Raw genomic sequence first — 56,039 nt, forward strand, 5'->3', positions numbered from 1 at the left:
CTGGCCAGCTTCAGCGAGCTGGAGTTTTCGGTGGGCGAAACGTCATTTCAGGTGACCTTCAGTGCCGGCATTGCCCCTGTTAAAGATTTTACCGACGGAGATCAAATCATCGAGGCTGCCGATCGGGCACTCTACGCGCAAAAGCGGGACGGGCGTAACGGCGTCAAGATCTACCAACCGGGGATGTAAGGCAGCATGAGGGTTCGGGGTTGAAAGTATTGGTGCTTGAGGATGATGACCTGTTCGGTGAACTGCTGGAAACGGTCATTGCCGGTTCTGGCTATGGGGTGAAGGTTTCGGTGTGTGATCGCTTGTCGGATGCTGTCCGGTTGGCGGACACCGAGCCGTTTGATCTGGTGGTGACCGACTGGAATCTGCCGGACGGTTCCGGGCTTGAGTTAATTCGTCGAATACGGCGCTTCAGCAAAGAAACGCCGGTGGTTATCGTTTCCGCGCGCTCAGATCGCGATTCTGTCCTTAAGGCGGCCCATTACGGCATTAACGGCTATATCACAAAGCCTGTTGACGTTACGCTGCTGCACTCAAGACTGGCGGAATTTCTTCCGGGCAAGCAACAGGATGTCATCCCCGTTTCCGAGTACCTTGAGCAGGCCCTGGGGCACATTGTCCAGCTACCGTCGGGTGTGGACCCATCCGGGTTGCTTGAGCTGGCCCGGCGTGAGCGGGAGCTTTCACCGGCGCAACTGGCGGAGCGCTGGAGAGACGAACCTGCTTTGGCCGCGAGATTGCTGGATGTCGCCAACAGTACCTCATTCCGGCGCACCGGCCAGCCGGTGGAAAACCTCAGAGATGCCATAAGCTCGATGGGCATCACGATGGCGTTGAATCAGGCCCTGGCCCTGGCTCTGGATGTCTCCGGTGGCCTCCGCTGGCAGCCCCTCAAAACGATGGCTCAGGAAATCAACGAGCAGATCATGGGCGTTTCGCGGGCGGCAAATGCGCTGGCCATCAGGCTCGGCCTGCCGCCATCGGTTTTTCAGCAAGCGGGATTGCTGAGCCGTCTTGGTGAATTGGCGCTTATCAAAGTGCTTGACGATTTTGTGGCGCTTGGCGGTAAACTCGAGCCCGAGGATCTGGCGCCTTTGCTGAAAGACTGGGCTCCCCGGTTCGGGAACCGCCTGAAGGTACAGTGGCATTTGCCGCTCGGCTTGAGAGAACTGGTTGGCGCCGTGCACTTCCTGCCACCGGACAGTACCCGGGATCGTCAGCTGGTCATGCGCGCGGCTGCACTTGAAGCCAGCGAGCTCGAGGGTAAAGAGGAACATCAGCGGCTGCTTCGTCGGCTCGGGCTGGATAATTCACCATAAAAAAGCGGGCTGATTATGGTTGGGAGAACTGCGTTGAATAAAGTCCTGTATGTTGAGGACGATGCCGACATCCGCAGCATCGCCGAGCTGGCGTTGAGGGATGTCGGCGGGCTGGATGTCAGCCTGTGTGAGTCCGGGCCCGAAGCCTTGTCCCGGATTGATGATTTCTCACCGGATCTTGTGCTGCTGGATGTGATGATGCCGGGGATGGATGGTCCGCAGACCCTGCAGGCATTGCAGCAGCGCCCCCAGGGGCTGGATGTACCGGTGGTTTTCATGACGGCTCGCCTGCAGCCGTCCGAGATTGAAGAATACCTGGCGTTGGGGGCCATCGGCGTGATCCCCAAACCCTTCGACCCTATGACCCTGGCTGACGACATTCGGGCGCTGTTGACAACCACCGATGCCGGTTGACGCAGATGCGCCTTTTACGGAATTAGGGTAGGCTGGCGCTCCGAAAATGAACTGATCTCCGAGGTTGTCATGTCGTCTCCCCAGTCACCGGAAGAACTCAAGTCCAAGCTGAATCTGGAAACGTCCCGCATACACTGGCATGAGTTGCAAACCTATTATGCCCGGGGGCAGGTAGTGCGTGTGGCGCCGGCGCTGGATTTGCTGAATGTGGCGGCGCAGCTGGCGGCAGACAACAAGGCGCAGTTTGAGCACTGGATGTCCACTGGCCAGGTTGGGGAAGTGGAGCCTGACCTTGCCCGCGCCTGGTACGATCGCAACGCCGAGCTCTGGGCGGTTGTTATTGCACCCTGGGTGCTGGTTCAGGATCGTTCCGGCGAACGGCTGCACTGAGCGCCGCGGATTCTTCCACAACGTTTCCACTCTTTACTTCTGTCTTCTTCGAGGTTGTCATGCTCACCGGCGCGCTCCTGATTCTGGCTCCGTTGTTTCTGGGTTTCGCGTTTGCGCTGTCCAGCCGCAGGCTGATGACCGTGATCCACTATTCGGTGGAAGGCCTGGTGTACTTTATTCTGGCCCTGTTGGGGCTGGGGCTGGGCCAGATGGAAGGGTTGCTGGGGCAACTGGGTACCATGGCGGGCCAGGTGACCGCGCTGGTGTTTACCTTGCTGCTGGCTAACATGGCCGGGCTCTGGCTGTTCCATCGTTGGCAACCCATGCGTACCGAGACAGCAGAGGCTGGTGATCGGCCCGGCTACGGCCGGCTTTTTCTGGCCGGGCTGAAACCGCTGCTGGCTGTGCTGGCCGGTGCTTTGGTTGGCTATTTCCTGTTGCCATCGCTGCCGATGGTAGATGATATGGCGACCTGGGCCCTGATGTTTTTGTTGTTTCTCATCGGCCTGCAACTTCGTAACGCCGGGCTATCGCTGCGCAGACTGTTGTTGAACCGGCAGGGATTGGGCATCGCGCTGGCGCTGGTTGTCAGTTCATTGCTGGCAGGAGGGCTTCTCATCCCGATATTGGGTGTCCCCTGGCACCAGGCGCTGGCGCTGGCTTCCGGGTTTGGCTGGTATTCGCTCTCCGGCATCGTTATTGGTGATGCGCTGGGGCCAGCCTGGGGCGGTGTTGCCTTTCTGAACGATGTGCTGAGGGAAATCCTTGCGTTGGCGCTCATCCCGCTGGTGATTCATGCCCGCCCCGCCATGGCCATTGGCTATGGCGGAGCGACGTCCATGGATTTCACCCTGCCGGTGATCCGCAGCAGTGGCGGGCTGTCCTGTGTGCCGGTAGCCATTGCCTCCGGTTTTCTGCTTTCGTTTTTGTCTCCGGTGCTGATGGGGGTTTTTCTGTCGTTTGGGTAGACGTATTGCGCGTAATTTGACCCGGTGCAATGCTTTGGTCCGATTTACGGTTATACTGGCGACAGATTAATATATATCCCTCCCTTATTCGTTTTCCGGAGCATCTGGATGTACCGCCGTCATTTCCTGCAACTGGCGACAGCCGCGGCTTTGGCCGCTTGTGTCGGCGGTTGTACCCGGCCTGGCCCGCTGCGAACCGGCATTCACCCGTGGATTGGTTATGAACCCTTGTACCTGGCAGAGGAATTCGGCTGGTTGTCGGACTCTGTGCGGTTACTGAAAGGCCGGGCGGCCAGTGACTCCATTGGCGGGCTGGTGTCCGGTCAGCTGGATGCAGCCGCGCTTACGCTGGATGAGTCTCTGCGGGTGCACGCGGCGGGCGTGCCGGTAAGAGCCGTTGCCGTAACCAATATCTCTGCCGGTGCCGATGTGTTGTTGGCCCGGCCGGATATCACGGCACTGGCTGGTTTGCGCGGGCGCAGAGTGGCGGCGGAACTCGGTGGTGTGTCCGGTATTCTGCTGTTCTCGGTGCTGGAGCGTGCCGGCCTGAGTCGCGAGGACCTGTCGATCATTGACCTGCCGGCTCATGAACACCTCCAGGCCTGGCGGGCCGGCGACATTGATGCGTCTGTCAATTACCACCCGGAGGCCTCCCGGCTTGAGGCCGAAGGCGCTGTGTGTCTGTTCGACAGCCGTCAGTTGCCGGAAACCATATTCGATGTGCTGGTGGTCACTGACTCCGCGATCCGGCGCCAGCCGAACGCTGTGGCGCATCTGGTCAGCGCGCATTTCCGGGGCCTGCAGCATCTGGTGCGCCATATGCATGACTCGGTGTACAGGGTGGCGACCCGGCAACGGGTATCACCGGAGATGGTTCGTCAGTCTCTGGCGAGGGTTATGTTGCCGGAACTCTCCGCCAACCATCGTTACCTGGCTCACAATGGGCGGCTGGAGAGTGTGGCCAAGAAGCTGGAAAACATGATGCTTCGAGAGGGTCTGCTCTCCGGTGGCCTGGATTATCAGCATCTCAGCGAGCCGGGTTTTTTGCCGAGGAGCTTGTCGTGATGACAGGGCTTGGTTTTCGCTGCCTGTTACTGCTGCTGTTGCCGGTTTTGGGCGCTGCTCCGGCTGCGGCCAGTGACCCGCTCACGCTCGGCATTTTTGCCTATCGGCTGGACAATATCATTGAAGAGCGTTATCAGCCACTGGCCGACTACCTGACCCGCAAAATCGGCACCGAGGTAACGCTCAGGGTGTTTGGCCAGGATGACATGAACCGTGCGTTGGCAGCGAATCAGATTGATTTCTTTCTTACCGACCCCAGCCACTTTCTGGTTATCCGCAGCGAGCGCAGTCTGACCGGCGCACTGGCGACTCTCAGGCGGAACGGGCAAGGGCAGGCGACCGGCAGTATCGGTGGGGTTATCATTACCCGAAGCGAGCGGGATGACATCACCGGCCTGACGGATCTGGCAAAAAAGTCCATCGCCGCTCCGGAACAGACCTATCTGGCGGGTTATCAGGCGCAGGCGCTGGAGTTGGATATGGCGGGGATTGATGTCCGGCGCACGGCCCGGATGGTCTTTCTGGGCAATCACGACCGGGTGATCCGGGCGGTTCTGGCAGGTGACACAGACGCGGGCTTTATTCGGACCGGGGTCTACGAAGAGTTGAAAAACACTCATCCAGACATTGTTACCAAGCTCAAGATCATCAACGCTCAGACATTACACGGTTACCCGTACGTATCGTCCACCCGGCTCTACCCGGAGTGGCCCGTGGTGTCGCTGCCCCATGTGGATGAACGAACGGTTCGCCGGGTGGCGTCGGCTCTGTTTGCCCTGGAACCCGGGCACCGGGCGGTCAGGGCCGCAGGCCTGGCCGGATTCTCGCCGCCGGCAGATTACCAGTCGGTGGAGGATCTTACCCGGACCCTGCGAATGCCACCTTACGACCAGCTGCCGACTGTGACCTGGGTCGATGTGCTTGCTCAGTACCGCAACTGGGTGATGACCATTGCAGCCCTGCTGGTGTTGCTGATAGTCAACAGTATCTGGCTGGTGCGCAGGAAGCGTCAGCTGACCAGAGAGGAACGGCGGCTGCGTGCATTGATTGCCAGCTGGCCCCAGCCAATGCTGATGATCCGTGAAGGTGAGCTGGTGGACTGTAACCGGGCTGCCGTGGATCTGGTGGGGTATGCCTCGGCGGCCTCGTTGCTGGGTAAGTCCCTGGCGGCGTTCTCGCCCTCTCGTCAGCCGGACGGTGCTCCCTCGTTGCAGAAGGCCGAGGCCCTTTTCAGCCGGGTGATTGCCGGTGAGGTCTCACAGGAGGAATGGTTGTTCGTGCGCTCTGACGATGTCCGGGTGTGGGTGGCAATGACGCTGGCTCCGGTCTACGAGCACGACAGTGAGACACCGTTTGTGCTGTGTTCCTGGCATGACATCACCCGCAGGAAGCAGGCGGAAGAGCAGCAGAGGCTGGCCACGAGGGTGTTCAAGAATGCCCGGGAAGCTATCTTCATTACCGACGCCCATGGGGTGGTGATGGATATCAACGAGGCCTACGCCCAGATTACCGGCCGGGACCCGAAGTCGGTCATCGGCAGTTTGCCGCCCCTGCCGGTGGACGAGGGCAGCGCCATCCTGGTGGCGGCCAATCGTGATGGTGTCTGGAGCGGAGAATTTGCGACCCGCCATCGAAATGGTCAGGCCATTGTGCTGAGCCTGACCTTGAGCAGTGTTCTGGATGACCGGGGTGAGCTGTCTCACTTTGTCGGGATATTCAGTGACATCACCCGGCAGAAAGAAACTGAAAAGCAGCTGCGGATGATGGCGCATTACGACGCCCTGACCAACCTGCCCAACCGGGTGCTGTTCTCGGATCGTTTGCAGCAGTCCATGGCTCAGGCGCGCCGGCAGAATTATCGGCTGGCGGTGCTCTACATCGACCTGGATCAGTTCAAGCCGGTCAACGACGCGTTTGGCCATGATGCCGGCGATGGTCTGTTGGTGGAAGTGGCCCGGCGGATGCGTACAACCCTGCGGGAAGAGGACAGCCTGGCGCGATTAGGGGGCGATGAATTTGCGGCCATTATCGTCAATGTGCCCGATGCCGCCATGCTGGATTCGCTTCTGTCCCGTCTGCTGGCAGTGATCGCCGAACCGGTGTGGGTGGCGAATCATTGTGTTGAGGTGTCTGCGAGCCTGGGCTACACGCTGTATCCGGGCACTGAGGAGATCGATGGCGACCAATTGCTGCGCCAGGCAGACCAGGCAATGTATCAGGCCAAGCGCGAAGGCAAAAATCGTTACTGTGGTTTTCAGGAGCTCAAGGCCTGACCGGCGCCGTTGTCGAGCAGAGTGACTCCGTCCCGCCAGAACAACGCCTTGCTCCATTGGTCGGTGAGCCGTCTTACCGCGCTGAGTTCATCCAGAGTCTGGCTACCCAGGCTGGAGCTGAATTCCTGTCGGATCATTCGTTCTAGCGTTGCTGCTTTAAGCTGGTGGTAAACGGCCTCCGCTTCGTCGACAGTTTTCGGTGCAGGCTCTTCGGATGCCACCAGTGCCCGTATGATCTCGAAATAGCGCTCGAAAGCCGGCTCAAGCGCCCCAAAATCCGCACGCCGTGCCAGAGCCCGAAGCCGGACCAGATGTAACGCCAGTTCCGTGGCTTCTGCCAGATACCTGCAGGTGCGTATATTCAGGGTCAGGGCATTCACCACGGAGGGGTGCATTTTTTCTGCCCTCAGCCGCCCGATGTAGTCGGTGACCGCCTGGTTCAGGTTGCGAATGGCATCCGCTTTCGGGCGTACATCCGGCTCGGCCAGGCTTTCCCGGTCCAGGCACACCCGGAGCAGGCCCTGGCTGTGGTCAATCAGCCGTTTCATCTCCTGATCCACCGCGCCGATTGCCAACTCTGGCGTTTTTACCAGCGTGTTATCCAGGTAGCGGGGTTCGGCATTGTCCTCTTCTTTGCTACGGAACAGCCGGCCCAGAAACCGGGCAAATGGCAGCGTGAACGGCAGCATCAGGGCGGCGCCAAGAACGTTGAACAGGGTGTGGAACAGCGCCAGGGAAACGGCCGGGTTGGCGTCCAGTTCCAGCCAGTCGGTCAGGGCTGCCACCAGCCACAGCATACCCGGAAGAATCAGCAGCGCGATGGCGCCGGTGACCAGATTGAACAGAATGTGGCCGGTGGCCAGCCGCCGGGCGTTGGCGGTGGCCTTGAGGGCCGAGAGCGCAGCCGTGGAGGTTGAGCCCAGATTGGCACCAATCACCGCCGCCGCAGCGTTATCGAGGGGAATAAGACCGCCGGCAGCGGCCGTGAGCACAATGGCCAGCGCCGCGCTGGAGGACTGGGTGAGCACGGTTGCGAGCAGGCCGATAAGCATGAAGGCGGGCAATCCGTAATCGGCGCTGACCAGCCCGGCACTCTGGAACCCCAGTGCGGAGGACTCAAGCGCGGTTTTCAGAATGGATAATCCGAGGAAGAAGAGCGCGAATCCTGCCAGAGCCTCGCCCAGAAACTGGTTTCTCGGGTTGCGGCTGATCAGCTTGATGCCCACGCCGGCAGCCAGCAGTGGCAGCGCCATGGCTTCGATTTTGAAGCCGAAGCCAATCAGGCTGACCAGCCAGGCGGTCATGGTGGTGCCGATGTTGGAGCCGAAAATCACCCCCAGTGATTGGGCCAGCGACATCAGGCCTGCGTTTACGAAGCCGATGGTCGCAACGGTTACCGCACCGGAATGCTGGACAACCCCGGTAATGACAAAGCCCGCCATAAGTGCCCGCAGAGGCGTTCTGGTCCAATGCCCCAGCATATGGCGCAAGTGATGCCCGGCGGCGTTCTTCAGGCCGTTGGTCATCATCTCCATGGCCAGCAGAAACAGTGCCAGGCCGCCCAGGACCTGGAAAATCGATGACAGCATAGTGAGAGTTGTTGTGATGGTTGAAGCCTGGTAACAAGCCTAGCCCGGATTTCTCATAGTTACCCAGCAAGTCTCGCAGACTGAGCGGGTTACCGCCATGGCCGCTCAGGTGCGGTCATGAACGCCTAATAATTGATCAGTTTCTATTGCTTGGACGCACTGCCCCCTTTCCCCCATTGCATCGGGCCGGGGGAGCCCGGGCATCTACCCCGGAACCAGGCGGCGTACCAGATCCGTGAGTTCGTCTTTGTAGGGGTAGCTATCACTCATCAGCACCCGGATTCGGCGGGTATTGCGGATGATGACCGCGCCAACCTTGATCAGCTTCAGCCGCAGGTTGTTGGCGCTCATCCGCTCGAACGGCGTCTTTTTCAGGTGCGCTCGTAACCGCTCGAACAAGGTGTAAGCGAAGCCGGACAGGATCAGCCGCCATTGATTGGTCCACCACTGAACGCTCGACGTTCGATCCGCGAACAGATACAGCTGCTGATCCTTGATCCGGTTTTCCATATCGCCTCGGGCGCAGTACTGTTCGTAATAGAGCTTAAAACCGTCGTCATAGCGGGAGCTGATGACAAAGCGAGGATTGGAGCCAAGCTCGCCTTCTTCCAGGCGGGCCACCACCCAGCGAGGGAACTTCCAGGAATGCGCCTGGTACCGGAACCGATAAGTGGCGGAGACTTTTTTACCGACTTTCTGGTGCGTGTCACGGACCAGTTGTGATGGCGCCTCCACGTCTTTAATCAACCGGCTGTTTTTGCTGATGCCGACCAGGTAATCCACATTATTCCGGTCGCACCAGCTCAATAGACGAGGCCGATAGAAGCCACTGTCACCCCGGAACACGATGCGTGTATCGGGCCAATATTGCCGGATAAACTTCACCAGCAGAGCCAGAATGGCCCAGCTGTGTCGGCTGTCACTGCGGTTGCTGGTGCGCAGGTAGCTCACCAGCAGGTGACGGCCGCAGAACACGTACAGCGGAAAGTAACAGTGGTGGTCGTAATAAGCGCTAAAGAACTTGCCGGGCTGGTCGCCATGAACGGGGATATTGGTACCGTCAAAATCCAGCACGATTTCCTTCGGCGGTGTCTCGTGCTGTTCGATAAAATGCTGCCATAGCAATTCGTGGGCCTTGACCACCGAGTGTCTGTCTACTTGCTGTTCCATCCGGCACAGCGTGGATTTACCGGCTAAATCGCTCTCTTTACCAACCGCGGTTTGCAGGGCCTGATCAAAACGCAGCGCCTCATGATCGTTCAGGTCTTCGTATCCTGCCGCCACGCCGAAGACTCGTTGCCGAGTCATGGTTTCCAGCTTGTGCCGCACCAGCATTGGATTCCGTGAATCGTTAAGCACCGAGGCCAGACGCTGAGTCAGGCGGTGTTGTTTGTCGACTTCCCGAAGCAGGAGCAACCCGGCATCGGAGGTGATATGACCACCGGAGAAATCGGCTTCAATTTTACGGCGAACGAGTGGCGAGAAGGTCAGTTTTTCAGGTACCATTTTGGAAGCGGCTGTTGGTGCTTTGGTGATGGTGTAAGGTCCTGAAACTATAGCACTTTCAGCCGCTTCTTTTTATGCCGCATGAGAAATTCGGGCTAGCAGAGTGCCGGAAAGGCGCGGGGTCTCAGATCAGAAACTTCCGCACATCCAGCTTGTAGTCTTCCGGGTCAACGGCCCGAACAATCCGGTCCTGATTGCCGGGCCGGGCCAGATCAATGGTTTCCACCGCAATGGGCAGCCGGAAACGGGTATGATACATCACCCGCACCACGGGCAAGCGCTGGTCGGCGTCGTTGGTTTCAACCACCACGCCCAGGCGGCCACTTTCCAGCAGCACCATCGAGCCGATCGGATACAGGCCGACACAACGGATAAACTGCTTTACCAATACCGGGTCCAGATGGTCTCCGGACCACTCCAGCAGTTTTTTCAGGCCCTGGGTCGGCGTCATGCCTTTGTGGTATACCCGGTCGGCGGTAATGGCGTCGTAAACATCGGTAATGGCCACCATACGCCCGTATTCGGTGATCTCATCGCCTTTCAGGCCTTCCGGGTAGCCGCTGCCATCCAGTTTCTCGTGATGCTGCGCCGCGGTGATCACCGTGATTTCTCCGATGCCCTCGGTGCTGGCCAGAATATCCCGGGAATGGCGGGCGTGCAGCTTCATCACTTCGAACTCTTCCGGGCTCAGCCGGCCGGGTTTATGAAGAATTTCGTCCGGTGTCAGAATCTTGCCCAGATCGTGCAGCAGGGCACCGACAATGGTTTGGTGAAGGATGTCGGGTGCCAGTTTGCGGTAGTTGCCGAACAGGGACATCAGCACACTCAGGTTCACCGAGTGTTCCAGCAGGTAGTTATCCTTTTCCCGGATACGGCCCAGGCAACTCAGGGCGTTGGCGTTGCGAAATACGGAGTTTTGCAGTTCGTCGGCCAGTTGGTGAATCGGCGCAATATCGATGGCACCGCCAATCTTGATGTCGTTCATGAAATTGCCCACCAGACCCTGGGCCTGGCGGTGAACCTGCTGTGCAATAACAATCTCTTCGGCCAGAGGCACGGTTACCGTAAGGCCGGGCCGCAGTGCGCCGGAGTCCTGCAGTGCGGCCTCGTTACGCTGATCCACTTCGATGGCGGGTTCCGAATCCTGGGAATCTGCGCCTTTGCTGGCGTCGATGTAAATATACTGCACACCCAGTTTGCGGATTTTCTCAATGGTCTCCTCGCGTTTGATCAGCCCTCGCTTGCGCTGGCTGTTGTGAGGAATCCAGTCGTTGTTGAGGTCGGTAATGTACATACCGACCTTCAGGGCAGAGATGGGAATGCGCTTGATCATCGCTGTGGGAAAAACGTCCGCAGGCTGTTTTGGTAAGTCTGGCTCAAAACCTGGCTCAGGGGCAGGTCTTTAACCTTGGCGATGTTCTCGGCCACAAAGGGCAGGTAAAACGGTGCATTTTCCCGCCCCCGATAAGGCACCGGTGTGAGAAACGGGGCGTCGGTTTCCAGCAGGATCTGTTCAATTGGCGTCATGCGCACAATGTCGCGCACGTTCTCCGCCTTGTTGAAAGTGGTGATGCCGTTAAAACCCAGGCACCAGTCCTGATCAATGGCATATTGCGCCAGCCCGGGGCCCGAGGTGAAGCTGTGAATAACCCCGCGGCGCTCAAGGGAATGCTCGAATTCTTTCAGAATGGCGATGGTATCGTCGTCGGCGTCGCGGCTGTGAATCACCACTGGCCGGTCGGTGTCGCAGGCGATCTGCAGTTGCCGGCGAAAGACGTCCCTTTGAACGGCGCGATCGGCATTGTCGTAGAAATAATCCAATCCGATCTCGCCTACCGCTACGATTTTATCGTGGTTGGCATATTGTCGGATTTCCGCTTCCACTGCATCGGTGTAGGTTTCGGCTTCATGGGGATGAATGCCCTGGGTGCCAAACACCCAGTCGGCCGAACCCGCCAGCTCGCGCACTGCCGCCAGGTTCTCTGGCGACACCGCGATGGTGATCACCTTTTCGATGTTAACCCGCTGGCTTTGCTCCAGAGTATCGGCCAGTGGCCGGTCTTTCAGGTAGTCCAGGTGGCAGTGGGTCTCGATGATCGGGTGATCGAATACGGGAATCTCACGACGTTTCTTGCTCATGCCGGGGTACTAGACTCCATCAGGGTCGGTGTATGGATGCTATTCTGAGAAGCGGATCACGTAAGCTTATCACGTTGTACGATTACTGACCTGCATCGCGGCGATAGGGAGTTTCCTTGATGAAATATACGGCGTTTGCCCGTTCCTGGTTTCTGAATCCCGACAAGCCGGCTCTTGAAGGCTATCCCTACCTGTACGAGGGGGAAGACAAGCTGCCTGCGCTGGAAGCCAGCCTGGAGGAGATCGGAGAGTACCAGCGGCGGTTGTGGGCGAACCGGAAGCGGGCCCTGCTGGTGGTCATCCATGGTCCGGACACCAGTGGCAAGGACAGTCTGATTCGCACCCTGGCCACCTACGCCGACCCGGCCGGCTTTCATGCCTGGTCGTTCGGGCGACCCAATGCATCGGAAGCGGCGCATGATTTTCTCTGGCGGGTGACACCGTACCTTCCCGCCTATGGCCAGATGGTCGCCTTTAATCGCAGCCATCATGAGGCGGTGATCGGAGAGCGGGTATGGCCCGTGCGTGATGCCGACAGCTATCACTGGCCGGCCCGGTTCGAGGCCATACGGCATTTTGAACGCCACCTGGTGAGCGAAGGCACCTATGTGCTGAAAATCTGGCTGAATATTTCCGAGCATGAGCATAAGCAGCGTTTGCTGAAACGCCTGGACAAGCCCAGGAAGCGCTGGAAATTTGACCGCTCGGACATCGAGGGCTGGAAGCAGCGCGCCCGTTATCAGACCTTCGCCGAGGAAGCCCTGGCCCGGACTCACACCGAGGAAGCCCCTTGGCTGGTGGTGCCCGGCGACCGCAAGCCCCAGGCCCGGGCGATTGTGGCGGCGCTGCTGGCCGGGGTGCTGAAACAGCTTGCGCCGGACTACCCGGCTGAACATCCGGATGTACTGGAAGACTATCGTCAGCTGCTGGCGGCGAATGGCGTCAGCTAATGGAGGCAATATGCACATCGCAGTGGTAGGGGGTGGCGTAGTGGGGGTGACCACCGCCAGGGAACTGATTCGCCGGGGGCACCAGGTGACCCTGCTGGAACGACACGACCTTGCCGGTAATGAGACCAGCAAAGGCAATGCGGCCCAGCGGTCTTACGGCGTGGTTTATCCCTGGGCCGATCCGGCCATGGTGTTCAAGGCACTGCCCTGGCTGTTCAAAACTGACGGCCCGCTCAAGCTGCGGGTGCCGCCTTCGGTGGAAGCCGTCAGGTTTATGTTTGCCACCCTGCGCTACGCCTGGAGCCCGGGCCTGTTTGGTCTCAACAGGCGGGCCATGTTGCGCCTGGGAATTCACAGTCGCGAGCGTTTTCTGGCGTTGGAGCAGGAACATAATCTGGCGTTTGATGGCGATCACCAAGGGTTGCTGCACCTGGCCAGCAGCCCGGAGGCCATGGACGACTATCGCGAGATTCACCGGCTGCTGAATGAACTGGGCATCGCCTCGCAGCTGCTCACGCCCGAGCAGGTGCGAGCCACAGAGCCGGGCATGACCGGAGACGGGCCGCTTTACGGCGCAATCCGTTACGACACCGACGGCACCGGCGACTGCCACCTGTTCTCCCGGGAGCTGGCGAAAGTGTGCGAACAGCAAGGAGCAACGTTCCACTATGGTGTCGAGGTGGAGCGGCTGTTGTTTGATGATGAAAAGGTGAACGGGGTCGAGTATCGAACCCACAGCGGTGAGCTGGCCACCCTGGAAGCGGATGCGGTGGTGGTTTGCGCCGGCTGCTGGTCACCGCAGCTGGTTCGGCCCCTGGGGCTGGAGCTTCCGATCTACCCCATCAAGGGCTACAGCCTGACGGTGCCGCTGAGTGATCCGGACAAGGCCCCGGCCAGCACGATCCACGACGATAACCTGAAAGTAGTGTCGACCCGATTGGGCAACCGTCTCCGGGCCACGGGTTTTGTTGAGCTGGCGGACTTTAATCGCGACATTCCCGAGGCGCGCATCGCCACCATCAAGAAATCCGTGCGTTCGCGCTTTCCCGGCTGCGCGGATCTTGAGGCGGCGGAAACCTGGACCGGTTTCCGCCCCATGACCCCGGATGGGCCGGCCATCATTGGTCGCGGCCCGCGCCGGAACCTGTTCCTGAATACCGGCCACGGTACCTTCGGCTGGACCCTGTCGGCGGGCAGTGCATCAGTAATCGCCCAGGTCATTGACGGTGAAGAACCGGCCGTCTGCCTGGATGCGTTCCGCCCCGGGCGGTTTCAGGAGTAGAGTCAGAGTTTACGTTCGATATTGCCACACAGGGTATGAACGAAGCCGATGTCCCGTTCTGACAGCAGGGGCAAACGCTGGAACGCCCATTGTGACAGCTTGCTGTCTGCCGGAACCTCCAGCGCCGGCAGCAGTTTTTCCAGACGCTGGCGTAACGCGCTGAGGGTGTCTTCGGAGGCTGGCTCTGGTGCAGCGTGGCGCTGGCTGGCCAGGCCAGACAGCTCCCAGGCGTAGAGCATGACCGCCTGGGACAAATTCAGCGAAGGGTAGCTGACCGCCATGGGAAAGCCGGTGAGCAGGTCGCACAGCGCCAGCTCGTGATTGGCCAGGCCCCGATCCTCGCGACCAAAGACCAGCGCCGCCGTGGCCACCGAACCTCCCTTGTTCGCCAGTACCGAGCGCAGTGCTCCGGGTTCGTGCCAGTCCTGTCGGTGATGGCGGGGCTTGGCGGAGGTACCCATCAGCAAATCCGCGGAGTTTCTAACCGCGGCCAGATCGGGGAAAATGCGCGCATTATCCAGAATGTGGTCACTGCCATGGGCCAGCCAGTGGGCTTCGGGCCGGGTATGCAGGTCGGAATTGACCAGCCACAGCTCGGTAAACCCCATGGTGCATAAAGCGCGAGCGGCCGCGCCGACATTTTCCGGAACTTTCGGTTCAACCAGTACAAAGGCCAGTTTCATGACATTACCTCCGGCGGCGAGTTTACACCAAGCCTCGGGTTGTTTTTACCCGCGCTGGCAGGCGTTGAACGACTGGCTGCGGGAACTGGAGCCACTCTGGCGCCCGATCCCGTTTATGGAGCCTGAGCCCGCCTGGTGCCAAACCCACCCGGAGCTGGCGCGTTGGCTGGAGGCGCTCACCGAGGAGGAATGCCAGGCCTGGGAGGAGCGGTTGCCGGAGTTATCGTCGGTATTGGCCGCCCATGTGCCGGCGCTGGCGCGTTACCAGAGCCTGCTTGAGATGCCTCGCCTGGCGGCCGATGGCGGGGGGCAAAAGGCCGCACTGGCGGAAGTGGCAGCCGTGGATATGCCCGGCCGGAAACGCCTGCAGGCCGGCGCGTTTGCCGCCGCCGTTGTGCCTTTGCGGTATCCGGTGCTGGACTGGTGCTGCGGTAAAGGGCATCTGGGCCGGACGCTGGTTGGACAGGGCGCGGAGCAGGTAACAGGGTTTGAGTGGAACGGCGAGCTGGTGGCGGACGGCAACCGACTGGCGAGCCACTACGGTGACCCGGTCCATCTGATGCCCCAGGATGTCATGGTTGATGGCCTCGAGTTACCGCCGCAGCACCATGGTGTGGCACTGCACGCCTGTGGCGACCTGCACCGCCGGCTGATGAAGGCAGGAGCGCAATCCCGATTGCCCAGGCTGAGCCTGTCGCCGTGCTGTTACCACCTGACCGCAGATGACCGCTACACCTTGTTGGCCCGAGCAACCCTGGATCACGGGCCGGCATTGGTGGTTCATCGCAACGACCTGAGGCTGGCGGTTCAGGAGACGGTGACCGCACCGGAACGGGTGAGAGCGCAAACCCAGAGGGTCAGTATCTGGCGGCTGGCATTCGATACCCTGCAACGGGCACTGACCGGTAACCAGGGGTACCTGCCCGTGCCGTCCCACCCTGCTCGACTGAACAACGGCTGCTTTGAGGATTTCGCCCGCTGGGCCGCCGGCAAGAAAGGGCTGGCGTTACCGTCGGGGCTGGACTGGCAGGCCTGGCAGGCGCGGGGGGAGGAACGTTATCGCCAGGTACGCCGGCATGAACTGCTGCGCCATCTGTTCCGGCGCCCGCTGGAGCTTTGGCTGGTATTGGATTACGCGGTGTTTCTGGAAGAGCAGGGGTACCGGGTGCGATTGGGCACCTTCTGTGGCCGGCAACTAACGCCGAGAAATCTCATGCTGGATGCAGTGCGCGAAGGGTGCTGAACGGCCTGGCCATGGCGGAAAAAACAAGGCGCCCGAAGGCGCCTTGTCAGGGCATTGAGGAGGCCTTACCGGCGAACCTGAATGCGCGCTTCCACCCGACGGTTATCGGCACGACCCGCCGCAGTGGCATTACTGGCGACGGGTTCGGCCTCACCGTAACCCACGGCACTGACCCGCTCCGGGTCGACACCCAGAGGGCCGGTCAGGCGCGAGGCCACGGCTTCTGCACGGCGCTGGGACAGGAACTGGTTATAGTCCGCGTCACCCGCGCTGTCGGTATGGCCGGCAATCTCCACCGTCGTGTCCGGATACTCCGCCATGAAGTCCGCGACGCGCCGGATTTCCGAATCGTAGGTGTTGCTGATCACCGAACTGTTGGTGGTGAATTTCACCTGCAGCTCGATGGTTTCAACGGTTTCAGTTACGCCTTCACAACCCATGCGGTCGACGTCAGCACCTGCGGTGGTATTCGGGCACTGATCCTGGCTGTTGACCACACCGTCATTGTCGCTGTCGAGTTCACAGCCCCGGCTGTTCACCTCGGCCCCGGCCGGAGTGTTGGGGCACTGGTCGCGGCTGTCGGCTACGCCATCGTTGTCACTGTCGAGCTCACAGCCGCGGCTGTCGACGCTGGCACCGGCCGGTGTGCCCGGGCACTGGTCACGGGTATCCGGCACGCCATCTTTGTCTGCGTCAGCCGGCATTTTCGGGGCGGGATCGGCAATCGTGCGGGTGAAGGCCCAGCTCAGCCCGAGCGACACCATGGTGTCGAACGTGCTCTCGTCAATGCCGTGAAATTCCCGCAGGTCGCCACGAATGGAAATGCTGTCGCTGACGTTGTAACGGAAACCGGTGCCAACGTTCACCCGGGTTTCGTCGTGATCGGTACCGGCGGTCCGGTAGGAAACGGTATCACCCAGGCCGAAGTCGGCATGGCCGGCACCCAGAGACACATAAGGGTTCCAGGCGGCCTCCGGGCCCGCAAAGTAATAGGTGCCGTCGACGCGGATTTCTTCGAATTCAGAGTCGCCGGCCACGTATTTGCGATCGGCATCAGCGCGGGAGTATACGGCCTCTACAGACCAGTGGGGGCGAAAGCGATATTCAACGCCGACACCGAAAGTACCGGTTTCGCTCAGGTCCCGCTTGTCGTCAAACAGCTGGAAGCCGGCAAACGGGTTGATGTAAATGGTTTCCTGGCGTTCAGCCAGGGCGGGGGCGGCAAGGGATGTTGCCAGGGCGGCCAGAGCGACCGGGCGCATGAGCTTCATGCAGAACCTCCTGTTTGATTATTATGGTCTGGGGCTGTTCCCGATAATGCAGGATAAACGCCAGAAAAACACTACGTTAGTGAAAATTTAGGCCAGTCCTGCGGAAAATGCAAAATTCGCCTTCAGGCCCGCGCAGTCTTCACTGGTACGCGGTGTCGGCGAATAACAGATCAGCCAGCGTCCGGCGTGAAGTACAGATGCGCGCTTTTTTTACTGAAATTCAGCCGGTCGCCGTTACCGAAGCGCACTTCGAAGGAGCTCTCGTCTTCTGAAACCACATCGCCGGTTCCGAAAATGGCATGAACAAGACGGGGGTGGTGCCAAACCGGTTCCGTTATCCCTGTCTGAACCGTTGCCTCACTCTGCAGCCGGATGCCTTCCCGGTCGGCGTAGCGCAGGCTGACCGGCGTCAAAGGGTTGTCCAGTGTTAACGGCTGATCGGCAGTGTTTGCCGGTGTTTCTATCAGGCTGCCCAGTTCCTCGGATAATCCGAAGCACAGTTCTGTAATGAATCGGCTCGGGCCCTGGTCCCCGGCCAGATGCGGGCTGGCGGGCGCGGGCCGGGTAATCAGGTGCAGGCTTTGGCGGGCGCGGGTCATGCCGACGTAAAGCAGCCGGCGTTCGCTCTCCAGCAGAGCGCGGGCGTTGTCCTGTGGGCGTGGGCTATAGGGCAGGTACTTCTCTTGCAGGCCGGGGATGATCACCACCGGCCACTCCAGCCCCTTGGTGCGGTGAATGGTCGACAACAGCACGCCGTCTTCCCGCTGTTCCGAGGCTTGTTGTTTCAGGGTTGTCAGGTGGTCCAGGGCGCCATCGGCGGTCACCTCCAGACCCTTCAGGTAGTCCCGGAAGCCCTGAATGGTATCAATGCGTTCTTCCGCACTGTCGTGAGTCAGTGCCAGGCTGCGGATGCCTTCGTAAAGATCGGTGTGCTCGGCGTAGAGTGTGATCAGGCCGGCAACCGGGCCACGATAGCGGTCAATCTGCTTGAGGATTTCCCCGAGCTTTTTCAGTTTCCGGGCGGCCATGGGGGGCAGGGCATCGAAATCCAGGCTCAGCAGCCGCTCGTGCCAGTCTGTGTCGAAGGCCGCGAGAAACTGTGCGAGGTTTTCCAGTTCTGGCTCTTTCAGGCCGACGTGGGGGAATCTCAGCAATTGGCGGGCAATACCCAACCGGTCGGTTTCTGCCAGTGTCTCGAGCCGCCGGGTGGCCACCAGCAGCAGGGACTGGACCGCCTGTATTTCCCGGCTGAACAGTGCGCCTTTGCCGGCGTCGATGCGGTAGGGAATCTGGCTCGCCAGCAGTTTCAGTTCAATCGGCACACTCTGGCTCCAGACCCGGAACAGAATGGCGCTCTGGCTGCGCTGTTCCGGCGCCAGGCCCTGCAGGATTGCCAGCACCTGGCTGCCATCGTTTTCTGCCTGGTGCAGATGCACCTCGGTGGCGGGCGTTCCGGGGTGGGAATGACACATCACATCCCGGCGGCCGGTGTTGTGGCAGATCAGATGATTGGCCAGCAGGGCCACCCGGTGGCCGTAACGGAAGGTATAACTGAGAGTTTGTTCCAGCGGGCTTTCAAACTCGTCGCTGAACTTGCGCAGGATGAATTCCGGCCGTGCGCCCCGGAATTCGTAGATGGTCTGGTCCGGGTCGCCGACCACGGTGACGCGGGCGCGGTCGCCGGCCACGTAGCGTAGCAGCAGATGCTGGATCTCGTTGGTGTCCTGATATTCGTCCACCAGAATCAGGTCCATTTTGTTGCCAACCAGGCGCTGCAGCGGCGGATTCTGATGGATCGCCATGACCGGCTCGTAGAGCATATCGGCATAGCTGATGCGGCTCTGGCTTTTACGCCACTGTTCGAACGAATGGAACAGGTCGATCAGATAGCGGTGCTTGTCGGAATAGCCCAGCTCCTCGAATACGATCTCTGCCGGTGACAGGCCGGTTTTCACCCGATCAATAAAGCCCGTCGCGGTTTCTACAAACTCTTTCTTGTTGCGGCGAACGTCGTCGGCCAGTTCCTCCGGTGCCAGTCGGCGGGTGAGCAGCCAGGCCTGATAGCCGATTTCCTGCTCGGTCAGGATCTTTTCGGAGAAGCCGGGCAGGTAACCTTCTTTGACAAACCGTCGGTACAGCCGAAGGCCCATGGAGTGGTAGGTGCGGATTTCCGGCAACGCCAGGCCGCTGTGGGCACACACCGATTGCAGCTTGCGTTCGAAATCCACTTTCGCGCTGCGATTGAACATCAGCACCAGCATCCTGTCCGGGTCGTGGCCCTGGGCCAGCAGGTAGCGAATGCGCCAGGCGAGGGTCGAGGTTTTACCGCTACCGGCCACAGCGGTGATCACCGAATGCTCATAGCCTGCGGTGATGATGGCTCGTTGCTCGTCGGTCAGGTAATCCGGCAGGGTCAAGGAAACAGGGGCTTGGGTTTGGCTCGGCATGGCGGCTATTGTACTGGTCAACTGGCAGTGCGGATAGCGCTGCCGCATAATTGCAGCCATGAAGATGTTGCCAACCCGAGTCCTGACAGGAAGCGTTTTGTTATGCAGAAATCTGAATCAGTGAATGTCCTGGGTGAACCGCTGGAGACCTGTGGCACCGACCCTGAAACGGGGTTCTACCGCGATGGCTGCTGCAACACCGGCCCCGATGATCTGGGCAGCCACACGGTCTGTGCGCTGGTCACCGAGGCGTTTCTGGCCTTTTCGAAAAGCCGCGGCAACGACCTGTCGACCCCCCGGCCGGAGTTCGGCTTCCCGGGGTTGCGCCCGGGTGACAGCTGGTGCCTGTGTGCCGGGCGCTGGCAGGAAGCGTTCGAGGCAGACTGTGCGCCGCGGGTGAAGCTGCGGGCGACCCACCAGAAGGCGCTTGAGGCCTGTCGCCTGGAGGATCTGAAAGCGCTGGCGGCTGACCTCAGCTGAATGGACACGCAGCCACCAGATGATACCGGTGTCCCCTGGCAGAACTTCGTTACGGCGCTTGCGGATCACGGGCATCGCCGCCTGGTTGTGATTGAGGGCGAGCAAAGCGCCGCTTTGCGCCATGCCGGGCAACTGCTGCGTCAATTGCCCCCTGGCGACGGGCTCTGGGTCGGGCATGAGGCCGACGCGTGTGAAACTGCCCTGACGCCGGTGTCGGCGAAACACTACCCGCGTTTTCTGGGGCAGGAGCTGTCGATTCTGGTCTGGGACGGCTGGGCCGGTACCCCGCCGGATGCGTTTGCCGCACTCTCCGGCACCTTGCGGGCCGGAGGGGTGTTGATCTGGTTGATGCCACCGCTGGCGCAATGGCCGGGCTTTGCTGACCCGGATTACGCCAGAACCGGCCTGGATCAGGGCGGACATCATGCCTTCTTGGCCCGCCTGGCGGTTCTGGTCGGCGACGATGACTCCGTGGTTCGGGTCTGCGCGGGGGATAACCGCCCTCCCGAGTTTGCCTGGCCGGCCGGGGCAGCGCGGCAGTTTCAGACGGGCACAACCCAGGAGCAGCAGGGGCTGATCGGCGAGATTGTCCGCCTTGGGCAGGGGCGGCGCCGGCGACCGTTGGTGATCACCGCGGATCGGGGCCGGGGCAAGTCCGCGGCGCTGGGCATGGCCGCCGCCAGGTTGTTGGCTGCCGGCCGGCAACGGGTGCTGGTCACGGCGCCCTCCGCCGACAATATCGCCGCGGTTTTTCACCACGCCGGGCTTGAACTTGCCGGCGCACTGGCCTCGCAAACTTCTACTTGCCTTACCACCGCCGACGGGCAGGAACTGCGCTTTCTGGGGCCGCAGGAATTGCTGACACAGCGCCCTGAGGCAGAAGTGGTGATGGTGGATGAAGCTGCAGCCCTGCCGGCCCCGTGGCTCAAGGCCATTCTTCTGGGTTGGCCGAGAGTGGTGTTTGCCAGTACGGTCCACGGCTATGAAGGCACTGGCCGGGGGTTTGCTCTGCGGTTCCGGCAGGTGCTCGACCGGGAAACACCGCATTGGCGCGCCGTCAGTGTCCGGGAACCGGTGCGCTGGGCTGAGAATGATCCGCTTGAGCGGCTGATTGGCCGCCTGTTCCTGTTATCAGCGGATGCCCCGGAGCCGGGCTCGTTTGTTGAAGGCGATGTGCGCGTTGAGCGCTGGCAGCCTGCGCAGGCCAGTGAGCAAATCCTGGCCGAAGCCTTTGGCCTGCTGGTGAATGCCCACTATCGCACCACACCTGCGGATTTGCGGCAGTGGCTGGATGACCCCAGCGCCATAACCTGGCGGGCAACGGTGCGCGGGACCACCATTGGCGTGCTCTGGGCTTCGGCCGAGGGAGGGCTGCCGGTGGCGCTGGCGGACGAGGTAGCTGCCGGTAAACGGCGTTTGCGGGGGCATTTGCTGGCTCAGTCGCTGGCCAATCATGGCGGGGTTCCGGCCGCCGCTACCCTGAATACGTTGAGGGTGGTGCGAATTGCAGTGACCGAGTCGGCCCGGGGGCTGGGGGTCGGGCGGAGGTTGGTGCAGGCTGCCATCGAGGATTGCGTGCAAACAGGGAAGGACGCGGTGGGCACCAGTTTTGGTGGCGAACCCGGCCTTCTCTCGTTCTGGCAGCGCTGTGGTTTGCGGGTTGTCCGGGTGGGGCTGCGCCAGGAGGCCTCCACCGGCGAGTTCCCTTTGCAGATGCTGCTCGGGACATCTGGCCCGGGCCAAGAGCTGCAGGAAAAGCTCAGCCGCCGCTTCGCAAAACACTGGCACTGGCTGATTCCCGGACACTGGAAGCGTTTGCAGCCCGATCTTTTGCTGGCGATCAATGAGGCCCTGCCGGCCACGGCGACGCTGGACGAAGACGATCGGCTGGACCTGGCCGGTTTTGCCTTTGGTTTCCGTGGGTATGAGCTTGCTCGTCCGGTGCTTCTGGCGCTCTCTGCCAGCCAGGGTGTCGCGCGTTATTTAAAACGCCATGCCGATGCCGGGCTCTGGTGCCGGGCCGTGTTGCAGGGGTGGTCCTGGGCGCAATTGCGCAACGAAGGCTATTGCCTGGGACAGAAAGACGCCGAACAGCGGCTGCGATCACTGGCAGGAGAACTTCTCAACAACGCGGCCGAGTTGTGAACGGTTCGATTTATTTCCGGTGGCCGGCTGATCAGAATAACAGCGAAACACCAACAAGAGATTTCCGACATGGGCACGGACGCGAGCAGGTATTTCCACGGGGCCGTTTTTTTGATGCTGGCATGGTTGGCCGGGTGCGGCACCACCGGCTCCGGTCCGGAAGCCAATGAAGCAGGCGCTACCCGGGCGGATTTGCTGACGGCGGTGCAGGCCAATGAAGACCGGACCGTGCTGGAACTGCTCTCGCAAGGTGTCAGCCCGGACCCTCAGGCCGATTCACGGCAATCACCGCTGATGGTGGCGGCCGCGAATGGCAATCGGCGCATTGTCCGGCTGCTGCTCGCGGCCGGGGCCGAGGTGAATGCCCGTAATGGCGAAGGTTATACGGCGGTTTTCCAGGCGGCAGAGCAGGGCCACCTGGCCGTGGTTCGGGTGTTGCTGGCGGCAGGTGCCAACGTGAATGTCAGCCAGGGCGGCGAGTCGCTGCTGATGAAAGTGGTGGCCAGTGGTGATTTGCTGACCGCGGAAATGCTGTTGGCCGCTGGCGCGGATGTGCACTACCGCCGTGCCGATGGCAAAACCGCCCTGGATCTGGCCCGCGCCGGCAATAACCGGGACCTGGAAATGCTGCTGGTACAGGCCGGCGCAGCGCGCTGAGTTAGACCGAGTCGAGGGCCATGGGGTCGCTGTTGTCATCCCAGACAGGCGGAAAATGCCGCTCAATCACCTCCTCCGGCACATCGGCCACCGATGGGTAAGACCAGCGGGGGGATCGATCCTTGTCAACCAGCAGTGCCCGGATGCCTTCGGCCAGATCGGGCCTGCGTGTGCACTCCTGAGCCATGGCCAGCTCCATGCGGAAAACATCTTTCAGCGACATCTGCTGGCCTTTCTGTATCTGGTGCCACACCAGCCAGGCGGTCACCGGACAGCCATTTCGGAGGGTGCTGATACAATCCTGCCACCAGGCATCCGGGCTTTGTGCATTCAGTAGCTGCTCGACAATCACGGGGAGCTCGTCTCCGACACTCAGGCGTGCGATGGTCTGCTCGTGCTGTTCCAGGTGGCCGCGTTCCAGCGCACGATAATCCAGAGCTTCGAACTGGCCAAGCAGCCGGAACAGGCGATTGTCGTCAGCGGCCTTTTCACCACTCCAGCGCTCCTCTTGCAGGCGTGCAAGCAGGTTGGTGCGTTGAGCGTTTTCGATCACCATATCGGCCAGGCCAACGCGGAGCGCGTCGGACACGTTCAGGCGTGCGCCGGTCAGGCCCATGAACAGCCCCAGCCGCCCGGGCAGGCGGTTCAGAAACCAGCTGGCGCCGACATCGGGGAACAGGCCAATGCTGATCTCCGGCATGGCGAGGGTAACGTCCGGGTGAATCAGCCGGTAACGGCAAGCCGCCAGAAGCCCAAGGCCGCCGCCCATAACAATACCACCGGCGATGCCCACCACCGGCTTGGGGAACCGGTGCAGGGTATAGTCCAGCCGGTATTCCGCGGCAAAGAAGCGGGATGGTGCCTCCGGGTCTCCTTTACCGGTAAGATCCGGGTACAGTGCCCGGATGTTACCCCCGGCGCAGAACGCCCGGTCGCCGGCCCCTTGCAGCACCACCAGGCAAATGCGTGAATCTTCCGCCCATTGCGCCAGCGCCTGTTGTGCCTGGCTGACCATGCCTTCGGTCAGGGCGTTCAGGGTGCCCGGTTCGTCCAGGGTCAGTAATCCGATGTGCCCTTCCCGGCAGGGCAGCTCCTGTACCGCAACTGGCATGGTTTGAGTCTCCGGTAATTCGATGATGGATTTGAATCAATCGGGTTGTTCTGCTGGTTCGTACTGTCGTTCAGGTTGATAAATAACAAAAGAGGACGAACGTCGCACGAAAGTCCTTGATCTATCGCATTTGAGCTCCCGTGCAGGTGTGCTATAAGTTACAACTGAGTTACTGACCGGTTGTATCCCGGAACGTGAACGTTAAAACGATGAGAGGGTGAACACAATGAATCTGAAGCATTTTGCAGTAGCGGGTCTGTTTGCCGCCAGTGCGATGGTACCGGTCACTTCCATGGCCGCAGGCGATGCCGCAGCGGGCAAGGCCAAGGCAGCAGTCTGTGCGGCCTGTCACGGCCAGAACGGTATCTCCCAGGTGCCCATCTACCCGAATCTGGCAGGCCAGAAAGAGCAGTACCTGGTATCTGCCCTGAAAGCCTATAAAGCCGGCCAGCGCAAAGGTGGTCAGTCTGCGGTAATGCAGGGCCAGGCCACTGGCCTGAGCGACGCCGATATCGCTAACCTGGCGGCTTTCTACGCCAGCCTGCCGGCTGACGGCGGCAAGTAACAGCGCGAATGTCAGTGATGCGGCTCAGGCCGCACCACTGACGATGCGATAGCTGGGGCGGTAGGCCGAAGAGCCCGGCAACTTCATCCGGTTCTGCTCGACAAACTGCTCCAGCATGGCTTCCAGTGGTTTGATCAGGGTTGGATCCCCCGCAATTTCAAACGGCCCTTTCTCCTGCACCTGCCGAATGCCCCCCTCTTTGACGTTGCCGGCAACAATGCCGCTGAACGCCTTTCTCAGATTCGCTGCGATCAGATGAACCGGTTGATCACGATGCAATTCCAACGCACGCATATTGTCGTGGTTCGGCTCGAAGGGTAGTTGGAACACCGGGTCGATTTTCAGCATCCAGTTGAAGTAGTAAGCGTCCTGCATGGCCCGGCGGAAGGTTTCCACATCTTTCATGCCCTGTCGCATGGTCTGGGCCACTCGCACCGGATCATCAATGATGATTTCGTATTTGCTGGCCGCGTCGTCGCCAAGGGCATTGCGGATAAAGCGATCAATCATTTCAAAATATTCTGCATTCTCCTGCCGCCCGGTGAACACCACCGGGAAGGGGAGGTCCGCGTTGTCCGGGTGCAGCAGAATGCCCAGCAGATACAGGATTTCCTCGGCGGTCCCGACACCGCCCGGGAACACGATCACGCCATGGCCGCAGCGCACGAACGCCTCCAGGCGCTTTTCGATGTCCGGCATGATCACCAGTTCATTGACAATCGGGTTGGGAGCTTCGGCACCGATGATGCCCGGCTCGGTGATGCCGATGTAGCGGCCGTTCTTCACCCGTTGCTTGGCGTGACCGATGGTGGCGCCTTTCATCGGGCCTTTCATGGCCCCCGGCCCACAGCCAGTGCAGATGCTCAGGCCGCGAAGCCCCAGCTGATGGCCAACATCCTTGCTGTATTGGTATTCATCGTGGCTGATGGAGTGGCCGCCCCAGCACACTACCAGGTCCGGCTGACGGCCAGCCTGCAGCACCCGGGCATTGCGCAAAATATGGAACACCTGGTTAGTCAGATCCTCCGGGTTGTCCTTGCGAAAGCCTGCGATACCGCCGGGCAGGGAGTGGCTGTACACAATATCCCTGAGCACGGAAAACAAGTGCTCGCGAATGGCCCGGAGCATCTCGCCATCGACAAAGGCGTGGCCCGGGGCATTCACCAGTTCCAGCTTCAGGCCCCGGGGCTGGGGCACCAGCCGCACGTCGAAGTCGGCGTGGATTTCCATCAGCTCTTTACAGTCGTCGGTTTCTACGCCGGTGTTCAGCACCGCCAGCGCACACTGCCGGAACAGGCGATACAAACCACCTTCGCTCTTGTCCTTGAGCCGGTTCACCTCGTGGTTGGACAAAATCTCAAGGCTGCCCTCGGGGGAAACCAGGGCATTCATGGTGGTGTCGGTCATCGGTGGTGTTGCTCCTGATGGTTTCGGCAATGACGGATTTTATGGAGATACAGCAAAAGGGTACACTAAGTCCTTTCATGCGTTTACGCCACTCGACATTATTCCGATCAAAGCCCTCTATATGAAATTGCTGATTCGTCCTGCCCCGGAAGTAGCCATCAAAAGTAAGCCCGTTCGCCGTCAACAAATGCGCCAGTTGCGGCAGAATATCCGAAAACTGCTGGCCCGGCTGGACCCCGAGATCCGGGTGGACGGCCGTTGGGACCGGGTGGATGTGAGCGTGCCGGAAGGGCGCAGCCTGAACGGCCCCGTCATCGACGAGTTGGTGCGTATTTCCGGTATTTCCACGATTCAGGAGATCGGACATTTTCCGTTTGTTGATATTGAGGACGTCTGTCAGAAAGCCGTAGCAGCCTGGGCCGATCGTCTGGCCGGGAAAACCTTCGCGGTGCGGGTCCGCCGGCATGGCGATCACGATTTCCGTTCCATCGATCTGGAGCGTGCCGTTGGCGCAGCACTGCTGTCCGCGTCAGACGCCAAAGGCGTGGATCTGAAAACGCCGGATCATGAAGTCCGGATAGAAGTCCAGGACGACAGCTTCCACATTGCTCATCGCCGCCATGAAGGCCTCGGCGGCTATCCGCTTGGCACGGTAGAAACGGTGATGACGCTGATCTCCGGTGGGTACGATTCGTCGGTAGCGGCGTATCTGATGATGCGCCGTGGCATTCGCAGCCACTACCTGTTCTTCAATCTGGGTGGTACTGCCCATGAAGTGGGTGTGCGCCAGGTGGCTCACTATCTGTGGGACCGTTATGGTTCGTCCCACAATGTACGGTTCATTTCCGTGCCGTTTGAAGGTGTGGTGGCCGAGATCATGCGCTCGATAAACCACCGCCACTGGGGCGTGGTGCTCAAACGGATGATGCTCAAGGCCGCGGCTGAAATCGGCCGGTATTACAATGCGGCAGGGTTGGTGATGGGCGATGCGGTCGCTCAGGTGTCGAGCCAGACGCTCACCAACCTGAACGTGGTGGACCGCGCCAGCGATGAGGTGGTGCTGCGCCCGCTGATTGCCATGGACAAGCAGGAGATTATCCGCATTGCCCATGAGATCGGCACCGAGCCCTTTGCCCGCAATATGCCCGAATACTGCGGCGTGATTTCCAGCAAGCCGGTTACCCGGGCCAAACTGCACCGGGTGGAAGAGGACGAAGCGAACATGGACCCGGCCGCCCTGGCCGAGGCCATAGCCAACCGCACCGACGCCATGGTGAGCGAACTGCTGGATGGTATTCAGACGCCGGAAGAGGTCGAGCTGATCCAGACCCCCGCCGTAGACGACGTGATTATCGACGTTCGGCATCCGTCCGAGGAAGAGCGCTCACCGCTGGCCCTGACCAATAACGATGTGCTCAAGATCCCGTTCTATGAACTCAATCAGCAGGTGGCGGAGCTGCCGGGCAGTCGCCAGTACCTGCTGTATTGCGACCGGGGCACCATGAGCCGTATGCACGCCGGCCATCTGAAGGCCGAGGGGCATGGCAATATCAAGGTGTATGCGCCGGTGGGCTAGTGTCCCGTCTGGCAAATTCCTTAATCTACTGAGCTTCTGAAAAGCCGAAGAGCCAGACGGGACGCTAATCAGCCCTCCAGTCCCTTGAAAAACTGCTGGACGTTCTCATTGAGGGTGTCCAGGTCATACCCGCCTTCCTGCACCACCAGTGTGGGTAATCCAAGCTGACGAATATGGGTGCTCAGCCGGCAGAATCCTTCGGAGGTGACCGATACCTTGGCCTGCGGATCGTTTTTATAGATATCGAAGCCCAGGGTCAGGATCAACACGTCGGGCTGGTATAGCCGGATGGCGGCCAGGGCCTCTTCCACCTTGGCAAAGAAGTCGCCTTCGCTGGAGCCGTGGGGCATGGGCAGGTTGATGTTGTAGCCATAGCCTTCGCCTTCCCCACGTTCGTCCTCGAAGCCGCTGACCACCGGATAGAAGTTGGTGGGGTCGCCGTGGATGGAGATGTACAGCACGTCGCTGCGATCGTAGAAGATCTCCTGAATGCCCTGGCCATGGTGCATGTCGGTGTCCAGGATCACCGTTCGCGGGAACCGGCTCTTCAGGTGCTCGGCGGCGATGGCGGCGTTGTTGAGGTAGCAGAATCCACCGGCGGCGTCCTTGCGGGCGTGATGGCCCGGTGGCCTGCACACGGCGTAGGCGTTGCGCTCTCCGGCGATCAGCGCGTCGGCGGCACCCAGAGCGGTCTGAGCCGACCAGTAGGCCGCTTTCCAGGTATTCTCACCAATGGGGCAGCTGCCGTCTGCCAGGTAACAGGCGGCTTCCGCCAGGATGCCCCGCATGGCGTTGGGGGAACGTACGAAAATGTTCGACATCACCTCATCGCCCCAGTCTTCCATTTCCATCCAGCGCCGGTGGGCGGATTCGAGGAATCGCAGGTAACCCAGGTCGTGCACCTTGGAGATCGGGCCGGCGCCCTGGTCGGCGGGCTGCAGTACCGGGATGCCCATGGCTTTCAGGCCTTCGAGCATCTGGCCGGTGCGATCAGGCACCTCCTGGGGCTGGCGCATCTGGCCCCGGGTGAAATAGGTTTTCGGAATGTGCAGGTCCTGCGTCGGATGAAAAAATGCTTTCATGAATCCGTCTCCTCGGGCGTATCAGGGAGAGCCTGTAAAAACTCTTCTCCGAGTATAGGCAGATAAAGGCTCGGGTCAAAAAACACGCGGGGGAAAAGTCTCCGACTTTACAGGCCGGCACTCAGGATCCACTATGAAAGGCACGCTTGAGTATTGAAGCCCGCCCCGAAGCGGGGCGTTACCAGTCATGTAAGAGGAGCCGAGATGATCGAGTCACCACTACTGGACAAGCTCACAGGGTACATTGGCGGGCGCTGGACAGACTCCGCCGCCGGCGCCACCTTCGACGTGTACAACCCGGCCACGCGCTCGGTGATTGCGAAAGTGCCGTCGATGCCGGAGGAAGATGTTGTGGCCGCAGTTGAGGCCGGGCAGTCGGCGCTCAGGCTCACCAATCCCTGGCCCATTGAAACCCGCCGGAAGTGGCTGGAGGATATTCGCGACGGCCTGAAAGAACACCGTGAAGAGATTGGCCGCATTCTGTGCATGGAGCATGGCAAGCCCCTGAAAGAAGCCCAGGGTGAAGTGGATTACGCCGCCGGTTTCTTCGACTATTGCGCCAAGCACGTGAGTGCACTGGACTCCCACACCATTCCTGAGAAACCCAAGGACTGCACCTGGACGGTTCACTACCGGCCGGTAGGCGTGACTGGCCTGATCGTGCCCTGGAACTTTCCCATCGGAATGATTGCCAAGAAACTGTCGGCGGCCCTGGCGGCCGGTTGTCCCTCGGTGATCAAGCCGGCCAGTGAAACGCCGTTGACCATGATCGCGTTTTTCAGCGTGATGGATAAGCTTGATCTGCCGGATGGCATGGTCAACCTGGTGATGGGCAAGGCCAGCGTGATTGGCAAGGTGCTGTGCGAACACAAAGACGTGCCGATGCTCAGCTTTACCGGCTCCACGGAAGTGGGCCGCAAACTGATGGTGGACAGTGCCGAGCAGGTGAAGAAGCTGGCGCTGGAGCTGGGCGGCAACGCACCCTTCATCGTCTTTGACGATGCCGATCTGGACGCGGCAGCCGATAACCTGATTGGCAACAAGTTCCGGGGCGGCGGCCAGACCTGCGTCTGTGCCAACCGGATTTTCGTGCACGAGAAAGTAGCGGACGCCTTCGGCGAGAAGCTGGCAGAGCGGGTCAACAAGATGACCGTGGGCGACGGCATGAACGAAGGCATCGATATCGGCCCGCTGATCAACCAGCAGGGTTTCGACAAGGTTAAACGGCATCTGGACGATGCGCTTACCAGAGGCGCGAAGCTGGTGGCTGGCAAGCAGCCTGAGGAACTGGGCGACGGCCTGTTTTTCCCGCCCACCGTGGTGCAGGGTGTGAACCGGGAGATGTGCTGTTATCAGGAAGAAACCTTTGGCCCGCTGGTGCCCATGGCGCTGTTCCGCACCGAGGAAGAGGTTATCGACGCCGGTAACGACACCGAGTTCGGGCTGGCCTCGTACGTGTTCACCGCCGATGCCGAGCGCGCCCAGCGGGTGGCGGCCGGCCTGCGGTTTGGTCACGTGGGCTGGAACACCGGCACCGGGCCCACTCCGGAGGCGCCGTTTGGCGGTATGAAAGCTTCGGGGATCGGCCGGGAAGGTGGCCTGGAAGGGCTGTTTGAATTCGTGGAAGCCCAGACCGTGCCGAGAGGCTTCTAGGCGGCCGGTCTTCAAACAGCAAAAAGGCGAGCTTCGGCTCGCCTTTTTGCGTTCTGCACAGCTGGGATCAGGGCGTCAGGATAACCTTGACGCTGCTATCCACATCCGCGGAATCAATATAGCCAATGGCGCCGGGTGTGGAGGCCACCTGGGCCTTCATGCCAGCGGCGCTGCCGGCTTCTGCCGGTGGCTGACCACGACCGGTGAACACCTGCTGAGACCAGAAGGCCTTCAGCTGGGCGTCGTTACGGCCGGTCACTTTGTCGTGGAACTCGGCACGGGTGGCGTTGCCTTCCGGAAGTTCAAACGGCTTGGCGCTCTGGCCGTTCGGCAGGGCCTTGCTGCGGTTCAGGTACAGATCCCGTACTTCGTTGGCGCTGATGTTGTCCGGGCCAGCCGGGTTGCCAATCACCACGACTTCAGCCAGGGCCAGGGGGCTTGCCAGCAAGCTGGCCGCAAACAACAGGCTAAGCTTTTTCATGGGGCCTCCTTAGAATGCCGAGTCGATTTTGAGGGTGTAGACGTTGGTGCTGTTGGTGTCGCTGGCCAGCATATATTCGGTGTTCAGGTTGCCGAAGCCTTTCTGTAGACCGGTCACGTGAGTGATGTCTGCCTTGATGGCCACACCCGGGGTAATGTCCCAGCGGGTACCGATGCTGTACTCATTGCGCTGATAATTCAGGATGGACTCGGGCACAGCGCCTGGAATGAAAGCTCCGGCACGCTCATCGTCGTCCTGGCTCTCAGTCCAGCCGGCTGCAACGTAGGGCGTCCAGCTGCCAAAGCGGTGGCCCACGGACAGGTAGGCCGAGTCGGTGTCGGCAAACTTGCCGTCGACCTCAACCCGAGTGACTTCGCCAATGATTTGCCAGCTGCCGTCGTCATAGCTCGCGCCCAGACCGAAGAAGTTACCGCGGTCGCCGTCTGCAAGTTCTGAATCGACCGGGATTCCAGGTGGCACGAGCGCGGCCAGGCGAGTGGCATCAATATCCGCCTCAGCAGTCGCCGCCACACCACGCAGGGTCCACACGTAGTCGGTCCAGGTCAGGTTCATGCCGGCAATGTTGCGCAGCTGAACGTCGCCGGAGTTGCCATCTTCATCGGTAAAGCCGGTGAAGCCGGTCGCGGTCAGGGACGAATTGTCGAAGTTCAGGTTGTAGCTGGCATCCGCACCAACATAGCTGGTCACGGCAATCGGGCCATACACACTCTGGGGTGGCCGCGCCCACGGTTGGGCGTAGCCGACTTCCAGGGAGTCGGAATACATGAAGAACGGAATGCGCATCTTGCCGGCGCGGATCTGCAGGTTATTGGTGGGGCGGTGGCTCAGGTAGGCCCACTCAACCTGCGGCTCCCAGTCGTCGGCACCGCGACCCACCAGTTGCATGACCACCTGGCTTTTCTGGGTGACGTCAAAGGTACCCTGCAAGGCAAACAGGCTCAGATCACTGACTTCGGATTCGTCGGTAATTCCGGCGTAGCCCGCATCGTTACTGGCCCGGGCGTAACCGGTGCTGAAGAAACCGTTGAAGCGAACGCCGGTGTCTTTGGCGGTGTTCAGCTGCTGTTGCATAGCATTGAGTTGCTGCTGCATACGCTCGAGGGTTTCCTCGGTGCTCTGGGCCAGAGCCGGGGCAGCGGCAATAGCCAGCGCCAGGGGCGCCACGGAGAATAATGTCTTCATCAGGGTATCCTTCACTGGGTTTTATCTTAAACGCGGAACTGGCTGGCAACGCCCTGCAGGCCGTTGCTGACGTCCTGGATCTTGCGGCTGACCGTATCCAGTTCGTCGGTACTTTCCATCACAGCCTCGGCATTGCGATGCATATCGGCCATGTGGCCGGTGACGTCGTTAAAGGTGGTGCTCTGCTCATAGGTAGCGGCGGCAATCTGTTCGTTCAGGCCACTGATCTGCTGAACATTCTCAAGAATCTTGCTCAGCACTTCACCGGACTCGGTGGTGGCTTCCACGCCTTCACGGGCCATATCCACGCTGCCTTGCATGGACTGCACCGCGGCGCCGGAGGCCTTGGACAGCTCGGAAATCACCTGCTGGATTTCCTCGGTGGATTTGTGGGTACGCACCGCCAGGCCGCGAACCTCGTCAGCAACCACGGCAAACCCGCGACCGTGCTCGCCGGCACGGGCGGCCTCAATGGCCGCGTTCAGGGCGAGCAGATTGGTTTGTTCGGCCACGGTCTGAATGGTCTCCAGCAAGCCGCCCACTTTCACGGAGAAGGCATCAAACTGGTTCACCAGGCCGGCGGTGTTTTCGATTTCTGCCATCAGTTTGCGGATGGTGCGGATGTTGTCTTCCACCTTCTGCTGGCCGGTGGTGGCAAACTTGGACGCGTCCTGTGTCTGATCCGAGGCGCTGGAGGCAAAGCCGGCCACTTCCTCCACGCTTTTAACCAGTTCGTCGACGGAATTCCGGGTAGAGGAAATGGCCTGGGCCTGCTGGCTGATGCGCTCAAGGTTGGTTCGGCTGGTGGAGCCAAGATGCGAGGCGACGCCGTTCAGTTCGCCGATATCGTGCTGGATGGTGGCAAAGGAGTTGTGCAGTTTCTCGACGAAACGGTTGAACTGGTCTACGAGATCCCGCAGTTCATCTTTGCCGCTGTAGTCAATTCGGGAGGTCAGGTCACCTTCGCCGGACGCCATATCCCGCAGGGAGGTAATAATCTGCTGCAGGCTGCCAGATACCGAGCGGCCGATAATCAGGCTCAGCGCTATCAGCACCACCAGGGCAACGACAACAATGGTTACCGACACGGTGGCGGACTCACTGCTCGCGGCTATGGTGTCATCAATGGCAAAGGTCAGGCGGGATTCCATGCTGTCGCGCATATCGTCGAGTTGCGAGCGAAGCTCGGTCAGGCGCGCGGCGTTGGCGGAGGCCTCTTCGCCGATGCGGCTGAAGTCAGCGGTTCCCTCGATGATCGCAGTCGCTATCCGGGTAGCGGTGTTGTAGTAACCGTCCAGTTCGTTTTGCAGGGATTCCACCTGTTGACCCAGGGCAGGGTTCAGGGTCGCAATCTGGTTCAGGTTGGCCGAGATTTCTTCCAGTTGCTGGCGGGTGGCTGCAATTTGCTGGTCATCACCGGTGGTGACGGCGGTGTTGATCTGGTTTTCGATCAGTTGCAAGAGACCACGGTTGATGGTGGACAATTCCAGTGACGGATATAGCTGGTCCCGCACTTCATTCAGGCGCTCGGAATTACCCTGATTGGTGTAGATGGAAAAAGCCTGGCTGACAACGAAGGCAATCACGGCAACGGTAACGAGCAACGCCAGTTTGTGGGAAATTTTCAGGGATGAAAGCATGCGAGCAATCCTTTTGCGCCTGGCCTAATACTTAAGTCTCAGGAATTTTAGGTTGTTATTTCGACACATAACACAGAATTAATGTGTCAGTGTGTTAATGCCGTTAACGACCGTTATTGACATAACTAAAGTCCCACATGGGTCTGTAGTGGCTGAATAACCATCAATTGGTAATCCGGCGGGGCAAAGGAAGTAATTGCGTTAGGCTGGTACAATGGCCTGTAAATTTAACCAGTAAAAAGCCAGGTGTTATGGACGTCTCCCACATTATCGATTCCCTGAACGACGCCCAGCGTGAGGCCGTCACCGCCCAGAACGATCATTTGCTGGTGCTGGCCGGTGCGGGCAGTGGCAAAACCCGGGTGCTGGTGCACCGGATGGCCTGGCTGATGTCGGTTGATCGGGTGCCGCCCACCTCCATTCTGGCGGTGACTTTCACCAACAAGGCCGCCAAGGAAATGCGCTACCGGGTGGAGCAGATGATGAACATTCCCACCCGGGGTCTGTGGATCGGCACCTTTCACGGCATTGCCCATCGCCTGTTGCGCTCGCACTGGAAAGACGCCGGTTTGCCGGAAAATTTCCAGGTGCTGGACAGCGACGACCAGCTGCGGATGGTGAAGCGGGTGATGCGGGAGAACCAGATTGACGAGAGCCAGTGGCCGCCAAAGCAGGCCCAGTGGTTTATCAACAGCCAGAAAGACGAAGGCCTGCGGGCCGACCACATTCAGGAGAACCCGGGCGATCATTTCACCACGGTGATGCTGAAAATCTACCGGCAGTACGAGAAGCTATGCCAGCAGAGTGGCCTGGTGGATTTCGGCGAACTGCTGCTGCGCTCCCACGAACTCTGGCTGCACCGGCCGGAACTGCTGAGCCACTACCAGCAGCGGTTCCAGCACATTCTGGTGGACGAGTTCCAGGACACCAACACCATCCAATACGCCTGGCTGCAGGTACTGGCCAGCAACCGGGTGCCACTGACGGTGGTGGGCGACGACGACCAGTCCATCTACGGCTGGCGGGGCGCGAAAATCGAGAACATCCAGCAGTATCAGCGGGACTTTCCGAATTCCCGGCTGGTGCGGCTGGAGCAGAACTACCGCTCCACCAAACTGATTCTGAAAGCCGCCAACTCGGTGATTGCCAATAACCAGGGGCGGCTGGGCAAGGAGCTGTGGACCGATGGCGTCGATGGCGAACCGATCAGCCTGTACGCCGCCTTCAACGAACAGGACGAAGCCAACTACATCGCCGATTCCATTTCGGCCTGGGTCAGCGAGGGCAATCTGCGCAGCGAGTGCGCCATTCTGTACCGTTCCAACGCCCAGTCTCGGGTACTGGAAGAGGCCCTGATGCGCCAGGGCATTCCGTACCGGGTGTATGGCGGCTTGCGGTTCTACGATCGCCAGGAAATCCGCAACGCCCTGGCGTACCTGCGCCTGGTGCATTACCACCGGGACGATGCGGCCTTTGAGCGGGTGGTGAATATTCCGACCCGGGGCATTGGCGCCAAGAGCCTGGCCGAACTGCGGGAATACGCCACCGGCCAGGGCATTTCCCTGTGGGAATCCGCCGAGCGGTTGCTGGCGGCCGGGCAGGTGAAAGGCCGGGCCAAAACCGGGCTGCAGCAGTTTATGGAGATCATCAACGGTCTGTCGGAGATGGCGGGCCATGCCTCCCTGCAGGGGTTGATGAAGCAGGCCATTGAGGCCAGTGGGTTGAAGGACTACCACGCCAGCGAGAAAGGTGAGAAGGGTCAGGCCCGGGTGGAGAACCTGGAGGAACTGGTCAGTGCGCTGGCGGATTACGATGTGGAAGAAGGCGTGGACCCGCTGGCGGAGTTCATCGCCCAGGCGGCGCTGGATGCCGGGGAGTCCCAGGCGGACGCCCATGAAGACAGCGTTCAGTTGATGACTTTGCACTCGGCGAAGGGTCTGGAGTTCCCGATGGTGTTTCTGGCCGGTGTGGAGGAAGGCCTGTTCCCGCACAGTATGTCGCTGGAGGAGCCGGGGCGCATGGAAGAGGAGCGTCGTCTGGCCTATGTGGGCATTACCCGGGCGATGAAGCGGTTGGTGCTGACGTACGCGGAGTCCCGCCGGTTATACGGGCAGGAGAAGTTTCATGCCTTGTCGCGGTTTGTGCGGGAGATTCCGGGGGATTGTCTGCAGGAGGTTCGGCTGCGCAATACGGTGACCCGGCCGGCGATGGTGGAGCGGCCCAATGAGAGCCTGTTCAGTCAGGATTCGGCGCAGCAGGCCGGGTTCAGTCTGGGGCAGCGGGTTCGGCATCCGAAGTTTGGCGAAGGGATTGTGATGAACTGTGAGGGTTCGGGGCATCATACCCGGGTGCAGGTGAACTTTGATGAGGGGGCGAAGTGGCTGGTGTTGGCTTATGCGCCGCTGGAGGCTTGTTAGTGTTGTAGCCTGATATGGGTGGAGTCTGTGCCGGGTTGGGGGAAGCTTTCCAAAAAGCGCTCCTTCGGCACATCCATGTGGCGCTTGTGTTCCGCCATCCCTGGCTCCACAAATTTTTGGAAAGCTTCCCCCAACCCGTCACTTCTGGCGCGGTGCAGGGCGCCAAGTGCTTGAAGAAAAATGACTACATCAGCACGGCGTAAATCACACCCGCCAACACAATCCGGTAGATCACATACGGCCACATACCCACCTTGTTGAGCCACTTCAGGAAGAAGTGGATGGCAGTGATGGCCATCAGGAAGGAGGTGATGCCGCCAATCAGAAAGCCGTTCCAGTCGACGATCACGTCGGATGTGGCCACTTCCAGCAGTTTTACCGCCGATGCCAGCACGATGATGGGGATCGCCAGCAGGAAGGAGAACCGGGAGGCGGTTTCCCGGGTCATGCCCAGGAACAGGCCGGCGGTGATGGTGACGCCGGAGCGGGAGGTGCCGGGCACCAGGGCCATAGCCTGGGCGATGCCGACGATGACGGCGTCTTTCCAGTTCAGAGTGTCCATGGTGCGCTGACGCTTGGGCAGCCAGTCGGCGATGCCGAGTAGCAGGCCGAAGATCAGGGTGGTGAAGAAGATCACCGAGGCGCCGCGCAGTTCGTTGTCGATCATGTCCAGCAGCGCCAGGCCGGCCAGGCCCGCCGGGATGGTGCCGATCACCAGGTACCAGGCCAGGGCGCCCTGGCCGACGATTTTGCGCTGTCCTATGGAGATCAGGCCGTCCCGGGCGATGCCGAAGACATCCCGGCGGAAGTACAGCACTACCGCCAGCAATGTGCCCACATGGACCGACAGATCGAAACCGACGCCCTGGTCGTCCCAGCCAAAGAAGGCGGGTGTGAGGATCAGGTGGGCGGAGCTGGAGATGGGCAGGAATTCGGTCAGTCCCTGGAGGAGGCCAAGGAAAAGGGCCTGGAAAATATCCATTCTGTCAGTTCCGGTCGGTGGTCGTGGTGATGGAGTCAGTGCTGGTCTAAACGACCGCGATGTTAGCAGGGTGGCCAGTGCCTGAACAGGCGCTGCCGGTTACGCTCCGATCATAACGCCACCGGCGGCCATCACGATTACCACGGCCCAGGCCGGGAGCTTCCACACGCTCAATAGCAGGAAGCCGGTCAGGGCCAGGGCAAATTCGCGGGGGCCGATGATGGCGCTGGTGAAGACCGGCTGGTACAGCGCGGCACCGAGGATGCCGACCACCGCGGCGTTGGCGCCGCGCATCAGGGCCTGGGCCCGGTGCCAGCGCCGGAAGTGGTTCCAGTGCGGCAGCACGGCCAGCAGGATCAGGATGCCGGGCAGGAAGATGGCCAGCAGTGCCAGAGCGGCCCAGACCACAGGGGCTGTGGGGCTCATGATGGCGCCCAGGTAGGCGCTGAAGGTAAACAGCGGGCCCGGAATGGCCTGGGCGGCGCCGTAGCCGGCGAGAAATTCGTCGGCGGTTACCTGGCCGGTTTGAACGACTTCCGCTTCCAGCAGTGGCAGCACAACATGGCCGCCGCCGAACACCAGAGCGCCGGAACGGTAAAAGCCATCGAGCATATCCAGCAGTGTGCCCGGGGTTAGCCACGCCAGCGCAGGCAAGCCCGCCAGCAGCAATACATACAGAGACGCCGAAAGCCGGCCGGTGCCCGACGATACCGCGAGGCTTGAATGCCCGGTCGCGTCGCCACTGGCTGACGTGCATAAAAACAGCCCTGCCAGCCCACCCACCACAATGGCGGAAAGTTGCCCCGCGGTACCTCCCACGAATACCACCAGCAACACCGCTGCCAGGGCAATACCGGTTCGTTGCTGATCCGGGCACAGGTTTCGTGCCATGCCGAGTACGGCGTGGGCAACTACCGCCACGGCGGCAATTTTCAGACCGTGGAGGATGCCCTGGCTGAGTGGCCCCTCCAGCAGATTGGCGCTCAGGGCAAAGGCTACCAGAATGATGGCTGAGGGCAGGGTAAAGGCCGTCCAGGCGGCGGCCGCGCCCCAGCCGCCGCCTCTTAGAAGGCCAATAGCGAAGCCCGTCTGGCTGCTGGCGGGGCCGGGCAGAAACTGGCAGAGGGCGACCAGGTCGGCATAGTCCTGTTCCGAGAGCCAGCCGCGCCGGGCCACGAACTCGTTGCGGAAATAGCCCAGGTGGGCCGCGGGGCCACCGAAAGAGGTCAGGCCCAGGGCCAGGAAGGCCAGGAAGATTTCCCGTATCCGGGGCCGGGCAACCGGTGTCGAGGCCATGATAGCTCCCCTGCTGAATCGATAATCAGGCCGGGAACTTGTCCCGGGTGTTATTGGCAATGCGCACCAGTGCCAGCATCAGTGGCACTTCCACCAGTACCCCCACCACCGTGGCCAGAGCCGCCCCGGACTGCAGGCCGAACAGGCCAATAGCGGCGGCCACCGCCAGTTCGAAGAAGTTGCTGGCGCCAATCATGGCGCCGGGGGCGGCAATGCAGTGGCGCACGTTCCACAGCCGGGCCCAGCCGTAGGCCAGCAGGAAGATAAACACCGTCTGGATAATCAGTGGTATCGCAATCAACAGTATATGCAGCGGATTTTGCAGAATGACGTCACCCTGGAAGGCAAACAGCAGCACCAGGGTGATGATGAGCGCCGCGGGCGTGACCGGCCCCAGCCGCTTCATAAAGACCTGGTCGTACCATTGTTCACCGCGCCGGGCGATCAGGAGGCGGCGGGTCAGGTAACCGGCGCTGAGCGGAATCACGATGTACAGCAGCACCGACAGGATGACGGTATCCCAGGGCACCTGAATGTCGGAAATGCCCAGCAGCAAGACCACAATCGGGGCGAAGGCGAACAGCATGATGAGGTCGTTCAGCGACACCTGTACCAGGGTGTAAGCGGCATCGCCCCGGGTCAGGTAGCTCCAGACAAACACCATGGCGGTGCAGGGCGCGGCGCCCAGCAGGATGGCACCAGCCAGGTATTCGCTGGCCAGTTCCGGGGCAATCAGGGGCTCGAACACCACCATCAGAAAGAACCAGGCAATGGCAAACATGGTGAACGGCTTGATCAACCAGTTCACGATGGTGGTGATGGCCAGGCCCTTGGGTTCCTTGCGCACACCGACCACGGCGCTGAAATCAATCTGTGCCATCATCGGGAAAATCATCGCCCAGATCAGGATGGCGATGGGGATGGACACCTGGGCGTATTCGAAACGGGACAGGGTCTCGGGGACCGAAGGGGCCAGCTGCCCGAGGGTGACGCCGGCGATAATGGCCAGCGCCACCCACACCGACAGGTAACGCCCGAACAGGTCCATTCCCCCGTCAGTAGCTTCAGCCGTGTTCACATCGCTGTTACTGCTCATTGTTCGCCTCTCAAATGGAGCGTTGGTTTACCCGCTTTGACAGTTCTTCGGCGCTTTCCTTGCGTTCGGAATAGCGGTCGGTGAGGTAATCGCTGCGGTCCCGCACCAGCAGGGTGAACTTTACCAGCTCCTCCATGACATCCACGATGCGGTCGTAATAGGCCGAAGGCTTCATGCGATTGTTGTCGTCGAATTCCATAAACGCCTTGGGCACCGACGACTGGTTCGGAATGGTCACCATGCGCATCCAGCGGCCCAGCACCCGCAGCTGGTTCACGGCGTTGAACGATTGTGAGCCCCCACACACCTGCATCACGGCCAGGGTCTTGCCCTGGGTGGGGCGCACGGCGCCGAGGGACAGCGGAATCCAGTCGATCTGGGTCTTCATGATGCCGGTCATGGCACCGTGGCGTTCCGGGGAACACCACACCATGCCCTCGCTCCATTGCACCAGGTCCCGAAGCTCCTGCACCTTGGGATGGCTGGCGTCTTCGGCGTCGGCCAGGGGCAGGCCGCGCGGATCGAAAATCCGGGTGTCGGCACCCATGGCGCTGAGCAGGCGTGCGGCTTCCTCCACCACCAGGCGGCTGAACGAGCGCTCGCGCAGAGAGCCATACAGCAGCAGAAGCCGGGGGCGATGATCCGACGGCGAGGCAACGTGCAGTTTGTGACTGGCAGGTGCATCAAACAGTTCGGGATCGAGGTTCGGGAGATCCTTGGGGTTCATGGCAAGGTGGGTCCTTTACGTCATCACAGTGTCATACTAATATTCGCATAATTGCATATTCGAAAAAACGTATATTTTGGCAGGCAACGATGAACAATCAAGTGTGCATTAGCCCGGTCACCCTGTTCCGGGCCCTGGGCGATGACTTGCGGCTGGCGGCCACACTGTTGATTCACCAGCAGGGCAAGCTGTGCGTGTGCGAGTTGATGGCCGCGTTTGCTGCGCCCCAGCCGAAAGTCAGCCGCCACCTGGCCTCGCTTCGGGAGGCTGGCGTATTGGCAACGGAACGCCGGGGCCAATGGGTCTATTATTACCTGAACCCGCATCTGCCCGACTGGGCGATGCGGATTCTGGACGAGACCGCCCGGAACCATTCAGCACTGATCGCGCAGCCACGGGACCGATTGCAGGCCATGGCCGACCGCCCGGCTTTACAGTGCTCCTGATCGTTACCATGAAACGGATTGCGACTCACGCAAGGAGAAGACCATGAGCAAGATCAAGGTAGGTATTAATGGATTTGGTCGTATTGGCCGCCTGGCATTACGGGCAGCCTGGGGTTGGCCGGAACTGGAATTTGTTGCCATTAACGACCCCGGGGCGGACACCCACACCCTGGCGCACCTGCTGAACTTTGACAGCGTGCATGGCCCCTGGCGCCATGAGGCGGTGGCCGATGGCGATAGCCTGAGTATCGAAGGCCAGCGCATTCGGGTGACGCACAACAAGGCGATTGCCGACACCGACTGGTCCGGTTGTGACCTGGTCATCGAGGCCAGTGGCGTGAACAAGAAAGTGGCTGTGCTGCAGGGCTATCTGGATCAGGGCGTCAAGCGCGTGGTGGTGACGGCCCCGGTCAAGGAATCTGGTGCGAAGAATATTGTGCTGGGAGTGAACGAACACATCTTCGACCCGGCCAGTGACCGTATCATCACCGCGGCCTCCTGCACCACCAACTGCCTGGCGCCGGTGGTGAAGGTCATCCACGAAAAGCTGGGCATCAAACACGGTTCCCTGACCACCATTCACAGCCTGACCAACACCCAGACCATCATCGACGCGCCCCACAAAGATTTGCGCCGGGCCCGGGCCTGTGGTAGTTCGCTGATTCCCACCAGCACCGGTTCCGCCACCGCGATTATCGAAATCTTCCCGGAGCTGAAAGGTAAGCTGGATGGCCATGCGGTGCGCATTCCGCTGATCAACGCGTCGCTGACCGACTGCGTGTTTGAAGTGGAGACGCCGACCGACCGGGACACGGTGAATCGGTTGTTGAAAGAGGCCGCAGAGGGCGAGCTGAAAGGCATTCTGGGCTACGAAGAACGCCCGCTGGTGTCTATCGACTACAAAACTGACCCTCGTTCTTCCATTGTCGATGCCCTGTCCACCCTGGTGGTCAATGGTACCCATGTGAAAATCTATGCCTGGTACGACAACGAATGGGGCTACGCCAACCGCACCGTGGAGCTGGCCCGCAAGGTAGGGCTGGCCTGATATGAGCGCGGCCATCCGTCAGTACCTGGTCATCACCGGCAACTACTGGGCCTTCACCCTGACGGATGGGGCCCTGCGGATGCTGGTGGTGCTGCATTTTCACCAGCTGGGCTATTCGCCCCTGAGCATTGCCCTGTTGTTCATCTTCTACGAGTTCTTCGGGGTGGTGACCAATCTGGTGGGCGGTTATCTGGGCGCTCGCATGGGCCTGAACCGCACCATGAACATCGGGCTGTTCCTGCAGATTGTGGCGCTGGCTATGCTGGCGGTGCCGGCGGCCCTGCTCACGGTGCCCTGGGTAATGGCAGCCCAGGCGCTGTCCGGCATTGCCAAGGATCTGAACAAGATGTCCGCCAAGAGCGGTATCAAGTTGTTGGTGCCGGATACCGAACAGGGGACCCTGTACAAGTGGGTGGCGATTCTCACCGGCTCGAAGAACACGCTGAAGGGTGTGGGTTTTTTCCTGGGCGGTGTATTGCTGATGGCAGCCGGCTTCACCGGTGCGGTCGTTATCATGGCGGTTGCGCTGGGGCTGGTCTGGCTGGCCAGCCTGTTCCTGCTGGGGCAGGATCTGGGCAAAAGCACGGCCAAACCGAAGTTCCGCGAGATCCTGTCCAAAAGCCGGGCCATCAACGTGCTCTCCGCGGCCCGGATGTTTCTGTTCGGCGCCCGCGATGTGTGGTTTGTGGTGGCGCTGCCGGTGTACATGGCCACTGCGTTCGGCTGGGATCACTGGCAGGTGGGCGGTTTTATGGCTAGCTGGATCATCGGTTACGGCGTTATCCAGACCCTGGCGCCCAGAATTACCGGCCATGCCAGCGGCAAGTCTTCGGCCGTCATTTGGGCGGCGATGCTGGCGCTGGTGCCGGCCGCTATTGCCGGAGCATTGATGGCGGGCTTGCCGGCGCAAGCGGCGGTAATTGGCGGTTTGTTGTTATTCGGCGTGCTGTTCGCCATTAATTCTTCCCTGCACAGTTATCTGATTGTTCGCTATGCCCGTAGCGATGGCGTGTCGCTGGATGTGGGGTTCTACTATATGTCCAACGCCGCCGGCCGGTTGCTGGGCACCCTGCTGTCTGGCTGGGTGTATCAGACCTACGGCCTGGAAGCCTGTTTGTGGATATCGGCAGTTCTGGTAGCCATGGCCGCCCTGTTATCGGTAGGGTTGCCGGATCAAGCTTTGAAACCAACAGGAGAAAAACGCTATGTCTGATTCCAATGTGGTGGTCATTACCGGTGCCAATCGGGGTATTGGGCTGGAACTGGCGCGGCTTTACGCAGCCCGGGGGTATGAGGTAATTGGCGTGTGCCGTCAGTCCTCAGAAGAATTGGCGGCAGTGGCGGCGCAGGTGATTGAGGGCGTTGATGTGACCACAGAGGCCGGCATCGAAAAGCTCCGATATGGCCTGTCAGACAAGCGCATTGGTTTGCTGATCAATAATGCCGGCCTGTTGCAGGATGAGCAGCTGGGCAGCATCGACTTCGATTCCATCCGCACCCAGATGGAGATCAACGCCTACGCGCCCCTGCGCGTGGCCGAGGCGCTGGTGCCCTTGATGGAGTATGGCAGCAAGATTGCCAACATCACCAGCCGCATGGGGTCCATTGCCGATAACGATTCCGGTGGCCGCTACGGTTATCGGGCCTCGAAGGCGGCATTGAACGCCTTTGGCAAATCGCTGGCGACGGATCTCAAGCCCGAGGGCATTGCGGTCGCCCAGCTGCACCCCGGTTATGTCCAAACCCGCATGGTCAATTTTGGCGGGTTGATTAGCCCCCAGGAAGCGGCGCAGGGCCTGGCGGAGCGCATTGCCGAGCTGAACCTCGATAACACCGGGTCGTTCTGGCACAGCAATGGCGAGGAGTTGCCCTGGTGAAGGGGCGGTCCAGTCTCCGGAAGTCTGTTGCATGACCGGGGCCCGGCAGTCATGACTCCGCCGCTCCGATGACGCGTTGGCTCCGGCGTTACCCGCTGTCGGTGCAGGCGGGGTTTCTTGCTGGCACGCTGATGCTGGCGGTCACAGGGCTGGCAGATCGTTACGGGGCCAGCCGGATTTTTCTGGTTTCGAGTGTTTTCGGGGCCCTGTCGAACGCTGGTTTTGTATGGGCGGCCGGGCACGATCCCGCTAACGCCGTGCTGCGCTTTGCCACCGGCCTGAGCCTGGCCGGGATTTACCCCCTGGGCATGAAGTTGGTGATTGCCTGGACCCCAAAATACGCCGGCGCGGCTCTGGCCTGGCTGGTGGGTATGCTGACCCTGGGTACCGCATTGCCGCATTTGATGCGCGGCGCCACTTTGGGTCTGCCCTGGCAGTGGCCTTTGCTGGCGGCTTCCGGCCTCGCACTGGCGGGCGGTGTGCTGGTGTTGCTGTTGGGGGATGGCCCGCATCTGCCGAAAGCCAGTGGCCGGCTCCCCCTCAGTCAGGGGCTGGCGGCTCTGCGCCTTCCCCGGTTCCGGGCCGTGGCGGGTGGTTACTTCGGCCATATGTGGGAACTGTACGCCTTCTGGACCCTGGTGCCGTTACTGGTTGCCCGGGAATTAAGCCGTCTTGGGCAGGATGCGGCACTGGTGCCCTGGCTGTCGTTTGCGGTGATTGGTATTGGTGCAGCCGGGTGCCTTGGCGGTGGCCGGCTCAGCCGTAGCCGGGGCAGTGAGTGGGTGGCCCGGATGGCCCTGAGGGTCTCCGGAATCTTGTGCCTGCTGTATCCATGGCTCAATGGTTTGCCGGCCCTGGTTTTGCTCGCTTTCTTGTTGGTGTGGGGCGTTGCCGTGGTGGCCGACTCACCCCAGTTCTCGGCCCTGGCGGCAGCTACCGCGCCAAAAGCAACGGTGGGTTCGTCCCTGGCGGTCATGAATGCCGTCGGGTTTGGCCTGACGCTGCCCGCCATCTGGCTTACCAGTGGGCTCTGGAGCGCATGGGGCGTCTGGGTGGTGTTGTTGCTGTTGCCCGGGCCGCTGCTCGGCTTGTGGTCCCTGAGCCGGGGCAGGGGCCCGGCCTGATACAATGCCTGCTTTCGACCATTCCACCTGCCACGGACCGCCATGAGTCGCATTCTTCTGCTGTCTGCCTATGATGCCGCAAGCCACAGGCGCTGGCGCGAGCAACTGGAAGCCATGCTGCCGGGCTATGAGTGGCACGCCCTGACTCTGCCTCCCCGATTTTTCCAGTGGCGGATTCGCGGTAATCCTGTGAGCTGGCTGACAGAGCCCCGCTTGCAGGAATCCTGGGATTTGATTATTGCGACTTCCATGGTGGATCTGGCTACGTTGCGGGGCCTGCACCCGGGGCTGGCACACACGCCCTGCCTGCTTTATATGCATGAAAACCAGTTCGCTTTCCCTGTCAGCGACCGCCAGCGCGGACGGGTGGAACCGCAAATGGTTAACCTATACAGCGCTCTGGCGGCAGATGTCGTAGCGTTTAACAGCGCCTGGAACCGCGACAGTTTTCTGCAGGGGGTAGAGGCGTTTCTGAAGCAGATGCCCGATGCAGTACCCCGGAACCTGCCCGCGCTCCTGAGAGCCAAAGCCCGGGTGCTGCCGGTGCCGATCGAAGACCGGCTGTTTATCGGGAAGACCCGGCCGATCAATCGGGACTGCCCGCACCTGTTGTGGAATCACCGCTGGGAATACGACAAGGGACCAGACCGGTTGTTCGGCCTGTTGGAACAGCTGGAGCAACGCCCATTGCCCTATCGCATCAGCGTGGTGGGTGAGGGCTTTCGCGGTCGCCCCGAGGCCTTTGACCGGATTCAACAGCGGTTCGCTGGCCGCATTGAACACTGGGGCTTTATGGAGCACCGGGCAGATTACGATCGCTTGCTGCGCTGTGCCGATGTGGTGGTGTCGACGGCACTGCACGATTTCCAGGGCCTGGCCATGCTGGAGGCGATGGCGTCGGGTTGCTTGCCGCTGGCCCCGGACCGCTTGGCCTACCGCGAGTACGTGCCGGACAGCTGCCGATACGCCAGCAGCCAGGCGGATGCCAGGGCCGAAGCCGAGGCGGCCGCAGGGCGGCTGGCCGGTTTGTTAGAGCAGCCGCCGGTCATCGGGCAGCCCCATGGCTGGCGCGCCTCGGAGCTTAGATACCGGTACCGGACGCTGATCGAGTCCTTGCTGGGGCCGGCTCAGTGATTCTGTTCCGGGACTTCCCGGATACGCCCGTGCTCATCAATAGCCACGTACACAAACCGCCCCTCGGTTACTTTTCGCGGGGTTTTCGAGGCGCGATCCAGGGTCCAGACTTCCACCTGGAGCTTCATGGAACTGCGGCCAATATCCACCAGTTCGCAATAACACCCTACCTGGGACCCCACCCGTAACGGCGACAGGAATTCCATGCGGTCCATGGCGACGGTGGCGTTACGGCCCTGTGAAATACGGCCCGCCATGGTCGCTGCCGCAATGTCCATCTGTTTGACCAGCCATCCGGCGAAGACATCGCCGTTGGCGTTGGTGTCGGAGGGCAGGGGAACCACCTGCAGCATCATCTCTCCCCGGGGGGTTGGTTTGTCATCGTCATACGCAGTCATCGCGATCGCCTGTAGCAACTCATGAATTGTTTTCTGAGCATGGTAACGGGCTGGCGCGGGGCTGCAAGAAAATTTGATCAGTGGCCGCTATATTTCAAAGGCTGTAACAAAGCTGTCATGGAGTCTCCTTAGGATGCACTCATCGGTAAAGCAGATACCCAAACAACGGACACCGATTCTGGAGACATAACGTGATGAAATTGAAAGCTGCAGTTGCTTCTGTTGCCCTGGCCGGCAGTATTGCCGCAGTATCCACGCCCGCCATGGCCCGCGACACCGTCAACATTGTTGGTTCTTCCACGGTCTATCCTTTTGCCACCGTGGTTGCCGAGCGTTTTGGCCGCAACACGGATTTCCCGACTCCGAAACTGGAATCGACCGGCTCCGGTGGTGGTTTGAAGCTGTTTTGCGCCGGCATTGGCACCCAGCACCCGGACATCACCAACGCCTCACGCCGCATGAAGGTCAGCGAGTTCGAGATGTGTCAGAACAATGGCGTGAAAGACATTATTGAAGTGAAGATCGGTGCTGACGGCATCGTCATCGCCAACTCCAAGGACGCCGGCAAGATGGATCTGAGCCTGAAACAGGTGTTCCTGGCCCTGGCCAAGGAAGTTCCCGACCCCAGGGGCGGTGACAAGCTGGTCGCCAACCCTTACCAGAAATGGAGCGACATCGATTCCAGCCTGCCGAGCACCGAAATCAACGTCATGGGGCCGCCCCCGACCTCCGGTACCCGGGACGCGTTCGTGGAAATTGCCATGGAAGGTGGCTGCAAAACCTTCGACTTTATCAAGTCGATGGAGAAAAAGCAGATGAAGAGCGTGTGCCACAGTATGCGTGAAGACGGCCCGTTCGTGGAAGCCGGTGAAAACGATAACCTGATCGTTCAGCGCCTGGCTCAGGACAAGGACACTCTGGGGATCTTTGGTTACAGCTTCCTGATGGAAAATACCAGCCAGATTCAGGCGTCCACCATCAATGGGGTTGAGCCAACACCGGAAACCATTGCCGGCGAAGACTACCCGGTGGCCCGTTCGCTGTTCTTCTACATCAAGAGCGCGCACGTGGGCGTGGTGCCGGGGATCAAGGAATACGCGGAAGAATTTACCAGCGAGAGTGCCTGGGGCGACAACGGTTACCTGGTGGATGTGGGTTTGATCCCGAATCCGCGTAAGACCCGGATGGAAGTGGGCAAGAAGGTGCGTAATCTGACGCCGATGACCGGTAACGAGCTGTAATCCGGGCCCGGTTGTCAGCCAAGTAAGGAGAGCGCGGGCCGGTAAGGTTCGCGTTCTTGTGTGCACCGGATAGAGAGACCCCGGCCGCTAGACTGGAACAACAATAAAAACGTTGAGCGGGCTAACACTCAACATTCACACGATACAGAGAACGTTATGCAAACGGCCAATCTGTTACCTTTGGTTCTGGTGATCGCGCTGGTTGCCTATGCCCTGGCCTATATGAGGTCGCGTTCGGTGGCTGAGCCACTTGGCGGCATTCGCAATCTGAAATCCCTACCCTTTTACTACGCGGCGCGGGCGGCACTGTGGTGCGCCATTCCTGCGCTGGTCATTCTGGGCGCCTGGGCCGGCTTTGAAGGCCGGGTTATCCAGAATCTGGTGGTATCTTCCCTGCCGGCTGGGTTGGCGCCTCAGTCTGCCGGAGAGGCCAGTCTGGTGTTGTCCCAGATCAGTAACGTGGCTGCCGGCAAGCTGGACCCGGATTTTGTGCCTGCCGAGGTGGTCGGCGCCGCAGATCTGCTGGAGCAGCTGCGCGCCCAGAGCCGTAATTTCCAGACCCTGCTGGTGGTGTTGATTGCGCTGTTGGGAGCTGCCTTTGCCTGGACCCGTGTTCAGCCACACATCAATGCCCGCGAAAACGTCGAGCGCACCCTGCGCTGGATTTTTTTCACCTGCGCCGCGGTCGCCATTCTGACGACTGTCGGAATCGTGTTTTCGGTGATCTTCGAAACCGTGCGCTTCTTTGGCAAGGTGCCGATCACCGAATTCCTGTTCGGAAGCTCATGGAGCCCACAGACCGCGCTTCGGGCCGACCAGATAGGGGCCGATGGCGCTTTCGGTATGATCCCCCTGTTTACCGGCACCCTGCTGATTTCTGCCATTGCTCTGCTGGTGTCGGTGCCGGTGGGGCTGTTGTCGGCGGTGTACCTGTCTGAATACGCCACCAAACCGATGCGCTCGGTGCTCAAACCCATGCTGGAAATGCTGGCAGGCGTACCTACCGTGGTTTACGGTTTCTTCGCGGCCCTGACGGTAGCGCCGTTTATCCGGGACCTGGCCGAAGCCATCGGCCTGGAAGCCTCTTCCCAGAGTGCTCTGGCGGCGGGCCTGGTGATGGGCGTGATGATTATTCCGTTTGTCTCGTCGCTGTCGGACGACGTCATTAATGCGGTACCCCAGACCCTGCGTGACGGTTCGCTGGCACTGGGCGCAACCCAGTCGGAAACCATGAAGAACGTCATTTTCCCCGCCGCCCTGCCCGGTATCATGGGCGGGATTCTGCTGGCCGCATCCCGGGCCATCGGGGAGACCATGATTGTGGTGATGGCGGCGGGCCTGGCTGCGAACCTGACCGCGAATCCGCTGGATTCGGTGACCACCGTGACGGTTCAGATTGTGACTCTGCTCACTGGCGACCAGGAGTTTGACAGCGCCAAGACGCTCGCCGCGTTTGCTCTGGGCATGATGCTCTTCATGGTCACGCTGATGCTCAACGTGATTGCCCTGAAGATTGTTCGCAAGTATAGGGAACAGTATGACTGATCAACGTTCGCAGGCGGAGATTGTCCGCCAGTCCCTGAAAAAGCGGTATCGCAAGGAGAGGCGCTTCCGCTTCTACGGTATGGCCGCCATCGCCATTGCCCTGATGTCCCTGGTGATTCTGTTTACCGATATTATCGGCAAGGGCTACACCGGCTTCATCAAGACCACCATAACCCTGGAGGTGCCGCTGGACGGTGAGTTGATGTACCTGGATGATCCCACCGACAAGGACCAGGTCTCGATGGCGGATTTTCAGGCCCCGGTGCTGGCGGCGCTCAAGCGTCATATTCCGGAAGCCACCGAGCGCAAGGATGTGCGTGAACTGAGCCGGCTGGTAGGCAGTTACGCCAGCAATCAGGTGCGGGATCTGCTGACTCGCAATCCGGACCTGCTGGGCACCACCCAGGTCATGGAATTTCTGGTGCACGATACGGTCTCGGTGTACGTCAAACACGCGGATAATCCGGCCTACAGCATTCGGTTGACGGAGCAGCAGCAGCGGTGGGTGGACAAGCTGGTTCGTGAGGGCATGATTGATACCGCGTTCAACGATGTGTTCTTCAGCCGGGGCGATTCCCGGGAGCCCTCCAATGCCGGCATTCTGGGCGCCATTGTCGGATCCTTGCTGACTATGGCTGTGACCCTGGTGATTGCGTTTCCGGTGGGTGTCGCGGCGGCAATTTACCTGGAGGAATTTGCGCCGCAGAACCGGTTCACGGACTTTATCGAAGTCAATATCAACAATCTGGCTGCGGTGCCATCGATCATCTTTGGCTTGTTGGGTCTGTCGGTGTTTATCGGGCTGTTCGGGATGCCCCGGTCGGTGCCGGTGGTCGGGGGCCTGGTGCTTTCGCTGATGACGTTGCCGACCATCATTATTTCCAGCCGGGCCGCCATCAAGAGTGTGCCGCCCTCCATCCGCGAAGCAGCCGAAGGTATTGGCGCCTCGAAAATGCAGGTGGTCATGCACCACGTGGTACCGCTGGCCATGCCGGGCATGATGACCGGTTCCATTATCGGTATGGCCCAGGCACTGGGTGAAACCGCGCCGCTGCTGTTAATCGGTATGGTGGCCTTTATTGTGGAAGTGCCGGACGGATTCTTCAGTTCCGCGACGGTACTTCCGGTCCAGATCTATCTCTGGGCCAGCAGTGCCGAGCAGGGCTTCGTTGAGTTGGCTTCTGCCGGAATCATGATCCTGCTGGCCTTCATGATTACCATGAATGCATTGGCCATCTGGCTTCGCAAGCGCCTTGAGCGCCGGTGGTGAGGAGACAGCATTATGAATACCCTGAATACAACTGTGAGTAATGAGGCTGATATGTCTGAAGAAAAACGCGTTGCAGCTCCGGACGATCGGCCATCCGAAACCGTCATCGAAGAAGGCTGCACAGTGGGTTCGCCGTTTGCAACGGACCCCAAGTTCAAGTTGCGCGATGTCGAGGTGTTTTACGGTGAGACCCGGGCCATCAAGAACATCAGTCTGGACATTGCCCGCAATGAAGTCATCGCCTTTATCGGGCCCTCCGGGTGCGGTAAGTCAACGTTCCTTCGTTGCCTGAATCGCATGAACGACAGCATCGACATCTGTCGGGTCAAGGGTTCTCTGCAACTGGACGACCAGGATATCTATGACCCCAAGCGCGATGTGGTGGAGCTTCGGGCCCGCGTTGGCATGGTGTTCCAGAAGCCCAATCCGTTCCCGAAATCCATTTACGATAATGTGGCTTATGGCCCCCGCATTCATGGCCTGGCCAACCGAAAGTCCGATCTGGACGACATCGTGGAGAACAGTCTGCGCAAGGCGGGGCTCTGGAACGAGGTGAAAGACCGCCTGGATGCCACCGCCACCGGTATGTCCGGCGGCCAGCAGCAACGCTTGTGTATTGCCCGTGCGATTGCTGTAAGCCCGGAAGTGGTGTTGATGGATGAACCCTGCTCGGCACTGGACCCGATCGCTACTGCCAAGGTTGAAGAGTTGATTGCCGAGCTTTCCGAGAGCTACACCATCGTGATTGTGACCCACTCCATGCAGCAGGCTGCCCGTGTGTCCCACCGTACTGCCTATTTTCATCTGGGCCATCTGGTGGAAGTCAACGAGACAGACAAAGTATTCACTTCTCCGGAACATGAGCTGACGGAGTCATACATTACCGGCCGTTTCGGCTGATCAGTGTTCGGGGATAACGGAGACAGACGCTATGGCGAATAAAAAGGACGATGTGTACGGAGATCATATCTCCGCCCGGTTCAATGATGAACTGATGGACCTGAAAACCCAGTTCCTGGAAATGGGTGGGCTGGTTGAATCCCAGGTCGGGCGCGCGATTGAAGCACTGGTAGAGGGGGATAGCCACCTGGCCGAGGAAGTACGGGCCAACGACAAGAAAGTCGATCGCATGGAAGTGGACCTGGACGAAGAAGCGACCCTGATTATTGCCCGTCGCCAGCCCACCGCCCGGGACCTGCGCCTGGTGATTTCGGTGATCAAGATGGTGGCGGATCTGGAACGGGTAGGCGACGAGGCCAAGAAAATCGCCAAAATGGCCATCAAGCTGGTAGAAGAAGGCCAGGCGCCCCGAGGTTACGTGGAGATTCGTCACATCGGCACACACGTGCTGGCCATGCTGCACGACGCGCTCGATGCCTTTGCCCGGCTGGATTCCGAGCAGGCCCTGCGCATTATGAAGGAAGACAAGCGGGTGGATGAGGAATATCAGGCCGCCGCCCGTACCTTGCTGACCTTCATGATGGAAGATACCCGCAACATTTCCCGGTGTATGTCGGTGATGTGGGTACTCAGGGCGTTGGAGCGGGTCGGCGACCATGCCTGCAACATTGCCGAAAACGTGATCTTCATGGTCAAGGGCGAAGACGTTCGCCACACGCCCATGGAAGAGGCCGAGCGGGTGGTCGGCCGCTGACGTCCGGCGAGCGGAACTGCCGCACCTTGTGGCAGATTCCGGTGTTGTCCCGGCCGGGAGTTACGCTATCATGGCCGGGACTGATTCACTCCTGAGGCGTTATGATTCTCCTTGTCGCATTCGCGATTCTTTCCATTGGCTTCTCGTTTCTCTGCTCTATTCTCGAAGCAGCTTTGCTGTCTATTACGCCGAGTTACATCGCGTCGTTAAAGAATGATCAGCCTCAGCTGTTTGTTCGCCTGCGCAAGCTCAAGGACGAGATAGATGATCCGCTTTCGGCCATTCTCACGCTCAATACCATCGCCCATACGGCCGGTGCCACCGGCGTGGGTGCCCAGGTGGCGGTGGTGTTCGGTGAGGTCTGGCTGGGAGCCGCCTCGGCGGTGATGACCCTGGCGATTCTGATTTTTTCCGAGATTATCCCGAAAACCATCGGTGCCAAATACTGGCGGGGCATTGCCCCCTCCCTGCCGGCTGTTCTGGGCTTTCTGATGAAACTGCTGCTGCCGTTTGTCTGGTTGTCCAAACAGGTAACCCGCCGCATTGCCCAGGGCGAGGGGGATACCGACATCCGGGCAGAAATCAGTGCCCTGGCCGAAATTGGCCGGGATCAACAGGCTCTGGACGAAGAAGAGCGGCGGATGATTCAAAATGTGCTCCGGTTTCATGAGATCAAAGTCAGTGCGATCATGACGCCGCGTACAGTGTGCAAGTTCATCAGTCCCGAGACCACGGTACCGGAATTCCGGGACAAGGTGATGAAGTCGCCGTTTTCACGGTATCCGGTGATTGATGAAGAGGGCGAAGCCCTTGGCTACGTGCACCGTTCTGACCTGATCAGCATGGCCGACCACGAGGACCTGCAAAGCCAGCTGCGCCAGATCAAGCGGGTTAAGGCCAATACCAATATCGAGTTTCTGTTCTCAGAGATGCTGAGGGAGCGCCAGCATATTGCGGTGGTCTACGACGAGCTGGGTACCTGGCTGGGCGTGGTCACTCTGGAAGATATTCTGGAAACCTTGTTGGGTACCGAAATCATGGACGAGACAGACAACGTCTCGAACCTGCGCCGGTATGCCAAACAGCGATGGAGCCGCCGGCTGAAGCGGGCCGCACAGTAAGGCAGCCGGAGGCTGCCTCCTGATTTGCCGCGAGGCCTCAGGCCTGTTTCATTTTCTCGGTGTACGGGGGCCAGCCCAGCGGTTTCCCGGCCAGCAGGTGCAGGTGAATGTGGAATACGGTCTGCCCGGAATTTTCGCCACAGTTCATCACCACCCGGTAGCCATCGTCGGCAAAGCCCATATCTTTGGCCAGCTTGGCCGCTACCCAGTACAAATGGCCCACCAACTCCCGGTCGTCTTCGCCGATATCATTAATGGTGGCAATGGCTTTTTTCGGGATAATCAGCAAATGCACCGGGGCCTGGGGATTGATGTCCTTGAAGGCCAGGCTGATGTCGTCTTCATAGACAATATCGGCGGGAATGTCCCGGTTGATGATTTTGGTAAAAATCGTTTCAGACATAACGGGTCCTTGTGTCGAGTGAATGCGCGTAGGCCACTATAGGCCACCCAGACCGGGCAGGCGATTCACAATGTGTTGGAGAGGAGCAGGCAGCTGGTCATCCAGGCCCATGGCATAGCGGGCCACCCGGTTGCGGGCGAAAGGCAGTGCCCGTGCCGCGCCCAGGCCCAGGTTGCGGGCCAGGTGCACCGGCGGAATGGCATTGCTGAACAGATGGTAGAACAGGTCCATGGTCAGCATCATGCGCCGGTTCGCAGGTTTTCGTTGGTGTTGATAGCGTTGCAGCGAGCGCTCCCCCGCCAGCTCTTCGCCGTTGCGCCGGGCTTCCTTCAGTATACTCTGCAGACACTGGGCATCCTGGAACCCCAGGTTTACTCCCTGGCCGGCAAGCGGGTTGATGGTGTGGGCGGCGTCGCCCACCAGAACGACCCGATTCTGATAATACTGTTTGGCGTGCTGGCGGGCGATGGGGAAGCTGGCGCGTGCGTCGATGTGGGTCAGTTCGGGCAACCGCTCGGGGAAGTGTCGCTGGATCTCGGCCATCAGCTGTGGTTCGCTCATGGCCTTGAGGCTGGCCAGGCGGGCCGGATGGTCGTACCACACCAGCGAGCCCCAGCTCTCGCCGGGGTATTGATCACCGGCACTGTGGAGGGGCAGAAAAGCCCTTGGCCCGCTGGGATAGAAACCCTGCCAGGTAATGTCCTCCACGCTGCCGCGATAACGCACCGAAATCACCATGGCCTGCTGCTCGTACTGATCCCGGGTGACACCGATACCGGCCAACGCCCGAACCCTCGACAGAGCGCCATCGGCACCGACTACCAGCTGGCCGCTCAGCCGGCTGCCGTCGCTCAGAACGACCGTAGCCGAATCGTCTTCCTGTACCAGATCCTGCACGCTATGCCCGGTGATCAGGGTAACGTGAGGTTCGGTTTCGGCGCTTTGCCAGAGCGCCAGCTGGGTAATGCTGTTTTCAACGATATGCCCCAGATGCGGTGCACCCAGCGTAGCTGCATCAAACTCCACTTCGGTCAGTGCTTGCGGAAGCAGCCGCCCGAACGGGCTGGGGGTTTCATCCCAGACGGCCAGACGACGGTAGGGCGTCATCCGCATAGCCTGCATCCGGGGCCAGGCGCCAAGGCTGGCAAGATAGCGTTCACTGCCGGCGCTCAGGGCAGATACCCGGATGTCGGGGCGAGTGTCTGCCTGGTAGGGCGTGGGCGAGGCCTGGTCGATCAGGGCAACCCGGATGCCGTTCTGGCCCAGCCCGGTGGCGAGTGCGGCGCCGACCATGCCGGCGCCTACGATGATGGTGTCAAAGGTTTGTGTCATATCCGGTTCCTGTGTGCTGGCAACAGTTTACGCGATGCCGTGTTGCAGACAAGCGACCGGGGTCAATCCCTGACGGATCAGTAGCCGGCCATTGCGGCCGCTGCGGTGTCTTCGCGACTGCTGGCACGCCGGGGAGTGCGCACCAGCCAGGCCGGCTTGCGGGCGCCGGGCCGGGTAAACCCCTGGTTGATGACCATGGGCTGCACCAGGTTCAGGAAATCCCGGGTTTTCATGTGAATGGATTCGGTGTGGCTGCCGGCGGAAAACGCCAGTTCGGGTTGCCCGGTCAGGACTTCGGCGCAGTACACGCTCATGCCGAAAAGGTTGCCGAACGGGGGCATGGCGCCCACTTCGCAATCCGGGAAACGGTCCTGGAAAGCCTGTTCGTCCGCGAGATCGACAAAGTCGGTATCCAGTATTTTGCCCAGTCGGTCCCAGCGAATGCGCCAGGTGGCGGGCATGACCAGCATGGCCATTTTGCCATCGAGTTCCAGAATCACGGTTTTGACCACCCGGTCACCGGCGATTTTGACGTGATGCGCCAGTTCCTGGGCGGTAAAGGCTGGGGGATGGGAGAGGCACATGTATTCCACACCTGCCTCATCGAGAAACGTTTTCAGCTGCTTTGCCGGCATATTCACAACCTCCTGACAGCATCGACAGTGTTGTGGAGCCAACCGCCTTCCCGGGCCGGGCCCCGATGGCCGGCGGGTTTTACCCCGCCTTGCCGTCAGCTTAGACCAGGATACGCACTTTGCGAGCCACCGGATGTTTCACTCTGTGAACCGGTTCCGCTCAGTCCGCCTTGTACATATGCACATCCCGCTGCGGGAAGGGAATGGAAATACCTTCGGCATCGAAGGCTTTCTTCACTCGCTCTTGCATATCCCAGTAGAAGGGCCACAAGTCTGCGCCATGGGTCCAGGCGCGCACGGTCAGGTCAACGGAACTGTCGCCCAGGCCGCCCACCACAATCAGGGGCTCCGGGTCTTTCAAGGCACGCTCGTCTTCCTCAATCAGGCGCTTGCAAATGGCTTTGGCTTTGTCGATGTCGTCGCCGTAGCCGATGCCGAAGGCCATGTCGCAGCGGCGGGTTTCATAGGCGCTGAGATTGGTCAGGCTGGCGTTGGACAGCTGGCCGTTGGGAATAACGACGCGGCGATTATCGAAGGTGTCGACAATGGTGTAGAGAATCGAGATTTCCCGCACCGAGCCGAGAAAGCCCTGAGCATCTATGACATCACCGACTTTGAACGGTTTGAAAATCAGGATCAGAACCCCGCCGGCAAAATTGGCCAGGCTGCCTTGCAGCGCCAAACCCACCGCCAGACCGGCGGCACCGATGATGGCGACGAACGAGGTGGTGGCAATGCCGACCAT

General features: G+C 60.4%; 51 protein-coding genes (2 of these 51 cut by a window edge). 29 read left to right on the forward strand and 22 right to left on the reverse strand.

All coding sequences use genetic code 11. From position 1 onward, the window contains the following. From ACP2AU_RS07670 to ACP2AU_RS07700, 7 genes are all read left to right on the forward strand, one after another. A protein-coding gene (locus tag ACP2AU_RS07670; protein ID WP_426375523.1) for a diguanylate cyclase crosses the window boundary here: on the forward strand, positions 1-189 show its end. The gene continues 1,500 nt to the left of window position 1, outside the view; only the last 189 of its 1,689 coding nucleotides appear in the window; its start codon lies beyond the left edge, outside the window; its stop codon occupies positions 187-189. 20 nt (positions 190-209) lie between these two features. Continuing rightward, on the forward strand, positions 210-1,328 hold the full coding sequence (locus ACP2AU_RS07675; RefSeq protein ID WP_426375524.1) for a response regulator: 1,119 nt from the start codon (positions 210-212) through the stop codon (positions 1,326-1,328). Positions 1,329-1,343: 15 nt separating this feature from the next. Then, positions 1,344-1,742: a response regulator gene (locus ACP2AU_RS07680; protein WP_426375525.1), complete on the forward strand. Its 399-nt coding sequence runs from the start codon at positions 1,344-1,346 to the stop codon at positions 1,740-1,742. A gap of 69 nt (positions 1,743-1,811) precedes the next feature. Next, positions 1,812-2,132 (forward strand): DUF2288 domain-containing protein, encoded by a 321-nt coding sequence (locus ACP2AU_RS07685; protein ID WP_426375526.1) that lies wholly within the window; start codon positions 1,812-1,814, stop codon positions 2,130-2,132. Positions 2,133-2,191: 59 nt separating this feature from the next. Further along, the gene (locus tag ACP2AU_RS07690; protein ID WP_426375527.1) at positions 2,192-3,100 is read left to right on the forward strand and encodes a lysine exporter LysO family protein; all 909 of its coding nucleotides are present in this window, start codon (positions 2,192-2,194) and stop codon (positions 3,098-3,100) included. Positions 3,101-3,208: 108 nt separating this feature from the next. Next, positions 3,209-4,165 (forward strand): ABC transporter substrate-binding protein, encoded by a 957-nt coding sequence (locus tag ACP2AU_RS07695; protein ID WP_426375528.1) that lies wholly within the window; start codon positions 3,209-3,211, stop codon positions 4,163-4,165. Next, on the forward strand, positions 4,165-6,438 hold the full coding sequence (locus ACP2AU_RS07700) for a diguanylate cyclase domain-containing protein (protein WP_426375607.1): 2,274 nt from the start codon (positions 4,165-4,167) through the stop codon (positions 6,436-6,438). Before ACP2AU_RS07695 ends, ACP2AU_RS07700 begins: the two co-directional genes overlap by 1 nt. Here the strand turns inward: ACP2AU_RS07700 and ACP2AU_RS07705 are convergent. From ACP2AU_RS07705 to ACP2AU_RS07720, 4 genes are all read right to left on the reverse strand, one after another. After that, positions 6,420-8,027: a Na/Pi cotransporter family protein gene (locus ACP2AU_RS07705; RefSeq protein ID WP_426375530.1), complete on the reverse strand. Its 1,608-nt coding sequence runs from the start codon at positions 8,025-8,027 to the stop codon at positions 6,420-6,422. The genes ACP2AU_RS07700 and ACP2AU_RS07705 overlap by 19 nt on opposite strands. 204 nt (positions 8,028-8,231) lie before the next feature. Then, positions 8,232-9,533: an IS1380 family transposase gene (locus tag ACP2AU_RS07710; protein WP_426375531.1), complete on the reverse strand. Its 1,302-nt coding sequence runs from the start codon at positions 9,531-9,533 to the stop codon at positions 8,232-8,234. A 124-nt stretch (positions 9,534-9,657) separates the two neighbouring features. After that, the gene (locus ACP2AU_RS07715; RefSeq protein WP_426375532.1) at positions 9,658-10,866 is read right to left on the reverse strand and encodes an HD-GYP domain-containing protein; all 1,209 of its coding nucleotides are present in this window, start codon (positions 10,864-10,866) and stop codon (positions 9,658-9,660) included. Then, entirely contained in the window at positions 10,863-11,672 is an 810-nt protein-coding gene (locus ACP2AU_RS07720; protein WP_426375533.1) for a TatD family hydrolase, read from the reverse strand. The genes ACP2AU_RS07715 and ACP2AU_RS07720 overlap by 4 nt, the downstream gene beginning before the upstream one ends. 119 nt (positions 11,673-11,791) lie before the next feature. Between ACP2AU_RS07720 and ACP2AU_RS07725 the strand changes: the two genes are divergently transcribed. Further along, positions 11,792-12,622, forward strand: coding sequence for a polyphosphate kinase 2 family protein (locus tag ACP2AU_RS07725; RefSeq protein WP_426375535.1), 831 nt, complete (start codon positions 11,792-11,794; stop codon positions 12,620-12,622). A gap of 10 nt (positions 12,623-12,632) precedes the next feature. After that, positions 12,633-13,904: a D-amino acid dehydrogenase gene (locus ACP2AU_RS07730; protein WP_426375536.1), complete on the forward strand. Its 1,272-nt coding sequence runs from the start codon at positions 12,633-12,635 to the stop codon at positions 13,902-13,904. Positions 13,905-13,906: 2 nt separating this feature from the next. Here ACP2AU_RS07730 and ACP2AU_RS07735 read toward each other — a convergent pair whose 3' ends face one another. Then, positions 13,907-14,587, reverse strand: a complete 681-nt coding sequence (locus ACP2AU_RS07735) for a tRNA/rRNA methyltransferase (RefSeq protein WP_426375537.1) — start codon at positions 14,585-14,587, stop codon at positions 13,907-13,909. Here ACP2AU_RS07735 and ACP2AU_RS07740 point away from each other — a divergent pair. Further along, entirely contained in the window at positions 14,586-15,830 is a 1,245-nt protein-coding gene (locus tag ACP2AU_RS07740) for a methyltransferase (protein ID WP_426375538.1), read from the forward strand. The genes ACP2AU_RS07735 and ACP2AU_RS07740 overlap by 2 nt on opposite strands. 65 nt (positions 15,831-15,895) lie before the next feature. Here ACP2AU_RS07740 and ACP2AU_RS07745 read toward each other — a convergent pair whose 3' ends face one another. Then, positions 15,896-17,101: an OmpA family protein gene (locus ACP2AU_RS07745; RefSeq protein ID WP_426375539.1), complete on the reverse strand. Its 1,206-nt coding sequence runs from the start codon at positions 17,099-17,101 to the stop codon at positions 15,896-15,898. Between the two features lie 170 nt (positions 17,102-17,271). Next, complete coding sequence (locus tag ACP2AU_RS07750) at positions 17,272-19,596, reverse strand: ATP-dependent helicase (RefSeq protein ID WP_426375608.1); 2,325 nt, start codon at positions 19,594-19,596, stop codon at positions 17,272-17,274. Between the two features lie 54 nt (positions 19,597-19,650). On the opposite strand from ACP2AU_RS07750, the gene ACP2AU_RS07755 reads away from it, so the two are divergent. The 3 genes from ACP2AU_RS07755 (at position 19,651) to ACP2AU_RS07765 (ending at position 22,830) form a co-directional block, all read left to right on the forward strand. Continuing rightward, positions 19,651-20,028: a DUF2237 family protein gene (locus tag ACP2AU_RS07755; RefSeq protein WP_426375540.1), complete on the forward strand. Its 378-nt coding sequence runs from the start codon at positions 19,651-19,653 to the stop codon at positions 20,026-20,028. Next, positions 20,029-22,173 carry a tRNA(Met) cytidine acetyltransferase TmcA gene (locus ACP2AU_RS07760; RefSeq protein ID WP_426375541.1) on the forward strand — a complete coding sequence of 715 codons (2,145 nt, stop codon included), beginning with the start codon at positions 20,029-20,031 and terminating at the stop codon, positions 22,171-22,173. 114 nt (positions 22,174-22,287) lie between these two features. Continuing rightward, entirely contained in the window at positions 22,288-22,830 is a 543-nt protein-coding gene (locus tag ACP2AU_RS07765; protein WP_426375542.1) for an ankyrin repeat domain-containing protein, read from the forward strand. A gap of 1 nt (position 22,831) precedes the next feature. On the opposite strand, the gene ACP2AU_RS07770 is transcribed toward ACP2AU_RS07765, so the two are convergent. After that, positions 22,832-23,941, reverse strand: a complete 1,110-nt coding sequence (locus ACP2AU_RS07770; RefSeq protein ID WP_426375543.1) for an enoyl-CoA hydratase/isomerase family protein — start codon at positions 23,939-23,941, stop codon at positions 22,832-22,834. A 226-nt stretch (positions 23,942-24,167) separates the two neighbouring features. Here ACP2AU_RS07770 and ACP2AU_RS07775 point away from each other — a divergent pair, with 226 nt between their 5' ends. Beyond that, positions 24,168-24,506 carry a c-type cytochrome gene (locus ACP2AU_RS07775; protein ID WP_426375544.1) on the forward strand — a complete coding sequence of 113 codons (339 nt, stop codon included), beginning with the start codon at positions 24,168-24,170 and terminating at the stop codon, positions 24,504-24,506. 24 nt (positions 24,507-24,530) lie between these two features. Here ACP2AU_RS07775 and ppnN read toward each other — a convergent pair whose 3' ends face one another. Then, positions 24,531-25,913, reverse strand: coding sequence for a nucleotide 5'-monophosphate nucleosidase PpnN (gene ppnN, locus ACP2AU_RS07780; protein ID WP_426375545.1), 1,383 nt, complete (start codon positions 25,911-25,913; stop codon positions 24,531-24,533). 121 nt (positions 25,914-26,034) lie between these two features. On the opposite strand from ppnN, the gene thiI reads away from it, so the two are divergent. After that, a complete protein-coding gene (gene thiI / locus ACP2AU_RS07785) occupies positions 26,035-27,489 on the forward strand; it encodes a tRNA uracil 4-sulfurtransferase ThiI (RefSeq protein WP_426375546.1) in 1,455 nt (484 codons plus the stop codon). 68 nt (positions 27,490-27,557) lie between these two features. On the opposite strand, the gene ACP2AU_RS07790 is transcribed toward thiI, so the two are convergent. Continuing rightward, positions 27,558-28,571: a histone deacetylase family protein gene (locus ACP2AU_RS07790; protein ID WP_426375547.1), complete on the reverse strand. Its 1,014-nt coding sequence runs from the start codon at positions 28,569-28,571 to the stop codon at positions 27,558-27,560. A gap of 204 nt (positions 28,572-28,775) precedes the next feature. On the opposite strand from ACP2AU_RS07790, the gene ACP2AU_RS07795 reads away from it, so the two are divergent. Further along, positions 28,776-30,224 carry an NAD-dependent succinate-semialdehyde dehydrogenase gene (locus ACP2AU_RS07795; protein ID WP_426375548.1) on the forward strand — a complete coding sequence of 483 codons (1,449 nt, stop codon included), beginning with the start codon at positions 28,776-28,778 and terminating at the stop codon, positions 30,222-30,224. 67 nt (positions 30,225-30,291) lie between these two features. Here the strand turns inward: ACP2AU_RS07795 and ACP2AU_RS07800 are convergent, their stop codons facing one another. From ACP2AU_RS07800 to ACP2AU_RS07810, 3 genes are read right to left on the reverse strand one after another with little or no spacing between them, the layout of a single operon-like run. Then, positions 30,292-30,705: a substrate-binding domain-containing protein gene (locus tag ACP2AU_RS07800; RefSeq protein ID WP_426375549.1), complete on the reverse strand. Its 414-nt coding sequence runs from the start codon at positions 30,703-30,705 to the stop codon at positions 30,292-30,294. Positions 30,706-30,714: 9 nt separating this feature from the next. Beyond that, positions 30,715-31,908: a hypothetical protein gene (locus tag ACP2AU_RS07805; protein WP_426375550.1), complete on the reverse strand. Its 1,194-nt coding sequence runs from the start codon at positions 31,906-31,908 to the stop codon at positions 30,715-30,717. 26 nt (positions 31,909-31,934) lie between these two features. Then, positions 31,935-33,548 (reverse strand): methyl-accepting chemotaxis protein, encoded by a 1,614-nt coding sequence (locus tag ACP2AU_RS07810; protein WP_426375551.1) that lies wholly within the window; start codon positions 33,546-33,548, stop codon positions 31,935-31,937. Between the two features lie 251 nt (positions 33,549-33,799). Here ACP2AU_RS07810 and uvrD point away from each other — a divergent pair, with 251 nt between their 5' ends. Further along, on the forward strand, positions 33,800-35,965 hold the full coding sequence (gene uvrD / locus ACP2AU_RS07815; RefSeq protein ID WP_426375552.1) for a DNA helicase II: 2,166 nt from the start codon (positions 33,800-33,802) through the stop codon (positions 35,963-35,965). A 184-nt stretch (positions 35,966-36,149) separates the two neighbouring features. Here the strand turns inward: uvrD and ACP2AU_RS07820 are convergent, their stop codons facing one another. The 4 genes from ACP2AU_RS07820 to arsH all read right to left on the reverse strand — a co-directional run bounded on the left by ACP2AU_RS07820 (position 36,150) and on the right by arsH (position 40,066). Further along, complete coding sequence (locus tag ACP2AU_RS07820) at positions 36,150-36,947, reverse strand: undecaprenyl-diphosphate phosphatase (RefSeq protein WP_426375553.1); 798 nt, start codon at positions 36,945-36,947, stop codon at positions 36,150-36,152. 99 nt (positions 36,948-37,046) lie between these two features. Next, positions 37,047-38,243 (reverse strand): chromate efflux transporter, encoded by a 1,197-nt coding sequence (chrA, locus tag ACP2AU_RS07825; protein ID WP_426375554.1) that lies wholly within the window; start codon positions 38,241-38,243, stop codon positions 37,047-37,049. Between the two features lie 25 nt (positions 38,244-38,268). Further along, entirely contained in the window at positions 38,269-39,339 is a 1,071-nt protein-coding gene (gene arsB, locus ACP2AU_RS07830; protein ID WP_426375555.1) for an ACR3 family arsenite efflux transporter, read from the reverse strand. Positions 39,340-39,349: 10 nt separating this feature from the next. Beyond that, positions 39,350-40,066: an arsenical resistance protein ArsH gene (gene arsH, locus ACP2AU_RS07835; protein ID WP_426375556.1), complete on the reverse strand. Its 717-nt coding sequence runs from the start codon at positions 40,064-40,066 to the stop codon at positions 39,350-39,352. Between the two features lie 89 nt (positions 40,067-40,155). On the opposite strand from arsH, the gene ACP2AU_RS07840 reads away from it, so the two are divergent. The 6 genes from ACP2AU_RS07840 (at position 40,156) to ACP2AU_RS07865 (ending at position 45,695) form a co-directional block, all read left to right on the forward strand. After that, on the forward strand, positions 40,156-40,512 hold the full coding sequence (locus ACP2AU_RS07840) for a metalloregulator ArsR/SmtB family transcription factor (RefSeq protein ID WP_426375557.1): 357 nt from the start codon (positions 40,156-40,158) through the stop codon (positions 40,510-40,512). A 43-nt stretch (positions 40,513-40,555) separates the two neighbouring features. Then, on the forward strand, positions 40,556-41,560 hold the full coding sequence (locus ACP2AU_RS07845) for an ArsJ-associated glyceraldehyde-3-phosphate dehydrogenase (RefSeq protein WP_426375558.1): 1,005 nt from the start codon (positions 40,556-40,558) through the stop codon (positions 41,558-41,560). Between the two features lies 1 nt (position 41,561). Then, a complete protein-coding gene (gene arsJ, locus ACP2AU_RS07850) occupies positions 41,562-42,773 on the forward strand; it encodes an organoarsenical effux MFS transporter ArsJ (protein ID WP_426375559.1) in 1,212 nt (403 codons plus the stop codon). Beyond that, entirely contained in the window at positions 42,766-43,437 is a 672-nt protein-coding gene (locus tag ACP2AU_RS07855) for an SDR family oxidoreductase (RefSeq protein WP_426375560.1), read from the forward strand. Before arsJ ends, ACP2AU_RS07855 begins: the two co-directional genes overlap by 8 nt. A 68-nt stretch (positions 43,438-43,505) precedes the next feature. Further along, entirely contained in the window at positions 43,506-44,561 is a 1,056-nt protein-coding gene (locus ACP2AU_RS07860) for an MFS transporter (protein ID WP_426375561.1), read from the forward strand. A gap of 42 nt (positions 44,562-44,603) precedes the next feature. Beyond that, entirely contained in the window at positions 44,604-45,695 is a 1,092-nt protein-coding gene (locus ACP2AU_RS07865) for a tRNA-queuosine alpha-mannosyltransferase domain-containing protein (protein ID WP_426375562.1), read from the forward strand. Here ACP2AU_RS07865 and ACP2AU_RS07870 read toward each other — a convergent pair. Further along, positions 45,689-46,093: an acyl-CoA thioesterase gene (locus tag ACP2AU_RS07870; protein WP_426375563.1), complete on the reverse strand. Its 405-nt coding sequence runs from the start codon at positions 46,091-46,093 to the stop codon at positions 45,689-45,691. The two genes, ACP2AU_RS07865 and ACP2AU_RS07870, sit on opposite strands and share 7 nt — an antisense overlap. A 194-nt stretch (positions 46,094-46,287) precedes the next feature. Between ACP2AU_RS07870 and ACP2AU_RS07875 the strand changes: the two genes are divergently transcribed. The 6 genes from ACP2AU_RS07875 to ACP2AU_RS07900 all read left to right on the forward strand — a co-directional run bounded on the left by ACP2AU_RS07875 (position 46,288) and on the right by ACP2AU_RS07900 (position 52,924). Further along, positions 46,288-47,334, forward strand: a complete 1,047-nt coding sequence (locus ACP2AU_RS07875; protein WP_426375609.1) for a substrate-binding domain-containing protein — start codon at positions 46,288-46,290, stop codon at positions 47,332-47,334. Positions 47,335-47,490: 156 nt separating this feature from the next. Then, positions 47,491-48,879, forward strand: a complete 1,389-nt coding sequence (pstC, locus tag ACP2AU_RS07880) for a phosphate ABC transporter permease subunit PstC (protein WP_426375564.1) — start codon at positions 47,491-47,493, stop codon at positions 48,877-48,879. Continuing rightward, a complete protein-coding gene (pstA, locus tag ACP2AU_RS07885; protein WP_426375565.1) occupies positions 48,872-50,149 on the forward strand; it encodes a phosphate ABC transporter permease PstA in 1,278 nt (425 codons plus the stop codon). Before pstC ends, pstA begins: the two co-directional genes overlap by 8 nt. A gap of 12 nt (positions 50,150-50,161) precedes the next feature. Beyond that, positions 50,162-51,049 (forward strand): phosphate ABC transporter ATP-binding protein PstB, encoded by an 888-nt coding sequence (gene pstB / locus ACP2AU_RS07890; RefSeq protein ID WP_426375567.1) that lies wholly within the window; start codon positions 50,162-50,164, stop codon positions 51,047-51,049. Between the two features lie 31 nt (positions 51,050-51,080). Beyond that, the gene (gene phoU, locus ACP2AU_RS07895; RefSeq protein WP_426375568.1) at positions 51,081-51,803 is read left to right on the forward strand and encodes a phosphate signaling complex protein PhoU; all 723 of its coding nucleotides are present in this window, start codon (positions 51,081-51,083) and stop codon (positions 51,801-51,803) included. A gap of 101 nt (positions 51,804-51,904) precedes the next feature. Further along, positions 51,905-52,924 carry a CNNM domain-containing protein gene (locus ACP2AU_RS07900; RefSeq protein ID WP_426375569.1) on the forward strand — a complete coding sequence of 340 codons (1,020 nt, stop codon included), beginning with the start codon at positions 51,905-51,907 and terminating at the stop codon, positions 52,922-52,924. Between the two features lie 37 nt (positions 52,925-52,961). Here ACP2AU_RS07900 and ACP2AU_RS07905 read toward each other — a convergent pair whose 3' ends face one another. The 4 genes from ACP2AU_RS07905 to ACP2AU_RS07920 form a co-directional block, all read right to left on the reverse strand. Continuing rightward, positions 52,962-53,327 (reverse strand): histidine triad nucleotide-binding protein, encoded by a 366-nt coding sequence (locus ACP2AU_RS07905; RefSeq protein WP_426375570.1) that lies wholly within the window; start codon positions 53,325-53,327, stop codon positions 52,962-52,964. 36 nt (positions 53,328-53,363) lie between these two features. Next, positions 53,364-54,659 carry an FAD-dependent monooxygenase gene (locus ACP2AU_RS07910; RefSeq protein ID WP_426375571.1) on the reverse strand — a complete coding sequence of 432 codons (1,296 nt, stop codon included), beginning with the start codon at positions 54,657-54,659 and terminating at the stop codon, positions 53,364-53,366. A gap of 77 nt (positions 54,660-54,736) precedes the next feature. After that, positions 54,737-55,294 (reverse strand): aminoacyl-tRNA deacylase, encoded by a 558-nt coding sequence (locus ACP2AU_RS07915; protein ID WP_426375572.1) that lies wholly within the window; start codon positions 55,292-55,294, stop codon positions 54,737-54,739. A gap of 160 nt (positions 55,295-55,454) precedes the next feature. Further along, positions 55,455-56,039, reverse strand: the 3' portion of a protein-coding gene (locus ACP2AU_RS07920; protein WP_426375573.1) for a mechanosensitive ion channel family protein. 249 nt of this gene lie beyond the right edge of the window; the window shows 585 of its 834 coding nt (coding positions 250-834); its start codon lies beyond the right edge, outside the window; it ends in the stop codon at positions 55,455-55,457.

It is taken from the genome of Marinobacter sp. VGCF2001 (assembly GCF_049943275.1).
Lineage (GTDB): Bacteria > Pseudomonadota > Gammaproteobacteria > Pseudomonadales > Oleiphilaceae > Marinobacter.

Excerpts from the sequence above, each read along its gene's own strand:
- ACP2AU_RS07680 (WP_426375525.1), top strand. The coding sequence starts at position 1,344 with ATGGTTGGGAGAACTGCGTTGAATAAAGTCCTGTATGTTGAGGACGAT.
- ACP2AU_RS07685 (WP_426375526.1), top strand. The coding sequence starts at position 1,812 with ATGTCGTCTCCCCAGTCACCGGAAGAACTCAAGTCCAAGCTGAATCTG.
- ACP2AU_RS07690 (WP_426375527.1), top strand. The coding sequence starts at position 2,192 with ATGCTCACCGGCGCGCTCCTGATTCTGGCTCCGTTGTTTCTGGGTTTC.
- ACP2AU_RS07695 (WP_426375528.1), top strand. The coding sequence starts at position 3,209 with ATGTACCGCCGTCATTTCCTGCAACTGGCGACAGCCGCGGCTTTGGCC.
- ACP2AU_RS07700 (WP_426375607.1), top strand. The coding sequence starts at position 4,165 with ATGACAGGGCTTGGTTTTCGCTGCCTGTTACTGCTGCTGTTGCCGGTT.
- ACP2AU_RS07705 (WP_426375530.1), bottom strand. The coding sequence starts at position 8,027 with ATGCTGTCATCGATTTTCCAGGTCCTGGGCGGCCTGGCACTGTTTCTG.
- ACP2AU_RS07710 (WP_426375531.1), bottom strand. The coding sequence starts at position 9,533 with ATGGTACCTGAAAAACTGACCTTCTCGCCACTCGTTCGCCGTAAAATT.
- ACP2AU_RS07715 (WP_426375532.1), bottom strand. The coding sequence starts at position 10,866 with ATGATCAAGCGCATTCCCATCTCTGCCCTGAAGGTCGGTATGTACATT.
- ACP2AU_RS07720 (WP_426375533.1), bottom strand. The coding sequence starts at position 11,672 with ATGAGCAAGAAACGTCGTGAGATTCCCGTATTCGATCACCCGATCATC.
- ACP2AU_RS07725 (WP_426375535.1), top strand. The coding sequence starts at position 11,792 with ATGAAATATACGGCGTTTGCCCGTTCCTGGTTTCTGAATCCCGACAAG.
- ACP2AU_RS07730 (WP_426375536.1), top strand. The coding sequence starts at position 12,633 with ATGCACATCGCAGTGGTAGGGGGTGGCGTAGTGGGGGTGACCACCGCC.
- ACP2AU_RS07740 (WP_426375538.1), top strand. The coding sequence starts at position 14,586 with ATGACATTACCTCCGGCGGCGAGTTTACACCAAGCCTCGGGTTGTTTT.
- ACP2AU_RS07735 (WP_426375537.1), bottom strand. The coding sequence starts at position 14,587 with ATGAAACTGGCCTTTGTACTGGTTGAACCGAAAGTTCCGGAAAATGTC.
- ACP2AU_RS07745 (WP_426375539.1), bottom strand. The coding sequence starts at position 17,101 with ATGAAGCTCATGCGCCCGGTCGCTCTGGCCGCCCTGGCAACATCCCTT.
- ACP2AU_RS07750 (WP_426375608.1), bottom strand. The coding sequence starts at position 19,596 with ATGCGGCAGCGCTATCCGCACTGCCAGTTGACCAGTACAATAGCCGCC.
- ACP2AU_RS07755 (WP_426375540.1), top strand. The coding sequence starts at position 19,651 with ATGCAGAAATCTGAATCAGTGAATGTCCTGGGTGAACCGCTGGAGACC.
- ACP2AU_RS07760 (WP_426375541.1), top strand. The coding sequence starts at position 20,029 with ATGGACACGCAGCCACCAGATGATACCGGTGTCCCCTGGCAGAACTTC.
- ACP2AU_RS07765 (WP_426375542.1), top strand. The coding sequence starts at position 22,288 with ATGCTGGCATGGTTGGCCGGGTGCGGCACCACCGGCTCCGGTCCGGAA.
- ACP2AU_RS07770 (WP_426375543.1), bottom strand. The coding sequence starts at position 23,941 with ATGCCAGTTGCGGTACAGGAGCTGCCCTGCCGGGAAGGGCACATCGGA.
- ACP2AU_RS07775 (WP_426375544.1), top strand. The coding sequence starts at position 24,168 with ATGAATCTGAAGCATTTTGCAGTAGCGGGTCTGTTTGCCGCCAGTGCG.
- ppnN (WP_426375545.1), bottom strand. The coding sequence starts at position 25,913 with ATGACCGACACCACCATGAATGCCCTGGTTTCCCCCGAGGGCAGCCTT.
- thiI (WP_426375546.1), top strand. The coding sequence starts at position 26,035 with ATGAAATTGCTGATTCGTCCTGCCCCGGAAGTAGCCATCAAAAGTAAG.
- ACP2AU_RS07790 (WP_426375547.1), bottom strand. The coding sequence starts at position 28,571 with ATGAAAGCATTTTTTCATCCGACGCAGGACCTGCACATTCCGAAAACC.
- ACP2AU_RS07795 (WP_426375548.1), top strand. The coding sequence starts at position 28,776 with ATGATCGAGTCACCACTACTGGACAAGCTCACAGGGTACATTGGCGGG.
- ACP2AU_RS07800 (WP_426375549.1), bottom strand. The coding sequence starts at position 30,705 with ATGAAAAAGCTTAGCCTGTTGTTTGCGGCCAGCTTGCTGGCAAGCCCC.
- ACP2AU_RS07805 (WP_426375550.1), bottom strand. The coding sequence starts at position 31,908 with ATGAAGACATTATTCTCCGTGGCGCCCCTGGCGCTGGCTATTGCCGCT.
- ACP2AU_RS07810 (WP_426375551.1), bottom strand. The coding sequence starts at position 33,548 with ATGCTTTCATCCCTGAAAATTTCCCACAAACTGGCGTTGCTCGTTACC.
- uvrD (WP_426375552.1), top strand. The coding sequence starts at position 33,800 with ATGGACGTCTCCCACATTATCGATTCCCTGAACGACGCCCAGCGTGAG.
- ACP2AU_RS07820 (WP_426375553.1), bottom strand. The coding sequence starts at position 36,947 with ATGGATATTTTCCAGGCCCTTTTCCTTGGCCTCCTCCAGGGACTGACC.
- chrA (WP_426375554.1), bottom strand. The coding sequence starts at position 38,243 with ATGGCCTCGACACCGGTTGCCCGGCCCCGGATACGGGAAATCTTCCTG.
- arsB (WP_426375555.1), bottom strand. The coding sequence starts at position 39,339 with ATGAGCAGTAACAGCGATGTGAACACGGCTGAAGCTACTGACGGGGGA.
- arsH (WP_426375556.1), bottom strand. The coding sequence starts at position 40,066 with ATGAACCCCAAGGATCTCCCGAACCTCGATCCCGAACTGTTTGATGCA.
- ACP2AU_RS07840 (WP_426375557.1), top strand. The coding sequence starts at position 40,156 with ATGAACAATCAAGTGTGCATTAGCCCGGTCACCCTGTTCCGGGCCCTG.
- ACP2AU_RS07845 (WP_426375558.1), top strand. The coding sequence starts at position 40,556 with ATGAGCAAGATCAAGGTAGGTATTAATGGATTTGGTCGTATTGGCCGC.
- arsJ (WP_426375559.1), top strand. The coding sequence starts at position 41,562 with ATGAGCGCGGCCATCCGTCAGTACCTGGTCATCACCGGCAACTACTGG.
- ACP2AU_RS07855 (WP_426375560.1), top strand. The coding sequence starts at position 42,766 with ATGTCTGATTCCAATGTGGTGGTCATTACCGGTGCCAATCGGGGTATT.
- ACP2AU_RS07860 (WP_426375561.1), top strand. The coding sequence starts at position 43,506 with ATGACGCGTTGGCTCCGGCGTTACCCGCTGTCGGTGCAGGCGGGGTTT.
- ACP2AU_RS07865 (WP_426375562.1), top strand. The coding sequence starts at position 44,604 with ATGAGTCGCATTCTTCTGCTGTCTGCCTATGATGCCGCAAGCCACAGG.
- ACP2AU_RS07870 (WP_426375563.1), bottom strand. The coding sequence starts at position 46,093 with ATGACTGCGTATGACGATGACAAACCAACCCCCCGGGGAGAGATGATG.
- ACP2AU_RS07875 (WP_426375609.1), top strand. The coding sequence starts at position 46,288 with ATGAAATTGAAAGCTGCAGTTGCTTCTGTTGCCCTGGCCGGCAGTATT.
- pstC (WP_426375564.1), top strand. The coding sequence starts at position 47,491 with ATGCAAACGGCCAATCTGTTACCTTTGGTTCTGGTGATCGCGCTGGTT.
- pstA (WP_426375565.1), top strand. The coding sequence starts at position 48,872 with ATGACTGATCAACGTTCGCAGGCGGAGATTGTCCGCCAGTCCCTGAAA.
- pstB (WP_426375567.1), top strand. The coding sequence starts at position 50,162 with ATGAATACCCTGAATACAACTGTGAGTAATGAGGCTGATATGTCTGAA.
- phoU (WP_426375568.1), top strand. The coding sequence starts at position 51,081 with ATGGCGAATAAAAAGGACGATGTGTACGGAGATCATATCTCCGCCCGG.
- ACP2AU_RS07900 (WP_426375569.1), top strand. The coding sequence starts at position 51,905 with ATGATTCTCCTTGTCGCATTCGCGATTCTTTCCATTGGCTTCTCGTTT.
- ACP2AU_RS07905 (WP_426375570.1), bottom strand. The coding sequence starts at position 53,327 with ATGTCTGAAACGATTTTTACCAAAATCATCAACCGGGACATTCCCGCC.
- ACP2AU_RS07910 (WP_426375571.1), bottom strand. The coding sequence starts at position 54,659 with ATGACACAAACCTTTGACACCATCATCGTAGGCGCCGGCATGGTCGGC.
- ACP2AU_RS07915 (WP_426375572.1), bottom strand. The coding sequence starts at position 55,294 with ATGCCGGCAAAGCAGCTGAAAACGTTTCTCGATGAGGCAGGTGTGGAA.